Below are 57,521 nucleotides of genomic sequence, written 5' to 3'. Positions count from 1 at the left end.
CGTGGCAGGCATGCAGGGCCAAGCCGGGCTTAACCAGCAACCATTCATCGTCCTCTCCATCATGTTCCTGGCTTGGCTCAACTATCGCGGCGTGCTGGCGACGCTGACCTTCAACCTGGTGATTACCGCGATCGCCTTTATCGCGATCATAGCCCTGTTCGTGTCGGTGCAACTCGGCGCCTCGGCAGTACCGCTCGACTTCTCGGCCATCACATCCGATCCCCTGCCCTATGGCTGGGTGGGTATCGTCGCATCGCTGCACTTCGGCCTTTGGTACTATTTGGGCATTGAGGGTACTTGCCAGGCGGCTGAGGAAGTGCGCTCCCCTGCCCGCTCGCTGCCCTATGGCACCATGGCCGGTATCATGACGCTGCTGATTGCGGCCACCATGACCTGGTATATCTGCTCGGGCCTCATCCCATGGGAATATCTCGGCCAGGCCGGCACACCATTGTTCGACGCCGCCCGCATCACCGGCAACACCGGGTTGATGGTCCTGCTCTTCGTTGGCACGGCGTTTGCCACGCTCGCCTCGGCGAACGGCTGCATCAACGACGCTTCCCGCGCTTGGTTCTCGATGAGCCGTGACCGCTATCTGCCAAGCTGGTTCGGTGCGGTCCATCCGGTCTACCGCACTCCCTATCGGGCGATCGTGTTCCTGGTTCCGATCGCGCTCATCTTCGCGCTCGGCGCCCCGCTTGATCAGGTCGTGACCTTCTCCATCCTGTCGGGCTTGCTCGGTTATACCTTCATGACCTTCAACATGGTGATGTTCCGAAACAAGTGGCCGCTCGACAAGATCAAGCGCGGTTACGTGCATCCGTTTCATCCGCTGCCGACGATCGTGCTGCTCATCCTGTGCTCGACCGCCTATTTCGCCGTGTTCCTCGGCTATGGCACGCAGCTCAGCGCAATGATGTGCTTCTACATCGTCGCTTCGCTCTGGTTCCACTTCCGGCGCTACAAGTTCGTTCGCCGCGGTGACCAGTTCACCATGCCCTGGCCGAAGCCAAACGGCTATTGATCGGGTCACGGTCGGCAGCACCTGCGTGCCGCCGACCGATCCCCTGCGCTTCAACTCCTGCATCTGTCCGAGGCGCTTGCCGCGCCAAAGCCTGCAGTCAAAATCAGGGCGATCCCATGATCACCACCATCGCTTTCTCTGCCTTCGTTGCAGCTTCCGGTATATGGATGGGCACGCGCGCCGTTCAGGATCATCGGATAGCCATGGACGAGCGCCGCCGCCTCTTGGACGCGGCGGCACAGCGGTTTCAAGGCGCCCACATCACCTACGGCGCAGATCAGTTTCCGATCCTGGCCGCCAAGCTCGGCGACGGGCGGCAGATAAGGGTGGACATCGTCGCCGACACCATGGTCTGCCGGCGCCTTCCGCAATTGTGGCTGAAGCTCACTCTATTCGAAGCCGCCGCATGCGCACGTCCCAAGATCGGCGCTCTGGCGCGGCCGACCGGAGCCGAGTTCTATTCGCTCGTCCACGGTATGCCGCATTTATTGACCTTACCCTCCACCGGTGTCGCCCTCTTGATGCGCGGCGACGCCAGCGCCTCATGCGAGCAGATCGAACGCGCCGGAGCCATGTTTGGCACCCTGTTTGCCGATCCGACACTCAAGGAAGCCGCGATTACTCCGCGCGGCGTGCGGCTCGTCCGCCAAGCGGCGCAGGGCGAACGCGGCGCTCATCTGCTGTTGCGTCAAGCCCGCTTTGCAATCACGTCGATTGCGCCTGAGGTCGTCCTCAGGATGATCGCCGAGGCGCAGAGCTTGAGCGATTGCCTGGCGGACGCGAATCCCGCTCTTGCCGCTCCCGCTGCCGCCTGAGGAGATCGCCATGGCCAAGCCGATCAATCCCTATCTGGTGCTCGCACTGGCGACGGTGCTGCCTGGCGCCGGCCATGTCGCCGTGCGCGATACGACGCGCGGCCTGACCTTCGCCTTTTTCGTCGTGTTCTTCTCGGTCATCACCTACATGACGACACCCCCCGATCGCTCCTTCCTCGGGCGGCATGCCGGCGGTCTGTTCGTCTGGGCCCTGTCGATCCCTGACGCTTATCGCCGCGCCCGCATACGCACGGCCACGGCCGCTAAGGCCCGAGGTTGATTACAGCGTTGAGACGCCGTCGGTGCGCCTCTCCAGAATTTATCGGGGAAGCAGCATGCGGATCGCTGGCGGCCCAAGCTTTCGGGCCGACGCACGTCGATCAAGCGAGATACGTGGACGCTGGACCGGACATAGACCCCCGTCACGCCGCTTGAGGTTGATTTCGCCCGGCCGCCCTCACCCCATTCTTTCCGATGCGTAGGAACCGGGACTCGGGGGAGACACGATCGTGCGAGCACCATTGAGAAAGACGCGGCGGTGAATATGGGCGTGAATCGCACGCGCAAGGACCTGCGCTTCGACATCTCTGCCGAGCGAGACATAATCGTCCGCGCTCTGGGCATGGGTGATCCGGACCGTATCCTGCTCGATAATCGAACCTTCATCGAGGTCGGCCGTCACGTAATGCGCCGTGGCACCGATCAGCTTCACACCGCGCTGATAGGCCTGCTTGTACGGATTGGCACCCTTGAAGCTCGGCAGGAAGGAGTGGTGAATATTGATGATTTTGCCGGACATCGTTTGACACATCTTGTCCGATAGGACCTGCATGTAGCGGGCAAGCACGATCAGTTCCGTGCCGGTGCCTTCCACCAGTTCCATGATTTTGGCTTCCGCGTGAGGCTTGTTTTCCTTCGTCACCGGAATGTGGTGAAACGGGATGTCGTGATTGACGACGACCTTCTGGTAGTCGAAGTGATTGGAAACAACCCCGACGATGTCGATGGGCAGCCCGCCGATCCGCCAGCGGTAGAGAAGGTCGTTCAGGCAATGACCGAAACGCGAGACCATCAGCAGCACCTTCATGCGCTCCGACTGGTCGTGGAGCGTGGTCTCCATCTCGAACTTTTCGGCAATCGGCTTCAGCCCTGCAGTCAGGTCCGCACGCGTCGCTCCCTTCTCCGAGATGAATCCGACACGCATGAAGAACCTGCCGGTGCCGAGGTCGTCGAACTGGGAACTGTCGGTGATATTGCAGCCCATTTCCGCCAGAAATCCGGAAATGGCAGCGACGATGCCGCGGGTGGACTTGCAGCTTACGGTCAGGACGAAGGTCGTCATGTAGTGCTCTCTCTGTAATCGACCTTTAAAATCCCCGTGCCGAAGCACGGGGGAAGCCGCAAAGCGGCTGGGGGGATGCTTAGACGTCGAGTGTGGTTTGATGCTCCCACTCGGTGAACTGCGAGCAATAGGTGTTCCACTCGCCCTGCTTGAGTTTCAGATAGGCATCGGAGAACTCCCTTCCGAGCGCTTCCTGCAGTGCTTCATCCTTGCTGTATTCTCTCAGCGCATCGAGCAGGTTGAGCGGAAGCTTGGGCGCATCGGTCACCTTGTGGCCGTCCTTGTACATGTCGATGTCGTGGTGCGGGCCGGGATCGGCCTTGGAACGGATGCCGGAGAGCCCTGCCGCGATGATGATCGCCTGCAACAGGTAGGGATTGACCGCGCCGTCCGGCAGGCGCAGTTCGAAACGGCCGGGGCCGGGCACCCGCACCATGTGGGTTCGGTTGTTGCCGGTCCAGGTCACCGAGTTCGGCGCCCAGGTTGCGCCGGATATGGTGCGCGGCGCGTTGATGCGCTTGTAGGAGTTCACCGTCGGATTGGTGATCGCCGCAAGGGCGCTGGCGTGTTTCATGATGCCGCCCAAGAAGGTGCGGCCCTGCTCGGAAAGCCCGAACTCGGCCCTCTTGTCGGCAAAGGCGTTGATCTCGCCTTCGAGATCCCAAACAGAGATGTGGCAATGGCAGCCATTGCCGGTCAGACCCTTGAACGGCTTCGGCATGAAGGTCGCCCTGAGCCCGTGCTTCTCGGCGACGGATTTCACCATGAACTTGAAGAAGGAGTGCTTGTCGGCCGTCTTCAGCGCGTCGTCATATTCCCAGTTCATCTCGAACTGGCCGTTCGCGTCCTCGTGGTCGTTCTGGTAGGGCTTCCAGCCGAGCTCGAGCATGTAGTCGCAGATTTCGGCGATCACGTCGTAGCGGCGCATCACCGCCTGCTGGTCGTAGCATGGCTTTTCTGCCGTATCGAACGTGTCGGAAATCTTCGAGCCATCCGGCGAGATCAGGAAGAATTCCGGCTCGACGCCGGTCTTGACGCGAAGCCCTTCCTTTGCGGCTTCGGTGATCATCTTCTTGAGCACGACGCGCGGCGCCTGTTCGACCGGCATGTCGTCCATGAAGCAGTCGGCTGCAACCCAGGCGACATCCTTCTTCCAGGGAAGCTGGATGACCGAGGCAGCATCCGGCAATGCGAAAAGATCCGGATGAGCAGGCGTCAGATCGAGCCAGGTGGCGAAGCCGGCGAAGCCCGCACCCCCCTTCTGCATATCGGCGATCGCTTCCGCGGGGACCAGCTTGGCGCGCTGTCCGCCGAAAAGATCAGTGTAGCTGATCATGAAATACTTGACGCCCTTGTCGCGGGCGAATGTAGAGAGATCCAGTGTCACGTTGTTCCCCTTTTTGGATTCAAGACACTCAAAATCAAAACAGGCCGCACCCTCTCAAGTGCGACCTGTCAAAATCAGAAACCACCCTTGCCCGGGTACCAACTCGTTCCCGCGAGCGGCACCTGCGCCATCGCTGCGGCCTCCATCGTCAGTGCACAAAGATCTTCCGGCTCCAAATTGTGGAGGTGGTTCTTGCCGCAGGCGCGCGCGATCGTCTGGGCTTCCAGCGTCATCACCTTCAGGTAATTGGCGAGGCGCCTTCCGGCCGCGACCGGATCAACGCGCTGCATCAGTTCCGGATCCTGCGTCGTGATGCCGGCCGGGTCCTTGCCTTCGTGCCAGTCATCATAGGCGCCGGCCGTTGTGCCGAGCTTCCGGTACTCGTCCTCCCATTTCGGATCGTTGTCGCCGATGGCCACCAGCGCAGCCGTGCCGATCGCCACGGCGTCCGCCCCCAGCGCAAGTGCCTTCGCGGTATCCGCGCCCGAGCGGATGCCGCCGGAAACGATCAGCTGCACCTTGCGATGCATGCCGAGATCCTGGAGCGCCTGGACGGCGGGGCGGATGCAGGCAAGCGTCGGCATGCCGACATTCTCGATGAACACGTCCTGTGTCGCCGCCGTACCGCCCTGCATGCCGTCGAGCACGACGACGTCGGCGCCGGCTTTCACGGCGAGCGCCGTGTCATAATAGGGTCGCGCGCCGCCGACCTTCACATAGATCGGCTTTTCCCAATCGGTGATCTCGCGCAGTTCCATGATCTTGATCTCGAGATCATCGGGGCCGGTCCAGTCGGGATGGCGGCAGGCCGAGCGCTGGTCGATGCCCTTCGGCAGGTTGCGCATGTTGGCGACGCGGTCGGAAATCTTCTGGCCGAGCAGCATGCCGCCGCCGCCGGGTTTCGCCCCCTGCCCGACAACCACCTCGATCGCGTCGGCGCGGCGCAAATCCTTCGGGTTCATGCCGTAGCGGGACGGCAGATACTGGTAGACCAGCGTCTCGGAGTGGCCGCGCTCCTCGTCGGTCATGCCGCCGTCGCCGGTTGTGGTCGAGGTGCCGGAAATCGTTGCGCCGCGGCCGAGGGCTTCCTTGGCGGGGCCGGAAAGCGCCCCGAAGCTCATGCCCGCGATGGTGATCGGGATCTTCAGGTGAATCGGCTTCTTGGCGTAGCGCGTACCGAGAACGACCGACGTGTCGCATTTCTCGCGGTAGCCTTCGAGCGGATAGCGAGAGATTGACGCTCCGAGAAATAGCAGATCGTCGAAATGCGGAACCTTGCGCTTCGTGCCGGCACCGCGAATGTCATAGATGCCCGTCGCCGCCGCACGGCGGATCTCCGCAAGCGTAAAGTCGTCGAAGGTCGCTGACTTGCGCGGCGGGGTGAAGGGGTTGTGATAGGTCATGATAGTCCCTCGCCTTTAGTACGCGTCAGCGTTGTCGATGTTGAAGTTGTAGAGCTTGCGCGCCGAGCCGTAGCGCTTGAACTCTTCCGGCCGCACATTCTTGACGCCCGCTCTGTCCAGCAACTCGGCGAGCTTCTTGAGGTGCTCCGGACGCATTTCCTTCTCGATGCAATCGGCGCCGAGGCTCTTGACGCTCCCGCGCACGAAGAGCTTCGCCTCATAGAGACTGTCACCCAACGCATCGCCGGCATCGCCGAGCACGACGAGATGGCCGGACTGGCCCATGAAGGCCGACATGTGGCCGATGCTGCCGTGGACGACGATATCGATGCCCTTCATCGAGATGCCGCAACGCGACGCGGCATTGCCTTTGATGACGAGCAGGCCACCGCGTCCGGTGGCGCCGGCATATTGCGAGGCGTCGCCTTCTATGACGACCGTGCCGGACATCATGTTTTCGGCGACACCCGGACCTGCCGAGCCGTGGACGGTTACGGTGCCGCCGTCATTCATGCCGGCACAATAGTAGCCGACGCTGCCGCGCACATTGACGGTGACCGGCTGGTCGATCCCGACGGCAACGGCATGGCTGCCGCGCGGATTGACGACTTCGAAGTTCGTGTCATTCGTGCCCGGCGCGATGGCGTGCAGCGCGCTGTTCAGTTCGCGCAGCGGAGTGCTGGCAAGATCGAAAACGCGCATCGCTTCCAGACTTTCTCGTTTTACGCTGGCGTCCATGGTTATGCAGCCTTCTCATGATCCCAGAAATAGACGGTGGCGGGCTCCGGCTCCCAGACGCGCGCGTCTTCGATGCCCGGCAGGTTGACGAGTGCCCGGTATTCGGAACCGAAGGCGACATACTGGTCGGTTTCGGCCATGACCGCCGGCTTGCAGGCGATCGGGTCACGCACGACGCCGAAACCGGACTTGGTGCCGACCACGAAGGTGAAGAAGCCGTCGAGATCGTCGAGCGCGGTCGTCAACGCCTCGCCCAGATTCTTGCCTTTGGCCATTTCCGCTGTCAGGTAGGCGGCAGCCACTTCCGAGTCGTTCTGCGTCTCGAAGGCCATGCCCTCGCGGATCAGCTCGCGGCGCAGATTGTTGTGGTTCGACAGTGAGCCATTGTGCACCAGGCATTGGTCCGACCCCGTCGAGAACGGGTGCGCGCCAAGGGTCGTGACCGCCGATTCCGTCGCCATGCGGGTGTGGCCGATGCCATGCGTACCGCTCATTGAGCGGGCGTCGAAGCGAGCAACGACGTCCTTTGGCAGGCCGATCTCCTTGTAGATCTCGACGCTGTCGCCCGAACCCATGACGCGCACATCCGGGCGAATGGAAGCGAGAACGGAGCGAACATCCGCGAGCCTGGCCGCCGCAACCGAGATGATAGCGTGGGTGCTCTTGATGGCGACGCGAGCCGGCAGACCTGCTTCAGCGAGGTCCCGTTCAAGGTCTGCGAAATCGACGGCAGGTTTGGCCGACTGGATCGTTACCTTCGCCCTGCCGTCTGTCGCGGGCCCATAGATGGCGATCCCCGCGGAGTCGGGGCCCCGATCAGTCATGGTAATCAGCATGTCCGAAAGCAGTTGGCCAAGCTGAGGCTCAAGCCTGCTATCCTTCAGAAACAAACCAACAATGCCGCACATCGCGCAGTCCCTCCGTTTGTGCATGAAAAATTGGTACCACGGCCCTTTTCGTCGATCAACTGGCACGAATATTTTTTTCTTAGGAGGCAATAAATACTGACTGCGAAAACCTCATCCGGCGGCGAGCCGGCGCTCCAAAACAGAGATCCCTGAGTGCTCGCAGCAGGAGATGAGAGAGATGTGACGCGGCCTGGCCTACGCTCGCGTGCAGGGGCCGAAGTTCAGGTCATCGCCGTGCAATTGCGTGTCGTCAGCTATTGCCAAATGAAGAAGGGCTATGTTCTGTCCCGGCGGCGCAGGCTTCCCGGCGTCTCCGCAAACAGGCGCTTGAACGCGTTCGAAAAATGTGCGGGGCTGGAAAAGCCGGTGGCGTAGGCGATCTCCGGAATGGAGAGCGGGCTCTGCTGCAACAGCCGGCGGGCGTGGCGCAGCCGGATCTCGCGGTAGGTTTCTAGAAAGCCGAGCCCGCGATGTTCCTTGAAAAGCCGATCGAGATGCCGCGGGCTGACACCGGCCAGCCGAGCCATGCTGGTCCGGTCGAGCGGCCGTTCGATCGCCGTCTCCATCTTCTCGAGGACGGTCAGGAGGGCGGGATGATTGGTCCCGAACCGCTCGGCGACCGAACCGCGCTGAGGAGCTGCAGGCTCGGCGACAGCCGCGTGCAGATACCAGTCGCTGACCCGGCGGGCAAAATCGGCACCGAGTCGTTCGGATATCATGGCATGCATCATGTCAAGCGGCGCCACCCCGCCGCCGCAGGTCGCTACCCCACTGTCGAGCACAAAGCGCGCGTGTCGCGGGTTGAGATGCGGAAAAGCCTCTTTGAGCGCAGGTGCGTGTTCCCAGTGAATTGTGAAGTCTCGGTTGTCGAGCAGGCCGGCAGCGGCGAGCACGAAGGCCCCGCTGGAAATGCCGCCGATCCGAACGCCGAGACGCGACAGCCGCCGTAGCGTCGTGTGCGACGCAGACGTATCCGCCCAATCGGATGGCTCGCCGCCCGCGCAAACGAAGACGGTATGGCAGGTTTCCCCCTCGCTCTCCAAGCCCGTGCAACCGATCGATACGCCGGAGGATGATGTAATCGGTCCTTCCTCCTGCGCCAGGGGGACGACCTGGTAGAGCATTCCGCCGGCGAGAAGATTGGCCGCACGCAGCGGCTCCGTCGCCGATGCATAGCTCATCAGCGCGAAATTTCGAACCAACAGGAAGCCGATCCTCTGAGTGTTCTTGCCGTCCGAAAGAACCATGCCCGATTCTTACATTGATGGGTCCTATATTTGCAAGTCGATCGGCGATTCAGGTGCTAGCTTCTCCTAGGATTTCTTATGGGGCGGCATCCATGCGCTACTCTGCACTTTCCATCCTTCTCAATGGCCTGCGCGGAAACAGGAACTGGGCACCCGCCTGGCGCCAGCCGGAACCCAAATCGCATTACGACGTCATCATTGTCGGAGGCGGCGGCCATGGCCTTGCGACGGCCTATTACCTCGCCAAGGAATTCGGCATCACCAAGGTCGCGGTGCTGGAGAAGAACTATATCGGCTCGGGCAATGTCGGCCGCAACACGACGATCATCCGCTCCAACTATCTGCTCCCCGGCAACAATCCGTTTTACGAGCTTTCCATGAAGCTCTGGGAGGGGCTGGAGCAGGATTTCAATTTCAACGCCATGGTCTCGCAGCGCGGGGTCCTGAACCTCTATCATTCCGACGCCCAGCGCGACGCCTATACGCGGCGTGGCAACGCGATGCGGCTGCATGGCGTCGATGCCGAACTCCTGGATCGGGAGGCGGTGCGCAAGATGTTGCCTTTCCTCGACTTCGACAATGCCCGCTTTCCCATCCGAGGGGGGCTGTTGCAGAGGCGCGGCGGCACGGTCCGACACGATGCGGTCGCCTGGGGGTATGCCCGCGGTGCCGACAGCCGCGGCGTCGATGTCATCCAGGGCTGTGAGGTGACCGGGATCCGTCGCGAAAACGGCCGCGTGACGGGCGTCGACACCAGCCGCGGCTTCATCGGCTGCAATACCTTGGCGCTGGCAGCGGCCGGTAATTCGTCTCAGGTGGCAGAAATGGCCGGCCTCAAGCTGCCGATCGAAAGCCATGTACTTCAGGCCTTCGTGTCGGAAGGTTTGAAGCCCTTCATCGACGGTGTGGTCACGTTCGGAGCCGGGCATTTCTACGTTTCGCAATCGGACAAGGGTGGCCTTGTCTTCGGCGGCGACCTCGACGGCTACAATTCCTATGCGCAGCGCGGCAACCTTGCGACCGTCGAACACGTCGCGGAAGCCGGCAAGGCGATGATTCCGGCGCTGTCGCGGGTCCGCGTGCTGCGTTCATGGGGCGGCATCATGGATATGTCGATGGATGGCTCGCCGATCATCGACCGGACGCCGATCGACAATCTCTATCTGAACGCGGGCTGGTGCTACGGCGGCTTCAAGGCGACGCCCGCCTCCGGCTTCTGCTTTGCGCATCTGATCGCGCGCGGCACCCCGCAGGAGACCGCCGCCGCCTTCCGGCTCGACCGTTTTGAGCGCGGCTACCTCATCGACGAGAAGGGCCAGGGCGCCCAGCCCAATCTTCACTGATTTCGCGACCAAGGAAATTCCGAAATGGCAAGCCTCGTGCCCTGCCCCCACTGCGGGCAAAGACCAAAGGAAGAATTCACGATCAAGGGAGCGGCTCTGGCGCGTCCAGCAGCAGATGCGGATGCCGTCGATTGGTTCGACTATGTCTACCTTCGCGACAACCCGCGCGGCGCCTATGAGGAATATTGGCACCATACCTCCGGTTGCCGCCGTTGGATCGTCGTCACGCGGGACACCGTGACGCATGAGGTGGCTGCGAGCCGCGATGCGGCTGACCGCGCTCGATCGGAGGCGCGCACATGAGTTCCTACCGTTTGACCAAGGGCGGTCTTGTCGATCGCAACGCGCCGCTTTCCTTCACCTTCGACGGCAGGCCGCTACGGGGATTTGCCGGCGACACGCTCGCCTCGGCGCTGCTCGCAAACGGCCGGATGCTGGTTGGCCGCAGCTTCAAATATCACCGCCCGCGCGGCATACTGACGGCGGGCGCCGCAGAGCCGAACGCCCTGGTGACTATCGGCCGCGGCGGTCGCACCGAGCCGAACACGCGCGCCACCATGCAGGAGCTCTACGAAGGTCTGGAGGCGCAGAGCCAGAACCGCTGGCCGTCGCTCGAATTCGACGTCGGCGCGCTGAACGGCCTCCTGTCGCCCTTCCTTGGCGCCGGCTTCTACTACAAGACCTTCATGTGGCCGGCGCCGCTTTGGGAGAAATTCTACGAGCCCGTGATCCGCAAGGCCGCCGGCCTCGGCAAGGCAAGCTACGAATCGGATCCCGACGCCTATGAGAAGAGCTGGGCCCATTGCGACCTGCTCGTCATCGGAGCAGGGCCGACCGGCCTTGCCGCGGCGCTGACTGCAGGGCGCGCCGGTGCACGGGTCATTCTCGTCGACGAGGGCGCGCTGCCTGGCGGTTCGCTGCTATTCGATACTGCAACGATTGACGGCAAGGCCGCCGCCGATTTCGCCCGCGATGCGAGCGCCGAACTGCAGTCGATGCCCAATGTTCGGCTGATGATGCGCACGACCGCCTTCGGCTGGTACGACGGCAACGTCTTCGGTGCGGTCGAGCGCGTGCAGAAACATGTGCGCGACCCTGCGCGCCAGCTTGTCGTCGAGCGGCTGTGGCGCATCGTCGCGAGGCACGCGCTGCTTGCGTCCGGCGCGGAAGAGCGCCCGCTCGTCTTCGGCGGCAACGACCGTCCCGGCGTGATGATGGCGAGCGCCATGCGCACCTATCTCAATCGATACGGCGTCGCGCCGGGCCGGGCAACCGCCATCTTCACCACCGACGACAGCGGCTATGCGCTGGCGCGCGATCTCGAAGCGGCCCACGTCGACGTAGTCGCCATCGTCGACAGCCGTTCATCGGCCGGCGTCGACTACCGCGGCAAGGCGCGCCTGATCCGAGAGGCGGTCGTTTGCGGCACGAAAGGTCGAAAGGCGATTTCAGCGATTGAAGTTCACCGCGGCGGGCAAACGGAGACCATCGCGGTCGATGCGCTCGCCATGGCGGGCGGCTTCAGCCCGATCATCCATCTCGCCTGTCATCGAGGCGGCAAGCCCGCCTGGTCGGCAGAAAAAGCTGCCTTCCTTGCCCCCGACGGCTTGAACGGCCTCGACCTCGCAGGTGCCGCCGCAGCGACGACAGACCTCGCAGCCTGCCTCGCGGAAGGTGCCGCACGGTCTCAAGCGATTGTCACGGCGTTCGGCTTGTCGTGCCCGCCCGTTGTCCTGCCGAAGGTTGAAGGAGACGAAGGGACACATGACTCAAAGCCGCTGTGGTCGATCCCCGGCGTCAAGGGCAAGGCTTTCGTCGATTTTCAAAACGACGTGCATCTCAAGGATATCGGCCTTGCCGTCAGCGAAGGCTACAGCCATGTCGAGCTTGCCAAGCGCTACACGACGAACGGCATGGCCACCGACCAGGGCAAGCTCTCGAACGTCAATGCGATCGGGCTGATCGCCAAGGCACGCGGCGTCTCGCCCGCCGAGGTCGGAACGACGACCTTCCGGCCCTTCTATACGCCGGTGTCCTTCGGCGCGCTGACAGGCGCCCATACCGGCCATCATTTCCAGCCGGTGCGCAAGTCGCCGCTCCATGATTGGGCGAAGAAGCACGGCGCCGTCTTCGTCGAAACCGGACTCTGGTATCGCTCCTCGTGGTTTCCGCGCAATGGCGAACAAACCTGGCGAGAAAGCGTCGACCGGGAAGTGCTGAACGTGCGGCAGAATGCCGGCCTCTGCGACGTCTCGATGCTCGGCAAGATCGAAATTTCTGGCAGCGACGCCGCCGAGTTCCTGAACCGCGTCTATTGCAACGCCTTCCTCAAGCTGCCCGTCGGCAGGGCGCGCTACGGCCTTATGCTGCGCGAGGACGGGATGATCTATGACGATGGCACGACCAGCCGGCTCGAGGAAAATCGCTTCTTCATGACGACGACGACCGCCTATGCAGCCGGCGTCATGAACCACCTTGAATTCTGCGCACAGGCTTTGTGGCCGGAACTGGACGTGCGTCTCGCCTCGATCACCGACCAGTGGGCGCAGATGGCGATTGCCGGCCCGAAGGCACGCACGATCCTTCAGAGGATCGTCGACGAGGATATTTCCGATGCGGCCTTCCCCTTCCTCGCCGCGAGGGAGGTCTCGCTGTTCGGCGGCGCTCTTCACGGTTGCCTCTTCCAGATTTCCTTCTCGGGCGAGCTCGCCTACGAGCTTGCCGTCCCGGCCGGTTACGGCGAAAGCGTCGCAGATGCGCTGATGGAAGCCGGAAGGGATCACGGCATCATGCCCTATGGGGTCGAGACGCTGAGTGTTCTGCGGATCGAGAAAGGCCATGTGACGCACAATGAGATCAACGGCACGGTGGTGCCGGCCGATCTCGGCTTCGGCAAAATGGTCTCGGCGAGCAAGCCCGATTTCATCGGCAAGGCGATGCTTCAGCGCGAGGGACTGGCTGCGTCCGACCGGCCGCAGTTGGTGGGCGTCGTGCCGCTCGACCCGAAGCAATCGTTCCGCAGCGGCTCGCATGTTCTCGCCAAGGGAGCAGCGGCCACGCTCGAGAGCGACCAAGGCTATGTGACCTCGAGTGCCTATTCGCCACATATCGGATCGACCATCGCTCTGGCGCTGGTCAAGAACGGTTCCAGCCGCCACGGCGAAGAGGTGGTGGTGTGGAATGGCCTTCATGGCGAGTCGACCCCCGCGCGTCTGTGCAACCCGGTTTTCTTCGACCCTCAGAACGAGAGGCTCCATGTCTGAATTCCGCCCGACCCTTCGCCCCGCGCTTGCCACCAAACAGGCGGTTGCCTCCGCTGCGCTCAAGCTCTCGCCATTGCCGGAAGGCACGATCGTTCATGTGCTCGCCCGGCCGGGAGAACAAGATGTCGTGTCCTTCCTCGGCAGCCTTGCCAAACCGGCTGCGCATGCCGTGCGCCCGGTTTCGCCCGGGCAGTGGTTCATCGTTCACGAAGAGCCAATGCCCCACAAGGAGATGAAGAGCCTTTTTGCCGCTTTAGAACCGCGCGCCACCGGCGTCGATCAGAGCCACGGCCGCGTCCGCATCCGGATCGAAGGGAAAATGGCGTCTCGTGCGCTCTCGAAAGGCACCGCAGTCGACCTTGACCCGTCCGCCTTCCCGGTCGGGCAATCCGCGGTGACACTGATCGGCCACATTGCGGCCCACGTGACCCGGGTCGGCCCGGAAGCCTTTGAAATCATCGTGCTTCGCGGCTTTGCCGAAAGCCTCTGGGACGATCTGGCGCGAATGAGCCTTGAATTTACCTGAACCGCCACTTTCTTTGTGAGAGCGAATATGACGACGATCATCGACGGCAAAGCCGTTGCCGCTTCCATCATCGGCGCGATCAAAGGCGCAAATGCCGCACTGCGGGCACAGACCGGCAAGAAGACCGGGCTTGCCGTCATTATCGTCGGCGACGATCCTGCAAGTCATGCCTATGTCGGCGCAAAGAGCCGCATGGCCAAGGAGTGCGGCTTCTTTTCTGTCCAACACACCCTGCCGAAAGAGACGACACAGGACCAGCTTGCGGCCTTGGTGCATAAGCTCAACGGCGATGACGGCATCCATGGAATTCTCGTGCAACTGCCCTTGCCGCAGCATCTCGACGCGGAAACCATCATTCAGTCGATCCGGCCTGAAAAGGACGTCGATGGCCTGCATGTTGCCAATGCCGGAAAGCTGGCAACCGGCGACCTGAAGACCGGACTGATCTCCTGCACTCCCGCAGGCGCGATGGTCTTTGTCAGCAGGGTGCATGGCCGCGACCTTTCCGGACTGAATGCGGTTGTAATCGGCCGTTCCAATCTTTTCGGCAAGCCGATGGCGCAATTGCTTCTGAATGCCAACGCGACCGTCACGATAGCGCATTCGCGCACGAAAGATCTTTCCTCCATCTGCCACAATGCCGATATCCTCGTCGCAGCGGTCGGCCGACCCGAAATGGTCAAGGCGGAGTGGGTGAAGCCGGGAGCCACAGTCATCGATGTCGGGATCAATCGTGTTGCCGCACCTGAGAAGGGCGAGAACAACACGAAGCTGGTCGGGGACGTCGCCCTTGCCGAATGCGCGCCCGTCGCGTCCGTCATTACGCCTGTTCCGGGGGGCGTTGGGCCCATGACCATCGCCATGTTGATGGCGAACAGCGTGATTGCCGCTCACAGAGCAACCAGCCTGAAGGTCCCCAAGCGGCTGTCGACTCTACTATTGGCTGAGTGATAGCGTCGCAGCTGCTGGGCCGCCCTCACGCGAGGATTCCGCCCACGCGCCTCCGTCGTAGGATGCCGACGGAACCGAAACTAGCCAGCAACAAGTCTCGAATGCGGAGCAAAACGCGCTTCCCGTCGATTTCCGACCATAGGCGAGTGCGGCCGCTCCCCGAGATTGCCAGCGATGTCCGGTGTTGGACGCGAGAGGTGACACTGCACGAAAGGTCCCTACAGCCTGGTTGCTGAGTTCGTCAGCACCGCCGAAGACTCTGCCTGTTTCGGGCTGGGTTTGAACAGAACTATGTCGCAACAATGTCATTCGACCTTCCGGTAGGGCGGAGGATGGAATTCCCGCATCGGGTCAATTTTTGTCTAAGCTCGCCCACTCCTCGTCACAGCGCAGGCATTCGACGATCCGATGAAGCCTGCAACTCGTCGGCGACAAATTCCCAGAGGGCTCCGATTGCGCCCGACGAAAGGTCCTTTCCCTCGGCGACGAAAAGCCCGAACTCCACGAGGGGAGCCGGCGGCATTCCGTCTGCCCCGTTCAGGACCTTCATCGTGTCGTGCCGTATGCCAACGTCGAGCAGCACGGCGACGCCGAGACCAGCTTCAATGGCGGATTGGATGGAGGAAAGGCTGGCGCTGGTGAGCACCGTGCGCCAGGGTCTCGCGATCGCGTTGAGGGCTCCGATCATCCTGCGGTCCCAGGTGCAGTTGCCGTCGAAGGTGATCAGCGGCAACGGCTCCTTATCCGGCACGACGAAGCCGCGCGCGGCCACCCACCTCAAAGGCATGCGCCAGGTGTGCGCCGGCTCAGCGCTGATCTCCGACGGGTCGCCAATTGCGACGTCGATGAGCCCAAGCGAGAGCTTCTGCGAAAGCGCCGTACTATCGGCGACGGCGAGATCGAGTGCCACATCGGGATAGGACGCGGCAAAACGCTGCAACGCCTTCGGCAGCGAGCCGACGGCAATGTCTTCGGTCATGCCGAAACGGATGGGACCATGCAGAGCCCTGCCGGAAAGCGCCCGCCGGGCGCTTGCGCTCAAGCCCAATATCTTCTGTGCATAGGGAAGGAGAACATTGCCGGCCTCGGTCAAACCCATGCCGCGCGGCCCGCGCATCAAAAGCTTCGCCCCGAGGTCGTCCTCCAGACGGCGCAATTGCATGCTGACCGCTGCCTGGGTCCTCGCCAATCGAACAGCGGCCGCGCTAACGCTACCGCATTCCGCCGTCGCGACGAAGGCGCGCAGCAGCCCGGCCTCCAGATCTCGCATATCAGAAACCTTTATATCTGTATCAGGATTATCAGCGTTCCTTATTTTTAAGAGCTTGCTATTTCTGATCAAGAGGGAAAGCGAAGGATTTCGAACATGACGGAAACGGAGACGACTGCGGGCGAAATCTGGACTGCGCCGGCGAAGGGAGCAGACGATCGCGGGCGCATTTACCTCGCGATCGTCTTCTGCCTCCTTTCCATGGCGAGCGTCCAGTTCGGCGCGGCACTTACGAAGCCGGTGATGCAGGAGCTCGGACCATCCGGCACGACTTGGCTGCGGCTTTGCTTCGCGGCCCTCGTTCTCGCGCTTTTCGTCCGTCCACCCCTCCTTAGCTATGGAAAGCGGCATTGGTTCGCCGCTGCAGCGCTCGGCACCGCAATGGCGATGATGACGCTTTGCTTCTTCGCCGCGATCGAGCGCATTCCCCTCGGCCTCGCTGTCGCCATCGATTTTCTCGGACCGCTCACCGTCGCCACGATCTTCGCCGGCGGCAGATGGCGGCTCGTCTGCCCCGCCGTTGCTGCGGCGGGCGTACTCTTCCTTTCCTGGGACGGCGGCGCCTGGGTCGGGGATAGGCTCGGCGTGCTTCTTGCCCTCGGCGCGGCGGTCGGCTGGGGCAGCTATATCGTCCTGATGAAACATGCCGGGCAGCGGTTCAGCGGACTGGAAGGTCTCTCCGTTTCGCTCCTCGTTGCCGCCCTTGTGGCGACGCCATTCGGCTTCCGTCAGGCTGTCTTCGGTCTCATGCCTGAACTCGCCCTTATGACTGGGCTACTCGCCCTCCTGGTGCCACTGCTTCCCTATGCCCTGGAATTCGCCGCGCTCCGTTGGATGAAGGCATCCGCCTTCGGCATCCTGATGAGCCTTGAGCCCGCCATTGGCGCTGGCGTCGGCTTCATCGTGCTGGGGCAGGAACTGACGCCAAGCCAGATGCTCGGCGTGGCGCTGGTGGTGACCGCAAGCGCCGCCGGCACGATGTCGCGCCAAGCGTGAGATATTGACCTAGCCATCCTGCAGTTCCGTAAAGACGCTCTGTACCGCGTCCGGGCTCGCTGATTAGATCAGTTCCCGTCACGCGATTATGTGGCGAAAGCCGCGCAGAATCCCTATCGTGTGAGAAGCCGCAGTGCTGTAATCGCGGTGCCACGGCATTCAAGCCGACACTTCGGTCAGGGCGTCCGCATGATTGGTGCGGAGCGAGCCGATATCAGCGTCGCTTCCAAGTAGCGCGACGCGGCCTCCGTCCGATTGCGCACGTTCATCTTGTGGTAGATGTTGCGGACATGCACCTTGACGGTGTTTTCGGCAAGTCCGAGACGATCGGCGATGATCTTGTTCCGCGTGCCCATGCATACGAGATCGAGAATCTGGATCTCGCGGGTGCTCAGGAGGTTTTGGGCAATGTCGGTCTTGCGTTCCATATTAATATCTTCTGAAGTCGCCTGATTTTGCGCGACAACGCCGCCCGCTGCGAACCCTCTCGACGCCAGGCGCCGAAGCAAGGCAGCGGGAAAATGCTCGCCGCCCTTCATCAAGAGATCGATGGCGCTAAGGCATACGTCGAGATTGAAATTCAGGAGCAGCACGCCTTGAAGCAAGCCTTCGTCGACAAGTGCCGCGATCGACGAGCCGAGCTCGTCCGCATTCTGCACCATTATGCCGATCGCGGCATTTGGATGGAGCTCGTGAATCGTCCTTATGATCGATGGAAATACTGCTGCCGGCAGACGATAGACCATGACCAGGCTTACGTCGATAAGGTTACCGTCCAGAAGACCCTCGGTATCGGAAAGGCTTACGACGTCTTGCTCTTGAAACCGCGTTCTGATCGCCTGCGTCAGACACTCGGACAAAAGATCGCTCTTCGCGAGTATGACGACCTTGCTTTTCTTCGGCGAAACCTTATTGCGCTCTTCAATATTGCTCAAGGTCGAGCTCGTTCGGTCCATTTTACGCTCCTTGGAACTATCTAATTCTTTATGGTTCTGTTTATATACTAGTCATCCTCGATGAAATAGTGGTGAAAAACATGGATTATTGAAATCATCACGATATTATCTATCAATATTGCGCATTAATTGTGTGTTTTATCGATACAATTAATGAGCGTCATTGTCATTATCGCCAAGTTCCGATAATTATCGCGCCGTTCATTTCTACTCACGATGGACTAGCTCCGATCGCCGTCAACCAGGGCGTTGCGCCTGAGCAGCGATGCTTCTTTGGTGGGCAAGCAGGCGCTGAGCCGGCTCTCCGGTCTCATCGGGCCGACCATGGCCAGCGGCGTTGCTGGAACCGTCGCGAGCCGGCATCGTTGTAGGGAATCGCTCCGTATCCAGCGCGTCCTCATGCGAAGCTAACGGACTTCTGCAACCGTGCGGCTCAACCATTGGATGCATTTCATCATAGAATGGATTGGAGGGTTGGGGGAATGCACCAGGCCGGACCGAAACGGAAGCGAATTCAGCAGTTGAACTTCTTGGCTCGGCTCGCCGCGCCAGCTCTCCTTTTGGCAGCAGCAATCACCGCGGCCGAGTGGCTGAGCTAGGGAGCGTTGCGGCTAGCTGTGTTGTCGGTACTCGAGGGACATGCACGCCGTTAACATATGACACCCGGATTCGCCAGAAATCTCGAGGGGGAACTCGCCGGCGGCAAATATCGATATCTGCTCAAGTTCGCTCGCCGCGCGGCAAATGCTGCTCGGTGACTAGCTTGGGTTCGGTTCGCAATATCTGGGAGTACCCGCTGGCACAGAACGCGATTTTTCCTCCCGTAGGCGAGTTCAAGCGGATCGTCCAATGCCAGAAATCGAATGGTCGAGCCAGACGCTCTCGGGTAACGTGGTCGATAGACAGCTCATTCATCGCCGTACGCCCGTCACTGTCCCCGTGATCTATGGCAATCTGCAGATCAGCGACATCATGAAACGTCAACGTCGCCGGCGCTACGCGGAAGCGAAACTCACCAGAGGCCCCACAAAGCCACTCGGCGATGAAGTCGATGTCGAGCACCAGATCGCTGCGCCAGTCCTGCTTTTCCGGATCACCGATCTTGAAGCTGATCCCGTAGATCAGATTGTCGTGCCATCTCCAGACGAGATCGTCATCGAGTGTGCGCCTGTCCTCGGAGTCAGTTGCCATCAAACCAGTTCCCATGCCCATTCATCTCCTCGCCAAGCAAGGAAGCGCGATCCCCATCGCGATCCGTTAGGTCTGCCGCGCTGGGCGCCTTTTCAGACGCGCAGCGGTCGGTTTTGCGCCGGCTTAGAGCCCGTTGTTGCCACGCTTCATCGCCCATTCGGGTCATCTGCTAATCCTTGACTGTGGCGCCTGTTGTGCGAGCCTAAAGGCAGAGGAGGCCGAGCCCTTCAGACAGAGCTACCGGTTAAGCGGCATGGGCGAAGCCCCCAAATTTTGGTCCCACTGACTCACCCTACCAGCACCCGTTCTCGAAGGCGGGGGGCACCCCCTTCCCCATTCTATGGGAGGCTTCCATGTTCAACAGCAAGGACTGGCACACGCACGAGACCGAGGCTTCATCGGCTTTCGCTGTCGGCGTCCTGCTTCTGTCGATCGGCCTCATCGTCGCCTATCTGGTGCTAGCGGCCGGTGTCGCCGGCGACAAGCGGCCGAGCGTCAAGGTCTATGCACCACTGACCGAGGAGAGGCTCAACGCAGCCGGAAGGTCGTGAGCGAAACCGAAACTGTCACGAACGCCTCCGCAGGGCTACAGTGACACTTGGTTGCTAGATAATCACCTGTTCTCCCAACTCAACGACGCGATTGGCGGGCAGATGGAAGTAGTCAGTCGGGTCGATTGCCGAGTCAGCCATCGCTATGAACAGTCTGTCCTGCCATCTCGGCATGCCCGAGGCGGGATCCGGAACGAGCTTGCGCCGGCCGAGATAGAAGGACGTCGACATGATCTCGAATTTGAAACCCTCCTTGCGGCAGCGCGCCAGCGCCCGCGAGACATTCTGGTCGTCCATGAAGCCGAATCTCAGTTCAAGCTTGCTGAACCGCTCGGACAGCTTCGTCAGCGTGTAGCGGTCCTTCTCCGCGACATAGGGCACCCTCGCCGTTTTGATGGTCAGGATGACGTTGTGCTCGTGGAGCACATGATTGTGCTTGATGTTGTGCAGGAGGACAGACGGGGTCGTCTCCGGCGTGGCGGTCAGGAAGATCGCCGTTCCCGGGACTTCGACCGGAGCGTGCTCGGACTTTCGTTCGACGGCAGCGATGAACTGGTCGAGCGGCACTTCCAGACGCGCCGTCTTCTCGCGCAGAAGCTGCACGCCTCTCCGCCAGGTCCACATGATCGTGATCAACGTTCCGGCGAAAAGGATCGGCACGAAGCCGCCATGGTGAATCTTGAAGAGGTTGGCGCCGAGAAAGACCATTTCCAGCAGGAACAAGGGGAGCAGGACTGCAATGGCAGTCAGCACGGCCCAGCCCCACTGCCGGCGAACGAACTCGAATGCGAGAATCGTGTCGATCAGCATGGCACCGGTGATCGAGACGCCATAGGCGGGTGCGAGGGATTCGGAACTGCCGAACACAAACAAAAGGACGAGCACCCCGATGAGGAGCGCCGTGTTGACCAAGGGCAGGTAGATCTGGCCCGTATGCGTTTCCGAGGTGTAGCAGATCTCGAAGCGAGGCAGGAAGCCGAGGTGGATGGCTTGCCGCACGAGCGAGAACGCGCCGGTGATCACCGACTGGCTGGCAATGATGGTCGCGAGCGTGGCAAGGATCACCACCGGCAACAGGGCCCAGCTCGGAAACATCAGGAAAAACGGGTCGGAGATCGCCTCCGGATGCGACAGGATCAGCGCGCCTTGGCCGAGATAGTTCAAGGTCAGCGCCGGGAATACGACCGCAATCCAGGCCGCCTGGATCGGCGCGCGGCCGAAATGCCCGAGATCGGCGTAGAGAGCCTCCGCTCCCGTGACCGTCAGGAACACAGCCCCAAGGATGATGAACCCGACGAAGCCAGCATTCCATAGGAAAACAACGGCGTGCACGGGATTGAAGGCTCCGAGGATCGCCAGATCGTCGCCGATGTGGGCAACCCCGGCTGCGCCCAGAACCAGAAACCAGATGAGGGTGATTGGCCCGAAGAAGATAGAGACGGCGCCGGTGCCACGCGACTGAACGGCAAACAACAACACCATGATCGCGACCGAGATCGGCAGCACATAATCGTGCAAAGCCGGCGTCACGAGCTTCAGGCCCTCGACGGCGGAGAGCACCGAGAGCGCTGGTGTGATCATCGCGTCGCCGATGAAGAGCGACGCACCGAAAATGCCGGTAAAGAACATCAGCACCGGATACTTGGTCCCCTTCTTCATCAACAGCGCAAGGAGAGCCAAGGTGCCGCCCTCACCATTGTTGTCGGCGCGAAGCAGCAGAATGACGTATTTGATGGTGACGATGATCGTCAGCGTCCAGATGACCAACGAGATGAGGCCGATCACCTCTGCCCGCTCGACACCGCCCGCCGCAAAGGGGCGCAATGCCTCACGGAACGCATAGAGGGGGCTGGTGCCGATGTCACCGTAGACTACTCCCACGGATCCAAGCATGAGGGCGAGAAACTGGCGCAGGCCGCGGCCCTGTTCCGGTGCATGGTCGACGGAGGCGGTCATTGGTTCTCCACGTCAGAGAGTCCCCGGAGTGACGGACGCGCATGATGCTGCTCCCCCAGGCGGGGCACCAACCTCTCTGCAACGCGCGGAAATCGGAGAAGTTTCCATCTTCGTACAGGACTGTACCGCCGACTTCCACGCCCGTGAAACGGAATCCAGCAGAAATCCGTCCCCTGACCCGGGGCCGGCAGCCGATGCAGGAGTGTGCTGACGGGTCGGCAGTGCCGTCGTTGAACCGTTTCCGGCCGGAGAACTGCCCGCCCGGCTACCCTGCAACTGCCGATCGGTCTGGATCGGGTTCGTCCAAGTGAATGCGGTCACGACCGGCGAGCTTGGCCATGTAGAGCGCTCGGTCGGCGCGGGCATACAGGCTTATCGCCGTGTCACCCGGATGAGCACCCGCGATGCCGGCTGAGAACGTGTATCCGAAATCGGGCCGCTCCTGAAGCGGACGGGACCTGCGCACAGAGGCGAGCATTCTTTCGAGGATCAATCTGGCCTGCTCGACGGGAGTGGCCGGCAGGGTAAGCACGAATTCCTCGCCGCCCACTCTTCCGAAGCAGTCGGTGCGCCGCACCAGGCGGTGAATGCGCATGGCGAAATCCCGCAGGATCGCATCGCCGGTCTGATGGCCGAACTGGTCGTTGATGCTCTTGAAACGGTCGATGTCCAGCACGCAGAGGCAGCCTGGCGAGCTCTGCTCGTTCCGCTGCAGCATGTCCTCGATTCTCGCCGTGACGAAGCGGCGGTTGGCGACGCCGGTCAGTTCGTCCGTGTAGGAGGCCTTGATCGCCAGGTCCCGATCCTGTCGCACCGTGCGCGTCTTGGCCTTGAGGCCGGTCACATCGGTGGCGACGCAAAGCATCCAGCCATCTTTCTCGACGGTTTCGGTCATCCAAAGCCAGCGCCCATCGAACAGATCGGTTTCAAAAGACCTGAAACCGACTTTGCCGCGGCGCGACTGGGTCGATCGCAGCCATTCCTCGAAATCTCCTGCGCGAATGACGGTTCCGCGTTGGGCATGAAAGTTCCGCCGCATCAGGTCCGGCCAGAGCGGCATCTCATCCGGTGTGATGAAATAGGCTGACCGGAACGCCGCATTGGCGTAGTGCAGCCTGTCGAACCCGTCATAGGCTGCGACGAGAACCGGAGAAGTCTCGAAGAGTTCAAAGAGTCGCCTGGTATCCTTCGCCATATCTTCGACGTTAGACAGTCTTCGTTAAAGGAAGCAATAAGCCGGCGGTGCGAATTCGAAATCGCCGCTATCACTGCACCTGATCTTGTCGAGAAAACGGCTGCAACGCCCTCGAGCGGCAAACCAGGACGTGCACGGCGCTTCGAGGCTGCTATCTGCAGTGACTCGTCATCGTTCCAATCAGGCATACACTGAACGTTTCCGGCACATGCTCGGGCGCCACGGATGTGCGAATCCGTCCCCATCGAGAGGAGATGAACCATGGTGCCATCTCACGACCGGTGCAGCACTTTCGGCCCCACGGAGGTGGATCTGCTGCACAGCATTTTCGAACAGATCCTAGAGGAAAAGGGCGTGGAAAGCAGCGGCGAGAGAGCCAACGAAATCGCCGCAAGATTGATCCGCGTTTACCAATCCGGCGTGCGCGACGTCGTGATGCTGAAGAAACTGTCCGTGCGTCCGCGAGAATGATCCCGCGACGCGAGGTCGGCCCACTTGCCCGCCATCAGTGCATCGTCTTGTTTCCTGGGAAGGGAACGGGATTGGTTTCGGCCATCTTTGCCGCCATGCGCATCGCCACCACATAGTCTTCGGTGAGTTCCATCAGCGCAAGCGCGATCTCCTGCCAAGTCCAGCCTGCGCCTTCGGCCAGGCTTGTGAAGATCTGAAAATCCTCTTCCAGCGCCCGCTCGCACTCGACCCGGCGGTCCGGGGGCTGGGGTTGGGTGATCGTGTCGGTGACCTTAGGCATCGTTCCTCCTAGTGCAGAGGAAACTCGCAGACGAGGAGACGGGTTCCATTGCACCGCTCCGAAAAGCGTCTGGCTGCGGGAAGCCCAATCGAGACGAACAAAGCGATCGCGCACAGCGTTACACTTGAGAGCGTGGAGAGACGGTCATGGTTCCACATAAGCAGTGGAGGCGCGGGGTAGCTCGGCAGGGCGAATTTGCGTCCTTCCCCTATGACCGATCGACCGTCGAGCGATTTCGCGAGGCGTTTCCACGCGCTCGGTGGAACGACGAACGCAGGAGCTGGTTCGTGCCGGGAAAGACGGCCGCTCGCCGCATCGAGCGCTGGCTGGCACGGGAATCAGAGCACACCGACATTCATGGCGATCTCAAGGGCCGCGACGCCTATGATTTCGAGCCCATCGTCAGCCGGTATCTTGAGGTCAGCGACGACCTGCGCATCCGAACGCCCTATTCCAGATCGGTCATCGAATTGCTGCGCGAAATTCCCTGGGCGCACTGGGACGAAGATATGGGGGTGTGGCGCGTACCCTTCCGGTCCTACGAAGAACTGCGGCGATGTTGGCCGAGGATCGAGGAGGCCGCCCGTCGAAGCGAACCAGACGAAAGGAAGCGCCGACGATACGCGGAAAAAGGCTCCGAGGTGCAAAGGGCGGCCAGGGCGCGTGCAGCGGAGAGGCGGCGTCGCCGGTATCCCCTCACCACAGACGATCCGCCGCCCTTGGGCCGCCCGGTTGCGACCGTGCAGTATGGGATCGTCACCGTTTTGGATTTCTTGGGCGAAGTCGCCGAGCCGGCGGCGTTGGCGCAATATTATCCTCAAGCCGATCAGGCCGTTGATCACGTCTGGGGGAGATGGCGTCGACCGACTTTCGCCGAACTCGTCGCGACATGGCCGGCCCGCAAGGAGCCCGGGCCCGAGGCGCTCTCCAGGGGATGGTGGCAGCCGACGCTCGCCGAGTTGAGGATCGCCCGCAGAAACGCACGCTCCATGGCGCGACGCCAGCAGGCGCGGAAGCCGGCGGGCGTTGCCGCGCATCGAACGCGCGCCGAATAGCGAAGCGGCCAATCGGTTCGGGCCGAAATATCAGCAAATCGCGAAGCGGCTTTGCAGCATGTCGAACTGTGGCTATGTTCCTTATCCGTTCACGCGCGATTCGCTGCAAGCCGGCCGCCTCACAGGACGCGTCTGTTTACGTCGCGCGAGCGCAATTGGAGGCGGGACGAGGCCGGATGAGCGTGGCATATCTGGAAAAACTGAACGAGCGCCAGCGCAGTGCCGTCTCACACGGTGTCGGACCGGATGCCCATATCGGCGGTCCGCTTCTCATCATCGCCGGCGCCGGCTCGGGCAAGACCAACACGCTTGCCCACCGGGTGGCGCATCTCATCGTCAACGGTGCGGACCCCCGACGTATCCTCCTGATGACCTTCTCGCGCCGGGCGGCCGCCGAGATGGGCCGGAGGGTCGAACGCATCTGCGGCCAGGTGCTCGGCGGGAAGGCCGGCACGATCTCGGACGCGCTTGCCTGGGCGGGAACCTTTCACGGCATCGGCGCGCGGCTCCTGCGCGACCATGCCGTCGAAATTGGTATTGATCCGGATTTCACCATCCACGATCGGGAAGACAGCGCCGATCTCATGAATATCGTGCGGCACGAGCTTGGTTTCTCGAAAACCGAGAACCGTTTCCCGACCAAGGCGACCTGTCTTTCAATCTATTCGCGCACCGTCAATGCGGAGCAGCCGCTCGACGAAGTCCTGCGCGACAATTTTCCCTGGTGTTCTGCGTGGGAAAAGCAGCTGCGCGAACTTTTCGGCGCCTATGTCGAAGCCAAGCAGGCGCAGAACGTACTCGATTACGACGACCTGCTGCTTTGCTGGGCGCAGATGATGGGCGATACTGTCCTCGCCGATGACGTCGGCGGCCGGTTCGACCACGTGCTCGTCGACGAATATCAGGACACCAACCGGCTGCAGGCTTCGATCCTGACGGCATTGAAGCCGAATGGGCGCGGCCTCACCGTGGTGGGCGACGACGCCCAGTCGATCTATTCGTTCCGCGCCGCGACGGTTCGCAATATCCTGGATTTTCCGACCAGCTTCACGCCGGCGGCGGAAATCATCACGCTCGATCGGAACTATCGCTCCACTCAGCCGATCCTCGCCGCCGCGAACGGCGTGATCGAACTGGCGCGGGAGCGTTTCACCAAGAACCTCTGGACCGAGCGGGAATCGGCCGAACGGCCGCGGCTTGTGACCGTGCGTGACGAGGCCGAGCAGGCTAATTACGCCGTCGAACAGATCTTGGAGAACCGCGAAGGCGGAATGCTGCTGAAGCAGCAGGCCGTGCTCTTCCGAACCTCGCATCACAGCGGCGCCCTCGAGGTGGAACTGACCCGTCGCAACATCCCCTTCGTGAAGTTCGGTGGGCTCAAATTCCTGGACAGCGCGCATGTGAAAGACATGTTGGCAGCGCTGCGCTTTGCACAGAATCCACGCGATCGCGTTGCGGGCTTTCGGCTGATGCAATTGCTGCCCGGTGTCGGTCCGCAAACGGCCGCGCGCGTCCTCGACGCGATCGCCGTCGATCCGGAACCGTTGGCGGCGCTTTCGGAGATACCTGCCCCGCGGCGCTCCGGCGATGCCTGGCCGGCATTCGCTGACATGCTGCAGGCCCTGCGCTCCGGCCGGACCGGGTGGCCAGGAGAAATCAGCGCGGCCCGCGCCTGGTACGAACCGCATCTGGAGCGTATCCATGAAGACGCCGAGGTCCGCAGGGCTGACCTTCTGCAGCTCGAGCAGATCGCCAGCGGCTATCCGTCCCGGGAACGCTTTCTGACCGAGCTCACCCTCGATCCGCCGGACGCCACCAGCGACCATGCGGGCGTGCCGCTGCTCGACGAGGACTATCTCATCCTCTCGACCATCCACTCGGCCAAGGGGCAGGAATGGAAATCGGTTTTCGTACTGAATTGCGTCGACGGCTGCATTCCGTCCGACCTCGGTGTCGGCAGCACGGCGGAGGTCGAGGAGGAGCGCCGTCTGCTTTACGTCGCCATGACGCGCGCCAAGGACAGCCTGCATCTGATCACCCCGCAGCGCTTTTTCACGCACGGGCAGCATGCCCAAGGCGACCGGCATGTCTACGCCTCGCGCAGCCGCTTCCTACCTGCAACGCTTCTGCAATTCTTCGAGTGCTCGGCCTGGCCCGTTGCCAAGCAGGCTGCGGTTGGCCAGCGCGATGCGCAGCAATTGCGCATCGATGTCCGGGCCCGCATGCGCGGTATGTGGCGTTAATGCGAGTCGCCCAAAGTGTTCAGCGTGAGTACGTTTGAACGCGCCTTAGAGAAATGATCGTTGCCGGCTCGCTGGAGCCGAACGCGCCAATTGACGGACGAGCATTGTAGGCGCAGTGATCGCGCGGTCGTCCTTAGCCATGCCGTTCAGGACCTGGAGTAGATCATAGCCGGCCGGCCAGCGGCCGAAGCCGCTCGCGATGTTGATGTGGCCGGCATGGCCGAGATCGACGAGGCGGCTGCCCCATTCTTCACAAAAAATCCGTAAGCGGTCGAAGCGCATATAGGGATCGTTGAGACTGCCGACGACGAGACTTGGAAAGCTAAGCCGCTGTCGCGGCATGCCACCGAAGGCGATCGCCCCCGGATGCAGGCGCTCCGTCTCCTCGAGATCACAGGGCGCCACAAGAAGAACGCTTCCGATGCGCTTGGCAACCGGGTGGCCGGCAAGGCCCGCGACCAAAAGGCAGCCCAGGCTGTGAGCGACGATGTCGACCGACGGATGCCTGTCGATTTCTGTCTCCAGAGCACTTCGCCAAACCGCAAGCGCCGGTCGGTTCCAGTCGCCCTGCTCGACGAGCGTGGCCCCCGGTTGATCGATGAGCCAGTGGCGCTGCCAGTGGCCCTCGCCCGATCCGAACAAACCCGGAACGATCAGCGTCTTCACCATACGTTCGCTCCCCGGAGCACCGGTTGCTGCAAATGGATAGTTTCATGCGGAGATTGTGCCCGGCAGCAATAGCGAAGGTAAGGAATGAAGGTTTATTCTCTACAAAATTACTAGAAAAATATGCCGGACATGCGAAGCGCGCCGACCGACCGGCATCGTCTCATCCTGCAGCGAGCAAATCAGCGATAGCGCCGGTGAAGCGAAAGCCAGCCGTCGCCGCCGATCCGGGCCTCGACGTCCGCGTAATGCTCCAAAGTCAGATGCGGCGTTCCCTCCGCCGCGGCGTGAGCACCGGTGATCACGGCCACTTCGGCGCCGGCGGCGCTTCCCGCGAGTATCCCGGCCGGGGCATCTTCGAAGACCAGGCAGTCCTCGGCACGAACTCCGAGCCGCTTGGCGGCGAGAAGATAGCCCTGCGGATCGGGCTTGCCCGCCGTGACATCTTCACCGGTGACCATGTGGCGCGGAACTGGAATGCCGGCCGCGGCGAGGCGGCGCCTGGCCAGCTCCAGCGGCGCCGACGTGACGATCGCCCAGCGTTCGGGCGGCAATGAGTCGAGGAAGGCGACCGCCCCGGGTATTTCGGCGATACCATCCACATCGGCAATCTCCGCCAGGGCGAGCGCATGCGCCTCAAGGTCGGGGTCGACGGCGAGCCCGAGCTTGCGGATCGTGTCCGACGCGCGCACGCCATGCACCGATTTCATCAGTTCATGGGGATCGAGCCCATTGCGGACCGCCCACGCCCCCCATACCCGTTCGACGACGGCCATGGAATTGAGCAGGGTACCATCCATATCGAACAGCAGGGCAGCGAAGTTTTTCGGGAATATCGCGGTGGTCAGGGTATCCAAGCCGGCTCCTTAGCAAGAAATTTCGCGCTTGCGCGGATGCCACAACTATCCTTGGAGGGGCCAGCGCACAACCTTCTTCTCAGCGTGCTCAGCGGCGCCCGCCGGCAATGAGAAAATCGATCGGCCCACCGGCCACGTCATCGTCAAAGACGGCGCAGGAGAGCACGCCGCCGAAGACTGCACCCGAATCGACATTGGTCCTGTTGCCGACAGTGCGGGGATTACCGCGGCTCGGCGTATGCCCGTGGCAGACATGCTTGCCCCAGTAATGGCCGGAGTAGTTCGGCTCGGTCCGCATCCAGAGCAGAATATCGTCGCCCTGTTCCTCGAGCGGGATCGTCTCATCCACGCCGGCGTGGACGAAGATGCGATAGGGCTCGACGATGATCGACGGCAGTTCGGCCATCCAGACCAGATGGCTCAAGGGTATGGCGCCACCGTAGGAGTCCAGAGTTTCGCCGCCGCCGTTCATCAGCCACGAGCTCATCTCGGCAAGACCCTTGCGGGCCGAGAGCAACATATCCTCATGGTTGCCCTTGAGTGTTATCCATTGCCAACCGGCCCTGGTCGGTCCCGCCATGATCCGCTCGACGACGCCCCTGCTCTCCGGGCCCCGGTCGACGAGGTCGCCGAGAAAAATCACCCTCCCCCCCGGCGCGGCGGACTCGATCGCCGCCAACAGGGTTTCGAGCTCAGCGAGGCAGCCGTGAATGTCACCGACAGCAAATGTCAGACGTCGGCCATTCATGAAGCGGTGCTCCTCTCCCCGTCCAACACGGCCTTCTCCATGGATCCGGACGAAATCGGTCGTCCCTCGTCACTACAGCGCCGCGCGTCCAGTTGGACGCGGAAAGCCGCTATAGCACTTTGAATTGCTGCTGCGACCACTTGGTTCAACGAACAGCTCTATCGCATTATAAAACCGGCCGGAATCGCTTTCGGCGCAAAAATACGGAAACGCAATGGATTGGTTAATCGGACGGCTGAACAGCCGCAAGGGAAATACGGCCCTCCGCCGCACAGATCAACGGCGCGGCGTCGCCCTCGGAATGGTCGAACCGGTGATGGACACCGGGTCACTGGCGGGAAACGTGTCCTCGAGCCCCTCCTCCAGCTGCTCTTCCATCGCATCTTCGTCATGTGCCTGGCGGGCGTTCGGAAGCGCGCCTTCCGGGATCGACGGGGATCGTCGCGTGCCCGTTATGCCGAGCAGTTCGCCATTCGCCTCCATGGCGGCTGCGAGGATTTCCTTCGCGCGTGCCACGGCGTTCAGCCTGTTCAGGGTGCCCGCCGCGTTCTGCGGACACAGGACGGAAACGACCTCACCCGTCGCACCGACGAACTCAACGGTAAACCCCGCCTTGCCGCCACGCTCTGGGAAGACCTGGATGCCAACGAACTGCATCGCTTCTCCTCCATGATAGTAGCGCCGCGCGTGCCGTCAGACACGCAAAGATCGCTGTAGCACATGGAATTGCGCATGATCTTGTCCGATCGATCCTAATCTCGGGAATCATGCAGCAGACCGACCGGGTTGGTTTCACGTACAAAGTCTACCAGATTTGTCGAACTGCCGACAGCCGCCTTGGCGCCGCATTGTCCGCCGCATGGAAGCCCGGTGCCCCCTGCTTCCGCTCCGCCGGCCGGGTGCAGGCCGCGAAGGCGTCGAGGGCGCGATTATAGACTCGCGTCTGCACGTCCATCATGCCGAGGACAGTGTGGAACAGGTTGTCGTGCGACCGCGGCTTGTCGGTATCCTTGGCAAGGCAGCCGGTGTCGACGCCCATAATCGCCTGGTAGGGCTTCGAGAACCAGGCGATGAACGGAACCTGCGTCTGTTCCTTCGGTGCAATCGCATAGGGTGCACCGTGCAGGTAAATGCCGTTCTCGCCGAGCGATTCTCCATGGTCCGACATGTAGATCATCGCGCCGGCGATGCGGTCCTGATGTTTTTCGATGAGCCCCGCAACGCTTGCGAGCACATGGTCGGTATAGAGGATCGAGTTGTCATAGGCGTTGACGATTTCCTCCGTCGTACAGCTCATCAGCTCCGGCGTGCGACAGTCCGGCGTGAAGCGGCGGAACGCCTCGGGATAGCGCAGGTAATAGGCCGGGCCGTGACTGCCGAGCTGATGCAGTACGATGACGCTGTTTTTCGTCGTCGCGGCAAGCTTCTTATCCAGGTCGCCGAGGAAGATTTCGTCGAGACATTCGCCATTGCTGCAAAGCGGGCTGTTCTTTTGGTGCGTCATGCTGGCAAAACTGATGAGGTCGGCGATGCCCTTGCTGCCGGTGTTGTTGTCCCACCAGGTGACCGAAACACCCGCATGCGTCAGTACGTTGACGAGGTTTTCGGTCGAGCGAGCTTTCCAGTCGCTGTACTCGCTGCGCGGATAGACGGAAAACATGCAGGGCAGCGAGACCGCCGTCGCCGTGCCGCAGCTCGTCGTATCACGGTAGTTGACCACTCCGAGTGCCTCCAGTTCCGGATTTGTGTCGCGGTGATAGCCATTGAGGGAGAAGTTCATCGCCCGTGCAGTCTCGCCTGCGACCACCACCACGACGACAGGCTTGCCGGCTGTGGCGATGCGATACCCTTCTCTGGCGTCGATCCCGAGCGGCTGCACGACCAGATTGCGCTCGCGATAGCTGGAAAGTCCGTAGCGCACCGCCGACGTGATCGGTCCGGCCGGATTGAACCGGACCATCAGATCTCGATGCTCTCTGAGCGCATAGGCGATGCCGGCAAGGTTGGCGTAGATGAGCATGCCGCTCAGCAGAAGCGCCGGAGCAACGAAGAGGAAATTGATTGCCGCTTTTGAGAAAAATGGCCGATGCTTGATCTTGACCCACGCGATGAGAAGCGACGGCAAGAGTGCGTAGAGCGCAAGATGAAGCGCCAGGCTGCCAGTCAGCAGGTGGCTCGCCTCTGGGCCAGTGGTGACGGCGGCGTTTCCGATCATTTCCTTGTCGATGACGATGCCGAACGTCTCGGTGAAGTGCGACGCAGCCGCCGATATGGCGATCAGCAGGACCAACAGCGGCTTCATCAGATATTTCATCGACAGCATGGTCAGGACTGAAAAGGTGGTCAGACCGAGTGCCACCCCGAACGATAGGACAGCGATCCACGCGTGACCGAAAGAGGTCACCGCATGGCTCCAGAAGGAATTGTTGGTGATGAGCAGCAGATAAAGCGTGGCCGCCGCACTCAAGGAGATGCTGCCGATCTCCGGCCGACGAATTCTGAAGACAGCCAAAACATTGTTCTCCAGGATGGAAATTCTTTGCCCGTGGTTACGTCGCGCTTTTTCGAACCGGCGTCGTCCCTATTCTTGGACGCGACGAAGTTGCCGGCGTGTCACGACACCTCCGCCAGTACCGCGGGCAAACTGTCGAGGTCCTGTCGGGCACGATGCTCCCCGGGTTCTGCGACGTTGGCACGTGAGGGAAAACCCCCTATGGTCTGCGGCCGCCGATCCAAGAAGGCTTCAGATCAGGGAAACGCATGCGCCTGCTGCTCGTCGAAGACAGTCCTCGCCTCATCGAACTCGTGGGCGAAACCATGCGCGATGCGGGCTGGCGGCTCGACGCGGTTTCGAGTCTCGGCGAAGCCGAGGCCGCCATTGTCGGGCGGGAGCACGATCTCGTCCTTCTTGACCTGGGCTTGCCGGATGGCGACGGTCTCGATCTTCTGAGATGGATAAGGCAGGAGCACGCCGGCTTGCCCGTACTGGTCATCACCGCCCGCGGCTCCGTCGACGAGCGGGTCCAAGGGCTCGATGCCGGGGCGGACGACTATTTGGTGAAGCCTTTCCACCATCGGGAACTGCTTTCCCGCTGCCGGGCGATGCTGAGGCGCAATCCGCACGCCATACAGCCGGTGCTCGAAGCCGGCGCGTTGCGCTTCGATCCAGCCACCGCAGAGCTCACCTGCGACGGGACGATAATCGCCCTTCCCCCGCGCGAACGCTCGCTGATCGAGATATTGATGCGTGAGGTTGGTCGCGTCGTGCCAAAGCGTCGGCTCGAGACAGTCCTCTCCGAATATGGCCAAGAGCTCAGTTCCAATGCGCTCGAGCTCGCCGTCTCCCGAGTTCGGAAGCGGTTGCAGCCGCTTGCCACCGGTATCCGGATCGAAACGGTGCGCGGCATCGGCTATCTCCTGCGGGCCGCTGCATGAGGAAAGGCAATCCGTCGCTGATCGGCATTGTTGCCAGACGCATCATCGCCTTTTCCCTGCTCGCCATGATCCTCGAGATCGGCGTGGTCTTCGCCGATTACTGGTTTGACGACGACAAGCTCAGCGTCCTGATGCTGCAGCAGGAAACGGAAATCCTGTCGCAGGCGATCACCATGGAGGACGGGCTGCCGACATTCAGCGCCGATCGCGAGTTCCGCGAACGCTACGTCGATCTGGATGGGCGTGCAGGCGCGATCTATGTGCGGGTGCGTACCGCTTCCGGCTCTATCCTCTTTTCCGATTGCACGACGGAATGCGCCGAGCATTTCCTGCCGTTGAGCATCAATGCGCCGAGCTTCTGGAAGCGGACGATCGAGGAGGGAAAGCCATTTAGTGTGGCGGGCGGTCAATCCTTTGAGCGCGATGGCGAATCCGTGCTCGTCGAACTGGCGATCGTGAAGGACCCGAACGGCTTCATGTATGGCGCGCTCCTGCGCGAGATGTTCGATTCGATGATCGTTCCGATGACGCTGATGTTTTGCCTCGTGGTCGGCGCGACGATCTGGTCGATCCGAAGTGCTCTCAGGCCGGTGGCGATGGCGGTCAAGGCTGCGGATGCGATCGACCCGCGCGACAGCGGCGCCCGCCTGCCGATAACCCGCATGCCGGAAGAGATCGAACGGCTGGTAAGCGCCGTCAACCGGCTGCTCGCCCGCGTCGCCGATCTCGTCCAATCGCAGAAGGTCTTTTCGTCCTCGATCGCCCATGAGATACGCACGCCCGTTTCGATCGCCAAGATGGAGTTGAGCCGGATCGACGATCCTCGGGCGCGCAATGCCGAGCGGGACCTCGACGCGCTGACGCATATTCTCGAGCAGTTGACGTCGCTGGCGCGGGCGGACACCGTCGACCCATCCGCCTACGAGCGGGGCAATCTGTCCGAAATCGGAGCCGAGGTGGCGCAAGCCACGGCGCCGTTCGTCTTCGACCAAGACAGGTCAATCGAGTTCGTCGACCACGGGACAACGCCGGTGAAGGTGATCCCGGCGCTCGTCGAGAACATGCTCAGGAACCTGATCGAGAACGCGGTAAAGCACAATCCGCCGGGTACCCGGATCGTGCTGACCTGTGGACCCGGCCCACAGGTCTCCGTTGAGGATGACGGCAAGGGCATGGTCGATCTGCCGGAACTGAACGAGGACCTCGGCTACGTCAAACGATCGGGCCAACTCGGCCTCGGCCTGAAAATCGTTCATCGGATCGCCGAGCTGCACAAGGCGAAAATCTCATACGACACCGCTCCGAACCGGGGCACCAAGATCACGATTGACCTTGCCTCTGCGGCCTGAATTCGGCGCCGCTCCTTGTGCCGGGTATTTGTTGAGCATAGTGCATATTTTTTAATCCTGTGCGTTTTCTTGGATGCAGATTTCGTGCCCAATCCGCAATCACATGCTATTGCGCTGTGCACTTCGTTCTCGTTTCACCCTCCGCATCGCGCACGAACATCCATGTCCAAGGCCGCAGCCCTTCTTCGACGTTTGATGCCCTCGCTGGTACCGGTCAGCGGCTGGGAGCGCCTGCGCGCCTCCTGCGGCGCGCTCATCGGGGTCCTGTCGACAGGGTTCATCAGCACGGTTGCCGTCGGGGCCGACGCCAGCCTGCCGCTGCTCATCGCCCCGATGGGAGCCTCCGCGGTGCTGCTTTTCGCCGCGCCGTCGAGCCCGCTCGCCCAGCCCTGGTCGATCGTGGGCGGCAATGTCGTCTCCGCAACGGTCGGCGTCACCTGCGCCTTGCTCATCCCCAATCCTGTTGTGGCGGCGGCCATCGCCGTCGCCTTGGCAATCGGCGTCATGCTGCTCCTTGGCTGCCTGCACCCGCCGAGCGGCGCCGTCGCCCTGACCGCGGTTCTCGGCGGCCCGGTGATCCATGAGGCGGGCTACGCCTTCGTCTTTTCCCCGGTCGCGATCAACTCGCTGGTCATCCTGACGGCGGCGCTTATCTTCAACAATCTCACCGGCCGCCGCTATCCGCACCTTGCCCCTGCCCCGAACCCCCATCGCACCGAGGATCCGCTGCCAAGCCAGCGCCTCGGTGTCGTTCCGGACGACCTCCAGGCGGTGCTGGCGCAATATGGCGAGATCGTCGACATCAGTCCCGAGGAGCTCGACAGCTTCATTCACCAGGCGCAAATTCGTGCCTTCACCCGCCGGTCGGGCAAAATAACCTGTGGCGAGATCATGTCCCGCGACGTGCTGACCGTTGCGCCCGACACGCCGCTGCGCAAAGCATGGCGAATGCTCGTCGCACACCGAATTCAGGCCTTGCCGGTGGTGACCGAAAAAGACGGCATGGTCGGCATGATTACCCAAGCCGACTTCATGAAGCACACGACGCTGGCGGTGGACGGGCGGCTGCAGATCGGCCTTCGCGAGCGGATCGGCAATATCATTGGACTGCCGGCGAAATCGCCTCGGCTGGTTTCCGAAATCATGACGACCCGAGTCCAATCGGCCCTGCCGGAAACGATGATCGCCAAGCTGGTGCCGCCCATGGCGGACATGGGTCTGCACCATATGCCGATCGTGGACGCTGAAAACCGCGTCGTCGGTATCGTCACCCAATCGGATCTCATCGCCGCGCTGTTCCAAGGGCGTCTTGACGCCGTGCAGCAAGTCGCCTGAACTGCGACAGTCCTGACCTCTCACTTCTCCATTGGCTAGGCCGCGGCTGGCCGAGGCGCCAGCTGCGCCAAAGGCTCCCCCGCACCGACGTGCCGTTTCGAAATCATTCGATCGATTGACTTAGTCGGTTGAATGATGTAATTTAAGCAAATGATGAAAAACTACGACACCACTACACAGCTCAAGGGCGAGCGCGGCGACGCCACGCGAGAGAAGCTTCTCGCCACGGCGATCGACATCTTTGGCCGCTACGGCTTCGACGGCGCCACGACGCGGAAGCTCGCCGATGCGGCGGGCGTCAACCTACAGGCCATCCCCTATTATTTCGGCGGCAAGGAGGGGCTCTATATCGCCGCGGCCGAGCATCTCGCGGCTCTGATCGGCAATCATGTCCGCGATCTGCGCGCCATGATTCACGGGCGCCTTGCTGAACTCGAGGAGCAGGGCCAGCCGATGACTCCGGCCGAAGCGCGCGGCTTCCTTACCCAGATGGTTCAGAGGATGATCGTTCTCTTCGTGAGCAAGCAATCGGAGAGCTGGGCGCGCTTCATCATCCGCGAGCAGATGGAGCCGACCGAAGCCTTCACGCGCCTCTACGGCAACATCATGCGGCCGATGATCGAGATGGCGCGGCGGCTGATCGGCGCCATTCTCGAGGACGACCCGGCCTCCGAACACATCCGGCTCAGAACCCTCTCCTTCGTTGGCAGCGTGCTCGTGTTCCGCATGGCGCATGCGGCAGTCTATGCGCAGCTCGAATGGGAAACCGCCGGGCCGAAGGAGATCGAGACCTTGCACAGGCACGCGGCTGAACTTGTCGCGATACTCGGTGCGGAGAAGGACCGCCAGCCATGAAGAAGATTGCACTCATCACCCTGGCCCTTGCGGCCGGCGCGGCCGGCGCCTGGTGGCTGGATCTGCCGGCGCGGATCGGCTGGGCGGAAGACCACAGGAACACGGTTCTCTACGGCAACGTCGATATCCGCCAGGTGTCGCTCGGCTTCCGCGTCAGCGGCCGGATTGCCGAACTGCGGGTAGACGAGGGCGACGCAGTCAAGGCCGGCGACGTAATCGCCAGGCTGGACGCAGAGCCGTTTCAGCAGGCGCTGGACGCCGCGGAAGCGGATGCCGAGGCGCTCCGTTCGACGCTCGCAAAGCTCAAGGCAGGCGCCAGGCCAACCGAGATCGCCCAGGCCCGCGCCGCCCATGAGGAGCGTCTTGCCGAACTCCAGAACGCCGAACTCGCCTTTCAGCGGGCGCAGCGGCTGCGGCCGGCCGGCACGATTTCGCAGGCCGAACTCGACCAGGCAATTGCGAGCCGCGCCGCGGCCGCTGCCCGTGCGGCCTCCGCACGCGAGGCATTGGCCCTGCTCGAAGAGGGCAGCCGCGTCGAGGACATAGCCACGGCCGAAGCGCAGGCGAATGCGGCAACGGCTAAGGCCGCGAGCGCCCGCACTGCACTCGAGGACGTCGCGCTGGTCGCGCCGAGCGCCGGCGTCATCCTCTCTCGCGTCCGGGAGGTCGGGGCGGTCGTCTCGCCGTCGGACACGGTCTATGTGCTCTCTCTGACCGAACCCGTCTGGGTCCGCGCCTATGTCGCCGAACCGGATCTCGGTCGCGTCCACCCGGGAATGAAGGTCATGGTGACCTCTGACACCAACCCCCGGCAAGGCTATGAGGGGACGATCGGCTTCATTTCGCCGGTGGCGGAATTCACGCCGAAGTCGGTGGAAACGCCCGAGCTTAGAACCGATCTCGTCTATCGACTGAGGATCGTCGTCGACAAGCCGGGCACCGACCTGCGCCAGGGCATGCCGGTGACCGTGCGTCTGCCGGGCCCGGAGGCCGGGTCATGACATCCGCTCCCGACAACGCGTCCGCGGCGGTGCCTTTCGTACGGCTGTCGTCCGTCTCGAAGCGGTTCGGCGAGGCGCCCCCTGCCCTCGACTCCATCGACGGCGTCATTGCGGGCGGCAGGATCACCGGCCTCGTTGGTCCGGATGGCGCCGGCAAGACGACGTTGATCCGGCTGATGACCGGGCTGATGCTGCCCGACCAGGGTACGGTCGAAGTGCTCGGCTATGACACGCGCAGGGATCCGGCGAGCATCCAGGCGGCGATCGGCTATATGCCGCAGCGATTCGGGCTCTACGAGGATCTCTCGGTCCAGGAAAATCTCGATCTCTATGCGGACCTGCGCGGCCTGCCGCTCGCCGAACGCGGCCGGACCTTTGCCGAGCTGCTTGAATTCACCGATCTTGCCCCCTTCACCACCCGTCTGGCCGGCAAGCTCTCCGGCGGCATGAAGCAGAAGCTCGGCCTTGCCTGCGCGCTTCTGCGCAAGCCGCGGCTGCTGCTGCTTGACGAACCCGGCGTCGGCGTCGATCCGATTTCGCGGCGCGACCTCTGGAAGATGGTCGAGAACCTGACGGCGGAAGGCATCGGCGTTCTCTGGTCGACGGCCTATCTCGACGAAGCGGAAGCCTGCGATCATGTCCTCCTGCTCAACCAGGGAAGGCTGCTGTTTTCCGGTTCCCCGCACGAGATGACCGGGCGCGTCGAAAATCGAGTCTTCCGCCTCTCCGGCACGGTCGGGCGACGGCGCGAAAGACTGTCACGCCTGCTGGACCAGGAGGGCGTCGTCGACGGCGTCATTCAGGGCGAAGCCATACGCCTGGTGATGAAGCCAGGGCTCACCCCTCCCTCGTTTGACGAGGCATCGTCCCCTCGCGCCGCAGCCGCGCAGCCGCGATTCGAGGATGCCTTCGTCGACATGCTCGGCGGCGGTCCCGGTGGACGGTCGCAACTTGCGGAGACGCAGCGGCCGTTTACTGCCGATGGCGGTCGACCGGTGATCGAGGCGCGCGGGCTGACGAAGCGTTTCGGCGATTTCACCGCCGCCGACAACATCACCTTCGACATCCCGCGCGGCGAGATTTTCGGCCTGCTTGGTCCCAACGGCGCCGGCAAGTCGACCACCTTCAAGATGCTTTGCGGGCTCTTGAAACCCACCGCCGGCGAGGGCCGGGTCGCGGGCTTCGATCTCCGGCGCGACGCCGCCGAGGCGCGCAACCGGCTCGGCTATATGGCCCAGAAGTTCTCGCTCTACGGCGACCTCAGCGTTCTGCAGAACCTGAATTTCTTTGCCGGCGTCTACGGTCTCTCCGGCTTGAGGAAGCGCGAGCGGATCGACCTGATGACCGAGATCTTCGATTTCCGCGGCATTCACGACATGTCGGCGAAGGATCTGCCGCTCGGCCTAAAGCAGCGGCTGGCGCTCGCCTGTGCCGTCTTGCACGAGCCGGAGGTGCTCTTTCTCGACGAACCGACCTCCGGTGTCGATCCGATCACCCGGCGCGAATTCTGGACCCATATCAACGGCCTTGTCGAAAAGGGCGTAACCGTCCTCGTCACCACCCATTTCATGGACGAGGCCGAATATTGCGACCGCATCTCGCTCATCTATCGCGGCCGGTCGATCGCACTCGGCTCCCCGGACGAGATGAAAGCGCGCGTCGCCGGCAAGGACCTGCCGGATCCGACCATGGAAGACGCCTTTATCGCCCTCGTGCAGGGTTCGGAGGCGAAGGAGGCAGCATGAGCGCCAGGGTGAAAAAACAGGAGCGCGAAGGCTCGGGCCGCGCCAGGCGCTTTGCCGCCCTCGTACGCAAGGAAACCTATCAGGTGGTGCGCGATCCGAGCAGCATCCTGATCGCCTTCGTGCTGCCGCTGATCCTGCTCTTCCTGTTCGGCTATGGCGTGTCGCTCGACACCACGCAGACCAGGATCGGGCTTGTCGTCGAGGAGGCGACGCCGCTGACGCGCGATCTCGCGGCGAGCTTTCAGGCGTCTCGCTATTTCGCCGTCGTCAATGGCCGGGACCGCCGCGAATTCGGGGATGATCTTGTCCTCGGACGGGTTCGCGGCATCGTCGTCATCCCGGCACGCTTTGCGGCTGACCATGCGGCGGGACGAAATCCTGCCGTCCAGGTAATCGTCGACGGGTCCGATCCGAACACGGCGAACTTCGTGCAGAACTATGCGCAAGGAACGGTCGCCAATTGGGAGCGGCAACTTGCGAGCGAGGGCCAGGGCCACGTGCCGGCGATCGCCGCCGAACAGCGCTTCTGGTTCAATCCGGAACTGACGAGCCGCAACTTCCTCGTCCCCGGCTCGATCGCCATCGTCATGACGCTCGTCGGCACGCTGCTCACCTCGCTTGTGGTCGCCCGCGAATGGGAGCGAGGCACGATGGAGGCGATGATGGCCACCCCTGTCTCGGCCGCCGAACTGCTCGCCGGCAAGCTGCTGCCCTACTTCATTCTCGGCCTCACCTCGATGACGCTCTGCGTTCTTCTCGCCGTCTTCCTCTTTGGAGTCCCGTTCCGGGGGTCGACCATCGCGCTTTACGCGCTCTCGGCGGTATTTTTGATGCCGGCACTCGGGCAGGGTCTGGTGATCTCTGCCGTGACCAAGAACCAGTTTCTGGCCTCGCAGCTCGCACTGATCACCGCATTCCTGCCGGCTTTCCTGTTGTCCGGCTTCCTGTTCGAGATCAACTCGATGCCGACCGCCATCCAGTGGATCACCTACGTCGTGCCGGCACGCTACCTCATCCCCAGCCTGCAGACGGTGTTTCTCGCCGGCGACATCTGGCCGATGTTCGCCCGGGCGATCGCGGTGATGTTCCTGATTGGCTGCGTCTTCTTCGCGCTCGCTGCGCGCAGCACCAGAAAGAGGATCGGATAGATGTGGTGGGGTCGACTGAAGGCGCTGATCGTCAAGGAACTGCTGGCCGTGCTGCGGGATCCGAAAGGCCGCACGATCCTGATCGGTCCGCCGATCATCCAATTGCTCGTCTTCTCCTACGCCGCGACGCTCGAAGTGAAGAATGTCGACCTCATGGTGTTGAACCGCGACAACGGCCACTGGAGCCAGGAGCTCGTGCAGCAGATCGGCGGCTCGCCGACCTTCCGTTCGATCCGGCTCGCCGATCGCCCAGCTGAGATCCGCGCCGCGATCGATAACCAGCGTGTGCTGGCCGCTCTGGAAATCGGCCCCACCTTTTCCCGCGATATCGAGGCGGGAAAGCCCGCCGAAGTGCAGATGATCCTCGACGGCCGGCGCTCCAACGCCTCGCAGATCGTGTCGGGCTATCTGAGCCGCATCGTCGGTGCGCTGTCCGCCGAGACCCCAGCCGGCAAACGCGCCGCCTCCGAGGCGATCAGGGTCGAGGCACGCAACTGGTTCAATCCCAATCTCACCTTTCAATGGTTCATGGTGCCCAATCTGGTTGCGAGCATCGCTCTCCTGATCGGCCTCATCGTCACTGCGCTGTCGGTCGCCCGAGAGCGGGAACTCGGCACCTTCGACCAATTGATCGTCTCGCCGTTACGAACGCACGAAATCCTGATCGGCAAGCTCATCCCGCCGATGATGATTGGGCTCTTCCACATCACCATCTATATTCTTGCCGCTGTCTTCGTCTTCGGCGTGCCGCTGCGCGGCTCGCTGCTGCTGCTTTACGGAAGTGCGATCTTTTATCTCGCCGCGGTGGTCGGACTCGGCCTCTTCATCTCGGCACTGTCGATGACCCAGCAGCAGGCGATCCTCGGGGCCTTCCTGTTCATGGTGCCGGCCATGCTGCTGTCGGGCTTTGCGACGCCGATCGAGAACATGCCGAGCTGGCTGCAGCCGGTGACGCTGATCAATCCGCTGCGCTATTTCCTGGTCATCGTGAAGGGCGTCTTCCTCAAGGATATTCCGCTCGCCGAGGTGGTGCACCAGACCTGGCCGCTGTGCCTGATCGCCGTCGTCACGCTTTCTTCCGCCGCCTGGCTCTTCCGCCGCCGACTGGAGTGAGGGTCAAACGAGACGAATGGGACCGGGATAGCGGCCGATCATTTCGTCGGTGGTAACCAGCGCCAAGCCTTCTACAAGCGATTGGGCGACGAGAATGCGGTCGAAGGGGTCCTTGTGGATCGGCGGAAGCTGATCGAGTGCTCCAGCATGGATGCCGGTCACCGGTAGTTCCGTATAGCCGTTATCCGACAGGCCGCGACGGAGCAGCCGGGGATCGGCTTCGAAATCCGCCCGACCGAGACTCCGTTTGATGGCGATTTCCCACAGGCTCGCAGCACTGAAATAGAGCGCGTTTTCGCGATCCTCGATAAGCGCGAGGGCCTCCCTTGACAGGCGGCCAGGGCTGCCAGCCGCCCAGAGAAGAATGTGCGTATCCAGGAGAATGTTCATGCGCCAAAAAGCTCTTCGATTTCGGCGCTGCCCATCTGATCGAAGTCGTCCGGGACGACGATCTGGCCGACCAAGAAGCCCAGCCGACGCTGCGCGACTTCGGATGGCTGGTCGAATGGAATGACCTTCACCATGGGTTTTCCCGCTTTGGCGATAATGAAGGACTCTCCCCGCGCAGCTTTCTCGATCAGCCGCGAGAGGTGCGTCTTCGCCTCGTGGATGTTGATTGTTTCCACCGATGATCTCCGTGGATGCGGACTTAGTTCACTGAACTTAGTTCACCGAGCATCGGTTATCAAGACGGTGACAGTACCTACTTCCTAAGAAACCGACCGATCGCCGCAACCTCGTCCTGGCGGATGTCGTGTCCGCCGGAATGCCATTCGAGGTCTAATTCCGCCTTCTGCGCCTTGAAATAGTCCGCGAGCGCTTGGGTCAGCGGCGGCGGGCAGATCGGATCGCGTTCGCCGGCGGTGACGAGAATCTTCCGGCCCGGCAGCCCAGGATTATCCTTCGGCCGGAACGGGATCAGCGGATGCATGAGCACCGCCTTGTCGAAAACGCCTTCTTCGATCAGCACATTGGCGAGGATATTGGCGCCGTTCGAATAGCCGAGGCCGATGATTTCCGAAGCTTCATGCTCAGCGGCAAGCGTCTTCACGAAGTTCGCCATCTTCCCCGTGGCGCGCGCCAGGTCCGCCATGTCATAGACGCCCTCGCCCGTGCGCCTGAAGAAGCGCGCGGCACCATGTTCGGAGACGTCGCCGCGCGGCGAGACGATGGTTGCATCCGGCAGTAGCTCGGCGCCGAAACCGAAGAACTGGTTCTCGTCGCCGCCTGTACCATGCAGAACGAAGAGGATTGGACTGCCGGGTCTGCCGGCTTTCAGCTTATGGACATAGCCATGGTCGGCCATTGAATTCTCCTTTTCTACTAATGGATTAGCGGGCATTTGTTGCCACACGGCTTTAGGAGCGCCCGCCCTCCTCCAATGGGCACGAAGGAGGAGCGGACCGTCATAGGCGACTTATCCATCGAGCTTCTGCAAGTGGCTCTCGAGGATCGCTCGCAGATGCTTGTGCTGCTGCGGCAGTTTCAGCGCCTCGCCGAGATGGTCGATCTCCTCGTCGCGGGCGAAGCCCGGTTCGTTGGTGGCGATCTCGAACAGCACGCCGCCTGGGGTGCGGAAATAGATCGCCCAGAAATAGTCGCGGTCGATGACCGGCGTTACATGATAACCGGTATCCATCAGCGCCTTGCGCACTTCCAATTGCTTCTCGCGATTGTCGACGGCGAAGGCGACGTGGTGTACAGAGCCGGCCCCCTGCGCGGCGCGGTTGATGTTCGGCAATGTCTCGAGGTCGACGAGGGTCGCACCGTTGCCGCCCGGCACGATCAGCCGCGTGACGCCATTCTTGCGGTCGAGTTCCTCATAGCCCATGAACTTCAGCAATTCCGCGGTCGCGCCCTCGTCACGCAGCCGCATGGAAACCGAGTGGAAGCCGCGGATCGCATGGTCCTCGGCAATTCCGCCTTCCGTCCAGGGCGTGCGCGGATCGTTCTCGACCTCGACGAGAGCAAAGCCGTCGCCGTCCGGTCCGGCGAAATTCAAGCGCCGTTCGCCAAAGGCTTCCTCCGCCTTAAGTCCGGTGACGCCGAGTTGCGTCAAGCGCTCCTGCCAGAAACCGAAAGACTCTTTCGGCACGGAGAAGACAGTCGTTCCGACCTCCCCCGTTCCGGCGCGGCCGCGCGGCATCTGCGGAAAGGGAAAATAGGTCATCACCGTACCGGGCGTCCCGGCCCTGTCGCCGTAATAGAGATGATAAACGTCCGGCGAATCGAAGTTCACCGTCTTCTTGACGCGGCGCAAGCCAAGCGTGTTCGTGAAGAAGTGGTTGTTGGTACGGGCGTCGTCCGCCATTGACGTTACGTGATGCAGGCCTCTGATCTGGTCGCGCATATGTCGCTGCCTTTCTGCCCGTTTATCCTTGGGCTCGTCGATGCCGGATAGATGCGCTCTTCCGATCGAGCGCGAAAGACCGGGGGCAACAAACGCATTGTCAACATCGCGTTGACGTACATCGATCTTCGTCTATATGGCGCGGCATTCACCGATCGCTTGCCACTGATCGAGCGTGCTCTTACGATCCGGAGCATCGTTGAAATCCGCGGGAGGAGGAGCCCGGGCATTCCGTGAAATACCGCTTCCTGCTTCTGCTCTTGCTCCTGCCGGTCGCCGTCGTGACGCTTGCCGTGCAGGGCAATGTCGTTGCGACCCGCAGCTACATGCAGGAAGCCTCGGCGCAGGCGAATACGGCGCTGAGACTGGCGGTTGCCGCCCTCAGCGGCCATCTCAACCGCTATCAGGCACTGCCCGCCCTGATCGCCGACCACGACGACATCAAGGAACTGGTGACGCGCGCCCGGGATCGCCGGCTGCGCGATTCCGTCAACGGTTATCTGAAAGAGATCAATGCGCTCCTGAAATCGTCCGACATCTACGTCATCACCCCCGATGGCGACACGATCGCCGCAAGCAATTACGACGGACCGGCAAGCTTCGTCGGCCAGAATTTCAGTTACCGCCCCTATTTCCAGGACGCGCTACGCGGAGTGCAGTCCCGCTTCTATGCGCTCGGAACCACGTCGCTGAAGCGCGGCTATTACTTCGGCTCGCCGATACGCATCGGCGAGGAGATCCGCGGCGTGATCGTTTTCAAGGTCGATATCGAGACCATCGAGGCCTCCTGGCAGGGCGGCGAGTACAAAATTTTCGTTTCCGATCCGGAAGGCATCATCTTCATGAGCGGAGACCCGGAATGGCTCTACGCGGGTATCCTTCCCCTGACGCCGGATCGGCTTGCCCGGACGGAAGCTTCCAGACGCTATGCCAATGCGATCCTCCACCCGCTGCCGGTCGCCAGAAGCGAGGTCGAAGGCCATGCATTGATGAAAGTCTCGAGCGGTGACAGCGCCCGGGAATACCTCGTGCTGTCGCATTACATGCCGGAAGCGGATTGGACGGTGAACGTCCTGACCGACACGGCATCGGTCCGGACCCAGGCGCTGACCACGGTCGCGGCCGCCATCCTGTTGCTCTGCCTTGCCGGATTGGCGATCGCCATCCTCATCCAGCGGCGGGCGCGGCTGCGCGAGCGCATGCTGATGCAGGCGCAGGCGCAGGAGGAACTCGAGCGCCGGGTCGCGGAGCGCACCGCCGATCTTGCGCGCGTCAACGCGCAGATCGAGGCCGAGATCGCCGAACGGCGGCTTACCGAGCAGCAATTGCGCCAGACGCAGGCGGACCTCGTCCAGGCGGGCAAGCTCGCCGGGCTCGGCCAGATGTCAGCCGCGCTTTCGCACGAGTTCAACCAGCCGCTTGCCGCGGCCAAGACCTATGCCGACAGCGCTGCGCTGCTGATCGAGCGGGGGAGGACGACGGAAGCGAGCGACAATGTCAGGCGCATCTCCGGTCTCATCGACCGCATGGCGGCAATCAGCAGGCATCTGCGCAACTTCGCCCGCAAGCCCAATGAGAAGCTCGGCCCCGTTCCGCTCGTAGACGTGATACACGACACGATGGAGATCGTCGCAACACGCCTGAAAGCGGCCAAGGCTGCAATCGACATCGACCTCGGCCACGAAGCGCTGGTCGTCCGCGCCGGATCGGTGCGGCTGCAGCAGGTGCTCGTCAACGTGATCTCCAATGCGGCCGATGCGGTCGAAGGCCTCGATGACCGCGCGATTTCCCTGCGCACCTGGCGCGAAGGCGACATGGCGGTGCTGACCATCCGCGATCGCGGCCCTGGCGTCGCCCCTGCCATCGCCGAGCGCATCTTCGATCCTTTCTATACGACCAAGGGGATTGGCAAGGGTCTCGGTCTGGGCCTGTCCATTTCCTACAATATCATCAAGGATTTCGGCGGCAGCCTGACGGTCTCGAACCATAGCGAGGGAGGGGCCGTGTTCCGCATCGAACTTGCCGTCGTTCCCGAAGCCGAGCAGGAGGCGGCTGAGTAATGAGCGAAAGCCGCGTGCTGCTCGTCGACGACGAAGAGGAACTGCGCCGCTCGAGCGCGCAGGCGCTGGAACTTGCGGGGTTTCGTGTCGACACCTTCGCCAGCGCCGAGCGGGCGCTCGAACTCATCAGCTTCAGCTTTCCGGGCGTCGTCATCAGCGATATCCGCATGCCCGGGATGGACGGCATGACCTTCCTGCAGCGCATCCGCGAGATCGACCCGGAAGTGCCGGTGATCCTGGTCACCGGCCATGGCGACGTGCAACTGGCGGTCAGGGCGATGCGCGAGGGCGCCTATGATTTCGTCGAGAAACCCTTCACAGCGCAGATGCTCGCAGGCACGATCCGTCGGGCGCTTGATTGGCGTGGCCTGGTGCTGGAGAACCGACGCTTGCGGGCCGTCGCCGGAAAGCGCGACGACATCGAGCAGCGCCTGCCGGGGCGAAGCCCGCTCATGGTCGACCTGCGCTACCGGGTTCGCGCCATCGGCGCGTCGGACGCCGACACGCTGATCATCGGCGAGACCGGCGTCGGCAAGGAGGTGGTGGCCCGGGCGCTGCATGATCTGAGCAGCCGGGCGAACAGCCCCTTCATCGCCATCAATTGCGCCGCCCTGCCGCAAAACCTGATCGAAAGCGAGCTCTTCGGCCATGAGCCCGGGGCCTTCCCGGGTGCCCTTCGGCCGCGCTACGGCAAGTTCGAGCACGGGCGTGGCGGCACTATCCTGCTCGACGAAATCGGCTCGATGCCGTTCGATCTGCAGGCGAAATTCCTGCGCGTGCTGCAGGAAAGGGTGATAACCAGGCTGGGCTCCAACGAGACAGTGCCGCTCGACGTGCGCTTCATCGCCACCAGCAAGCTGGAGCTTGAGCCGGAGGTCGCCGCCGGCCGCTTCCGCGCCGACCTGCTCTATCGGCTGAACGTCGCCACCTTGCGTGTTCCGCCACTCGCAGAGCGCCGCTCCGATGTCCCGCTGCTCTTCATGCAGCTTGTACGGGAATCTGCCGCCCGCTACGGTCGCGAAGACATCGAGATCTCGCCGTCGCTCGCCTCCGAAATGGCGACGCGTGATTGGCCGGGCAACGTTCGCGAACTGCGTAATGCTGCCGAGCGTCTGGTGCTCGGCCTCGAAACCGACCGCGACGAAGCAGCCTCGCCCGCCAACGGGTCTCGCCTTGCCGACCGGGTGGCCGCCTTCGAAAAGAGCGTCATCGCCAGCGCCCTCGCAGCGCATGGCGGCGCGCTGAAGCCGGTCTATGAATCGCTCGGCATCTCGCGCAAGACGCTCTATGAGAAGATGCAGAAGCTCGGGCTCGACAGGCGGGCGCTGACGGACGAGCCGTAGGCGCGAAGCCTACAGCGCCGCGCGTCTTATCAGACGCGCAAAGGTCGCTGTAGCACTTTGAATTGCTGCATGTCTTTTGTCCATAAATCGAGATCGATGTAAGGAGTCATGCAGTAGGGTGCGTGCTCCGCTCCCATCTCATCTCACGCTGTTGCCTTGCCAAGCGCAGTTGGGTCCACGGTTCTGGTGTTTTGCGGGGAAGCCGGCAATTGGTAGATGATCGCTGTCCCTTCCGTCTTGTCTAGATACTGCATGAGGGCGGTGACGAGGTGGTAGAAGATCGAGGCAGGAACTTCGGTAGCGACGACCCTTCCCTTCTCGTCGATGCGGTCGATCCACATTCCGAGCGGGGCCGGGTCGATATGCCACCGGAACAGGTGGCCGACGCGCGCCTCGATTTCCGGCTTGAGGTCCGGTCCGCCGGTTCCTTCAAGCGCGATCGCGGCCTTGATCGCCTCGGCCTGCGGCCAACTGCGCGAGATGACGTCGAGCGGCAGGGCGGAGCGCGAGACAGCGCCGTAGGCCAGGCCGGTCGAGCGGTTGAGACCGTTGGCAATTGCCGACGCGTACAGTTTCCGGGCAAAGGGGATCAAATCCGCCTGCCTGCTCTTGGATACGAACTCGACCAGCAGCGACGCCCATTCGAAGTGATGCCCGGGCTCGGTCCACTGGCCCTGCTCGCCGGCGGCCGGCCGCCAGGAATTGTCGAAATATTCCCCGAGTGTCCAGCTTTCGGCGTCGAAGAAATGGCTGCGGAACAGATCGATGATGCGCGCAGCCCGGCGAAGATAGCCGCGCTCGCCGGTCGCCGTATGCCAAGCGAGGAAAGCTTCGAGCAGGTGCATGTGCGGGTTCGTGCGGCGCAGCTCGGTGCCGTCGGAGGTTTCCAGGAATCCCGTCAGCCGTTCGTCCTCGAGGTGGGCGTCGAGGAAGGCGAAGGTCTCCTGACCGAGGCGAAGTGCGTCCGGATTTCCGGCCTGGTGAGCATGAGCGAGCGCGAGGAGAACGCAGGCATGATCATAGGTGTCTTCGCAGTCATCGGCGATGGCGCCGCCCTCATGAAGCACCCTTGCCCAGCCGCCCCGCTTCGTGCGGCCCTTCTCCATGAATTCGATGCCGTGCGCGATCAGCCGGTCGGCATCGCCGTCCCAACCGCGTAGCTTTGCCACGGAAAACGCGTAGACTTGGCGGGCCATGGTGCGCATCCGTTTCGGCTTCATCAGCGGCACGCCCTCGAAGCTGAGCGCTTCGTGAAATCCGCCATTCCGCTCGTCGACGCCAGCCTTCGACCATAACGGCAGAGTCTCCTCGAACAGCCAATGAGCGACCCGCTGGCGCCAGGCGCCGGGCAGCAGAACGCGGTCGTGCGCCGGCGTGAACTTGGTCTCCAGCCGCCCGCTCTTCTCCAACTGTTCGACGATGCGTTTGACTTCCTGGCTCTTCGCCACCGGCGCCACGAAGGTCGCGTCGGCCGTTGCCACGATCGCAATATCCTTGAGCCCGATCACCGAGAGCAAGCGCCCCTGGCTGCGTAGATAGGAGTGCTCGCAGTCGATGGCGACGACATCGCCGATCGAAACGTTGCCGGTCGCATCGGTCGGGCTGACGTCGAGCAGAGACTGCCAGGACCCGAGATCGCTCCAGCGGAAGCTTGCCGGCACCATGGCGATGCCGCTGGCATGTTCCATGATCGCATAGTCGATCGAGACAGAGGGAATTGCCGAATAAAGCCCCTGCGGCAGATAGGTGCCCGACACCTCGCTCGCTGCCGCAGCGTGAGCGCGCTCCGCCATCTCCCAGATGTCGGGCTGATGCCTGCGGAATGCCGCGCGCATGGCGCTCGCGCGAAACAGGAAGATGCCAGCGTTCCAGAAGAAGGTGCCGGCCGCGACATAGGCTCTTGCCGTTTCCAGGTCGGGCTTTTCGACGAAGCGCGCGACATCGCGGACATCGCCCTTGCCCGTTGCCTCGATATAGCCGTAGCCGGTCTCCGGCTGGCTTGGTGGAATGCCGAAGATGACGAGCCTGCCCGCGTCGGCAGCCGGCACACCATTTTCCACCGTTTCCCAAAATTGCGTCTCGGTCGAAATCTCGTGGTCGGACGGCACGACCAGCACCAACCCGTCACCGTAGGCAGTGATCGTCTCGAGCGCGGCCACCGCCACCGCGGCCGCCGTATTGCGGGCGACGGGCTCAAAGATGGCGCGACCGCCCGCAAGGTCAATGCCGGCCATGTCGGCGCGCACTCGTTCGGCATGGCGTTCGGACGCGATCAGGTGGATCGACGTCTCGCCCGCGGGCCGGGCCTTGAGCCGCCGGATAGTGCCGAGCAGCATCGAGCCGTGGCCGGAAAGGTCATGAAATTGTTTGGGGTTGTCCTCACGCGAAAGCGGCCAAAGCCGCGAGCCGACGCCGCCGCTCATCACGAAGCAGGAGATCCGTTCCGCCATTCTCTCGTCCCTTCCCTTGCCTGCCAGCCCTGCGGAATACCGGGCACGTCATGCCGCTCAAAACGTCTGGTTATAGGGGCCGACTTCCACGTGTTCCCTGAGAACGCGGTCGACCGCCGCGAACATGGCCCGCTGCTGTGCTTCCGAAACCGGGCTTTCCACCACGACGACAAGCTCCGGCTTGTTGGACGAGGCCCTGACCAGACCCCAAGTGCCGTCCTCAATCACCACGCGCACGCCGTTCACGGTGACGAGGTCGGCAATCTTCTGACCGGCAATCGACATGCCGTCGCGCTGCATGCCCCTGAACCGCTCCACCACGCTCTCAACGACGGCGTATTTGACCTCGTCGCCGCAATGCGGCGACATCGTCGGCGAGCCCCAGGTCACAGGAAGACCCCGATAGAGTTCGGCCATGCTCCTGTCCGGATTGCGGTCGAGCATCTCGCAGACAGCGATCGCGGTGATCAGCCCGTCGTCATAGCCGCGCCCGAGAGGCGGGTTGAAGAAGAAGTGCCCCGATTTTTCGAAACCCGCGATGGCGCCGAGCTCGGCGACCCTGCGCTTGATGTAGGAATGGCCGGTCTTCCAATAGTCCGCGCGAGCACCGTTCGCCCTCAACACCGGATCCGCCGCGAACAGCCCCGTCGACTTCACATCGACGACGAAAACCGATTGAGGATGCAAGGCGGAGAGATCCCGTGCCAGCATCACCCCGACCTTGTCGGCGAAGATCTCGTGGCCCTCATTGTCGATCACCCCGCAGCGGTCGCCGTCGCCGTCGAAGCCCAGCCCCACATCGGCGCCGGTGTCCAGCACCTGGTCGCGGATGGCATGGAGCATCGCGAGGTCCTCGGGATTGGGATTATAGCGTGGGAAGGAATGGTCGAGCTCGCAGTCGAGCGGGATTACCTCACAGCCGATCCGCTCCAGCACCTGGGGCGCGAAGGCGCCGGCAGTGCCATTTCCGCAGGCCACAACGACTTTCAACTTCCGGGCGATGCGCTTGCCACGGGTGAGATCGTCGATGTAGCGCTGGCGAAAGTCCGGGACGAATTCATAGGCGCCGCCACCGGCGAGGTCGAAGTCGGCCTCCAGCACTATCCTTTTCAACTCGGCCATTTCGTCCGGTCCGAAAGTCAGCGGCCGGGCCGTCCCCATTTTGACGCCCGTCCAACCGTTCTCGTTGTGCGAAGCGGTCACCATCGCCACCGACGGCACGTCGAGCGCGAACTGCGCGAAATAGGCCATCGGCGACAGCGCCAGGCCGATGTCCCTGACCCTCGCGCCGGCGGCCATCAGCCCGCTGACCAAGGCGAGCTTGATGGCAAGCGAGTAGGAGCGGAAGTCATGTCCCGTCACAATCTCCGGACCAGCGCCCGAGCGTCGGATGAAGGTGCCGAGCCCCATGCCCAGAGCCTGTACCCCCATCAGGTTGAGTTCCGGAGCCTTCCCATCGTCCGGCCGGCCGAACCACCACCGCGCGTCATACTCCCGAAACCCTGTCGGCCTGATCAGCGCACTCGTTTCGAGAGCAAAGCGGTCGGCACCGGATTCCGGCGGCGGCTCATGCGGCGAGCCTGATTTGAACGGGGCAAAATCCACTTGTACCATGTTGCATACCGCCGGCTGTTGAAACGAAGAGCGTCGCTGCGGCAACCATCGCTAATCCACGGTGCGAGGATAGTGCTCGCCCGAACGGAAGATCCCTGGCTGCAATGTTGGGATCGGCAACCTTTCTGCTACATGTATTACCGACATTAGTCGGATGAATACTTAGCTTCACCTCCTCAATTGACCATGACCCGAAAGTCAATTCTCTTTCCTGTGAGATTGAGGCTCTGTAAGACCTTCTATAATTGTAAAGTTACTGACAATTAACGGTAGCAAATATTAAACTACGAATGAAGTATCACATTTTAATAATCTATGTAGCGATATAGTATTAATGCGGTAGCCGTACAGAGAATTGTATTCACCTGCAGCGCTTTGGCAGCGCAAGACCATGCTGATTCCCAATATGCCCGGGGCGGACGCGTTTCCCTCCATCACCGCCAAACCCAATGGCTTCGCCACGGAAGGTCTGATCGACGGCTGAACAACCGCATCACGCTGCCCTTCCTTACCCCTCAACTCACAGCCACCCGTCACTCAATGAAGGGGCGCCAGGCTGTCGGCATCATGCGTCGTGAACCCTGCGAGCGCATATTTGCCATCGGCGAAGGGCATCGAGCGGCGAAGCCGCAGTTCCTCTTCCACGACAGATTGGATGCCGGACCTGAACCGCCTGACACTGAATTGCGCTGCATGCGTCCTGATGACATCTGGGCGGAAGGAATCCTCCCTGGCCTCGAAGGCGTAGATGGCCTTGATCAATCCCTCAACTGTCTGGTTCTCGAACAGAACGCCTGTCAGTCCTGGCACGATCGTTTCGACCGCGCCGCCGCTTCCGTAGGCGACGACGGGACGGCCGCTCGCCATCGCCTCGACTGGAACGATGCCGAAGTCCTCCTCACCGGGAAAGACGAAGGCACGGCATTTCGCGAGCTTCTCCTTGAGTACGGCGAAAGGCGCGCGTCCCAGAAAGGTGATGGTCGGACCGGCCATGCGTTTCAGTCTGGCGATATCCTGCTCCTTGCCGCCGCCGATCACCACCAGGTTCTTGCCCATTTTGGTGAACGCCTCGACGGCGAGGTCGATCCGCTTGTAGGAGACGATCTGCCCGGCGCAGAGATAGAAGTCCTCGACCTCGGCCGAGGGCGAGAAGTCCTCGATGCCGACAGGCGGATACACCACGGTGGCAGGTCGGCGATAATACTTGCTGATGCGGGCCGCCACATGGTGCGAATTGGCGATGAAACGGTCAACGCGAAGGCTGGTGTTGACATCCCATGTGCGCAGCATCGGCGCCAGCACCGGCATCATCATGCGCGACAGCATGCCCGCACTCGAGCGGTAGGCGTGATAATGATCCCATAGATAGCGCATCGGCGAATGGCAATAGCAGATATGGGCGGCATGCGGCGGCGGGATGATACCCTTGGCGGGACCCGATTCGCTCGAGATGATCAGGTCGTAGCCGCTGAGGTCGAGGCTCTCGAGCGCAAACGGCATCAGGGGCAGCAAGGACTGATAATGGCCGATGGCCCCGGGGACTCGCTGCAGAAAGGATGAGGTCACCTTGTGCTTCTTGATCGTGTCGGAAACACGTGCCTCGTCGTAGACAAGTGTGAAGATATCCGCTTCTGGATAGAGATCACACAACGCCTCGATTACCTTTTCGCCACCGCGCATCGAAACCAGCCAGTAATGTACGATTGCGACGCGCATAGCGGTCCCTCGCTTTCAATACCCAGCGCAGCATGCGTCAGACGGGCACTTCGTTGATAGCGCCAAGATCGGTCTGTGCGTGCATCCGAGCGAACGATGTCCCTGATCGAAAGGGTTAGGTCCGGCTAGGACCGGGCGCCGCGCTAGGGTATTGGGCAGGTGTAGCCTATCCGATGGTTTCCCTGGTTTAGGCGGCTTCCCCAAAAGGGATTAGCCGCGTTTAGGCCGCAGTCAATTTTATCTGGAACGTTTTGAGCCGACAATCGGGCCGGGTTTTGCGTTCGGCCGCTCGGCGGATCGCGACATCTTGAGAAATTTGAGAGGTCCCATGCCAACTGCCGGTCAGAGCCTGCCGAAGCTGATGCGTACCCTCGGACGCACTTCAACATTTTGCACCGCAATCGGTCTGGCGACCTTCGGCGCCCTTGCGTCGGCCCATGCCGATCCAGCATTCCGCCTGCAGCCACAAACGCGGGTGAAGGTGGCGATCGTCGAGTGGATGGCGTCTACCGGTGAATACAAGGAATGGACTGCGCTCAACGGCGAATACATCGTGTCGCCGTCCGGCACGATCTCCGTGCCCATGGTCGGGGAGATCACCGCCAAGGACCGAACACCGGCAGAACTCTCTTCAGCAATCGGCGATCTGCTGAAGCAGCGTACCGGACTGATGACCGCACCGCAGACAACTGTGGAGGTCATCCGATATCCGATGATCTACGTTACCGGCCTGGTGGATCGCCCAAGCGAACTCGAATACAGGCCGGGCATGACGGTCATGCAGGCCGTGACCATGGCAGGCGGGAGAGAGCGGCGGACAAACCCGGCCGGTGGGTACTCCGACATGGAGCAGATCCGCTACACGGGCGAGCTCAATCGTGTGGAACTGGAGTTGCTTCAACTGGCGGCACGCCGCGCGCGGCTGAGGGCCGAATTCGCCGAGAGCGCCAAGGTGGAGTTCCCCCAGGTGCTGACAGGTGCCAAGGGCGCCGCAATCCAACAGATGATCCGGGACGAAAACACGCTCTTCGACGCGCGGCGCGAGGCGCTGCGTCGACAGGTCGAGTCCCTCAACGAACTCGCCACGCTGCTGAAGAACGAGATCGATGTCCTTGAGGAAAAGAGGGTTTTCAAGGAACGGCAGGTCGTGATCGCCGAGGACGAACTCAAGGGCGTGTCGAAGCTGCTCAATGACCAGACGGTGACGAAGTCGAGGCAGACCTCACTCGAACGGATCCTGGCGGACCTCCAGAGCGACAAGCTCGACCTCCAGATCGCCGCCATGCGCGCCAGGCAGAAGCTCAGCGAAACCGAACGTGACGTGGTCACGCTGCAGGGACAGCGCCGCACCGAGGCCGGGCGCGACCTGCAGACGACGGAAGCTTCGATCGAGGATCTGAAGGTCAAACGCAATACCTATCTGCAGCTTCTTCAGGTGAACGGCGCCTCGCTCTCGCGCATCGCCAGCCTCAAGTCATTTGATCAGCAGCCCTTGGAATACTGGGTCACCCGCGCCGGCGGCGCGGACGCACCATTCAGGGTCACGGACACGACGCTGCTCGTGCCCGGCGACGTACTCGACGTGCGTTCGCCGATACCGGACGCGGTCGACACGCAACTGCTGTCATCCGTTGGAATCGAGCAATCACAATAACGCACTGGCGCGCACCTTCGAGAGGAAAGTCAATGGTCGTGCATGACATCTCGAAAATCGTACTAGACGAGAACTTCGAGGCGCGCCGCGCCGATCGACAGGAGAACATATCCTTTCGTGACGTGACCGATTTCCTGCGCCGGCACACGGTCCTCATCGGTGTATTCGGGGCGGTCGGGCTTGCGCTCGGCTTTTTCTACATCCTAAACACCCCCCCCTCGTACACCGCCACGGCACGGCTTGTCATCGATCCGGAACAGGGGCGCATTGCCTCACAGGACGCATCGACCGGCACGATCATCATCGAGGCGGCCGAAATCGCCAGTCAGGTGGAGATTGTCAAGTCCGAGGCGATCGCGCGCGCCGTTATCGAGCGACTGGACCTCACGAAAGATCCAGAAATCGTCAGCACCTCGTCCTGGGTCTCCTCCATCAAGGAAACGGTGAAATCCCTCTTCACGCTCCGCGCTGCAGACGACACCGCGAACGTGCCGGACGAGGAGTATCTCATGCGACGCACCATGGCGACGTTTCTGTCGCGCATGACGGTGCGCCGGGTCGGCCAGTCCTACGTGCTCGAGATAGGGTACACCTCGCTTGATCCTGAGAAGGCGGCAAAAACCACCAACGCCATCGCCACGGCCTATATCAAAACAGGCTTGAACGAGCGGGCGGAAGCGGCCCGCAGCGGCGCCCGCTGGCTGGAAAGCCGGTTGATGGAAATCGGCGAACAGGCGCGTGCCGCGGCCATGAGCGTCGAGGATTTTCGTGCCATGAACGACATCACGACGATCGGCACGACTTCGACGCTCGAGCAGCAGCAACTCTCCGAACTCAGCAGCCAGATGCTGGCGGCGCGGGCAGCGACCGCGGCCGAAACCGCCAAGCTGATGTCCTTCCAGGAGTTGATCGCGAGCGGCTCGATAATGGCGGATGTCGATGAAGGCGCCGACAACCCGCAACTCCAGAAGCTGCGCGACGAGATGCGCGCCGCAACCAGCAAGCTCGAGAACCTCAAGGCCCGCTACCACGACGGCAATCCGGCCATCGTGGCCGCCCGGGCCGAGATCGAACGGCTCGAAGCGGCCATGCGCGCCGAGTTCCAGCGGATCGAGCGGCTCTTGCAGTCGCATGTCGACATCGCCCAGACCCGCGAAAAGCTGCTGGAGACGGAGCTTGCCAACCTGACGGCGGCCGGCGCGGGCAAGAACGTTGCCCGTGTGGAACTCTCCGAAATGGAAAGCCGCGCCACGACGTACCGCAACATGTACGAGGGTGTCCTGCAACAACTCATCGGTGCATTGCAGACGCAATCCTTCCCGCTTGGCAAGGCCCGCATCGTGACGGCGGCGACGGCGCCGCTCGGCAAAACCTGGCCGAAACCCTCGACCGTCCTGCCGCTTTCGCTGACCCTCGGGTTAGGAGCGGGACTGGTGATGGCCGTGATGCGCGATGGTCTCGACCGCCGCGTCAGTTCGAGCGAGCGCCTCCGGGCCGAACTCGGCATCGCATCGCTCGGGCACGTTCCGGTCTATCGAAGCGGACCGCGGCCGCAGCAACCCGCCATTGCCTCCACGATGCTGCCGCTGCGCTCGGTACTCGACATGCCTTATTCGCGCTTCTCGGAGGCATTGCGCGGTGTCAAGAATTCCATCGATTCCGCCTTTCCGGCCAATTCCACAGCCGTGGTGGGCGTCACATCTGTCGGTCCCGGGGAAGGCAAGACGACCATCGCTTCCAATCTCGCGCAGCTTTACATGAACGAAGGCACCTCCGTTCTCCTGGTCGACGCGGATTTCATCGGCTCCCGTCTCAGCCGCGTCACCAGCGAGGACGGTGCCAGCTTCGGCATGGAGAGCCTAAGGCTCATCGGCATATCGGGACAATATTCGAGACGGAGATCGAGCGGCGAGACACCGAACCCCGAGGACTTCGACGGCAAGGCGGTGTGCTGCGTGCCGGTGCTGACGGTCGACCAGACCCGCAAGGCGGCGGTTGCGCATCAGCGCTACGGCCACCTGCCGGCACTGAAGGCTGAACTCGAACTTTTGCGGCAGCGCTACAAGGTGATCATCGTCGACATGTCCGGCTTCGAGGATTCCGCCGATACCCGGGTGATCTGCACCTATCTCGACGGCATCGTCGTCGTGCTCGGGCAGTCCGACAAGATGACAGTCGAGCGACTTGCCGAGGCACTTTCGACCTTTGGCAAGTCGCGCGTGGCGCTGCTCGGCGTCATCTCGAACCGCAGTGAAGGTCCGCGTCGTGCCAAAATGAAAGGTCGAAAGCCATGGCGCCCGAGCAGCACGTGATTCCGTCCGTCGTCCGGCCCGGATGCACCCGGGCGTCGCCTTCGACAGGTGCCTCGACGATGACGATCGCGATCGGCATCGCCAGCGCCGGGCGACGGGAGGTTCTTTCGACGGTTCTGCCCCTCATCGCCCGACAGACGCGCAGGCCGGATGACGTGATCGTCTGCCTTTGCTCGGCGACCGACATCGACCAGCACAGCATCGACATGCTCGACTGTCCCGGCAAGATCGTTTTGTCGCAGCGCGGTCTCTGCCGCCAGCGTAACGCGATCCTGGCTGCCGTGACAGCGGACGTCGTACTCTTCCTCGACGACGATTTCCTGATGGCGCCGGACTATCTCGGGGAGCTTGAACGCCTGTTCGAGGAAAACCCCGGCATTGCGATGTGCACAGGAACCGTGGTCGCCGACGGCATCATCGGACCAGGTATTTCGATCGAGGGAGGGCTTGAGACGATCGACGCGATCAAAGGCAAGCCGCGCCCCGCGGAAACGCTGGAGCCGGTCTACAATGCCTATGGCTGCAACATGGCCATCCGAATGGCCGGCGTCAGGAGCGGGCAGTTGCGATTTGACGAGAACCTGCCGCTCTACGGTTGGCTTGAAGACGTCGACTTCAGTCGGCTGGTTGCAGCGCACGGCCGCATCGTGCGCTCCAAC

Annotated in this window: 50 protein-coding genes (2 of these 50 cut by a window edge); 26 read left to right on the top strand and 24 right to left on the bottom strand. The window is 62.3% G+C overall.

Annotated elements, in window-relative coordinates; all coding sequences use genetic code 11:
• The 3 genes from ATC00_RS04115 to ATC00_RS04105 form a co-directional block, all read left to right on the top strand.
• On the top strand, positions 1 to 1,024 hold the 3' portion of the coding sequence (locus ATC00_RS04115) for an APC family permease (protein ID WP_064252058.1). It extends 374 nt beyond the left edge of the window; only the last 1,024 of its 1,398 coding nucleotides appear in the window; the start codon falls outside the window, past its left edge; it ends in the stop codon at positions 1,022 to 1,024.
• Positions 1,025 to 1,140: 116 nt separating this feature from the next.
• Complete coding sequence (locus tag ATC00_RS04110; protein WP_064252057.1) at positions 1,141 to 1,839, top strand: hypothetical protein; 699 nt, start codon at positions 1,141 to 1,143, stop codon at positions 1,837 to 1,839.
• Between the two features lie 10 nt (positions 1,840 to 1,849).
• Positions 1,850 to 2,119: a hypothetical protein gene (locus ATC00_RS04105; protein WP_064252056.1), complete on the top strand. Its 270-nt coding sequence runs from the start codon at positions 1,850 to 1,852 to the stop codon at positions 2,117 to 2,119.
• 177 nt (positions 2,120 to 2,296) lie between these two features.
• On the opposite strand, the gene purU is transcribed toward ATC00_RS04105, so the two are convergent.
• The 6 genes from purU to ATC00_RS04075 form a co-directional block, all read right to left on the bottom strand.
• Positions 2,297 to 3,181: a formyltetrahydrofolate deformylase gene (gene purU, locus ATC00_RS04100; RefSeq protein WP_064252055.1), complete on the bottom strand. Its 885-nt coding sequence runs from the start codon at positions 3,179 to 3,181 to the stop codon at positions 2,297 to 2,299.
• A gap of 79 nt (positions 3,182 to 3,260) precedes the next feature.
• On the bottom strand, positions 3,261 to 4,568 hold the full coding sequence (gene glnT / locus ATC00_RS04095) for a type III glutamate--ammonia ligase (protein WP_064252054.1): 1,308 nt from the start codon (positions 4,566 to 4,568) through the stop codon (positions 3,261 to 3,263).
• A gap of 74 nt (positions 4,569 to 4,642) precedes the next feature.
• Positions 4,643 to 5,971 carry an FMN-binding glutamate synthase family protein gene (locus tag ATC00_RS04090; protein WP_064252053.1) on the bottom strand — a complete coding sequence of 443 codons (1,329 nt, stop codon included), beginning with the start codon at positions 5,969 to 5,971 and terminating at the stop codon, positions 4,643 to 4,645.
• Positions 5,972 to 5,986: 15 nt separating this feature from the next.
• Positions 5,987 to 6,673, bottom strand: coding sequence for a GltB/FmdC/FwdC-like GXGXG domain-containing protein (locus ATC00_RS04085; protein ID WP_064252068.1), 687 nt, complete (start codon positions 6,671 to 6,673; stop codon positions 5,987 to 5,989).
• A 38-nt stretch (positions 6,674 to 6,711) separates the two neighbouring features.
• Positions 6,712 to 7,617 carry a class II glutamine amidotransferase gene (locus tag ATC00_RS04080; RefSeq protein ID WP_064252052.1) on the bottom strand — a complete coding sequence of 302 codons (906 nt, stop codon included), beginning with the start codon at positions 7,615 to 7,617 and terminating at the stop codon, positions 6,712 to 6,714.
• A 275-nt stretch (positions 7,618 to 7,892) separates the two neighbouring features.
• On the bottom strand, positions 7,893 to 8,864 hold the full coding sequence (locus tag ATC00_RS04075; RefSeq protein WP_064252051.1) for a GlxA family transcriptional regulator: 972 nt from the start codon (positions 8,862 to 8,864) through the stop codon (positions 7,893 to 7,895).
• 92 nt (positions 8,865 to 8,956) lie between these two features.
• Here ATC00_RS04075 and ATC00_RS04070 point away from each other — a divergent pair, with 92 nt between their 5' ends.
• Genes ATC00_RS04070 through folD form a run of 5 tightly spaced genes read left to right on the top strand, consistent with a single transcriptional unit; the run spans position 8,957 to position 14,947 of the window.
• The gene (locus tag ATC00_RS04070; RefSeq protein WP_064252050.1) at positions 8,957 to 10,207 is read left to right on the top strand and encodes a sarcosine oxidase subunit beta family protein; all 1,251 of its coding nucleotides are present in this window, start codon (positions 8,957 to 8,959) and stop codon (positions 10,205 to 10,207) included.
• A gap of 24 nt (positions 10,208 to 10,231) precedes the next feature.
• Positions 10,232 to 10,510 (top strand): sarcosine oxidase subunit delta family protein, encoded by a 279-nt coding sequence (locus tag ATC00_RS04065; protein ID WP_064252049.1) that lies wholly within the window; start codon positions 10,232 to 10,234, stop codon positions 10,508 to 10,510.
• Positions 10,507 to 13,470, top strand: coding sequence for a sarcosine oxidase subunit alpha (locus tag ATC00_RS04060; RefSeq protein WP_064252048.1), 2,964 nt, complete (start codon positions 10,507 to 10,509; stop codon positions 13,468 to 13,470). Before ATC00_RS04065 ends, ATC00_RS04060 begins: the two co-directional genes overlap by 4 nt.
• Positions 13,463 to 13,996 carry a sarcosine oxidase subunit gamma family protein gene (soxG, locus tag ATC00_RS04055; RefSeq protein WP_064252047.1) on the top strand — a complete coding sequence of 178 codons (534 nt, stop codon included), beginning with the start codon at positions 13,463 to 13,465 and terminating at the stop codon, positions 13,994 to 13,996. Before ATC00_RS04060 ends, soxG begins: the two co-directional genes overlap by 8 nt.
• 27 nt (positions 13,997 to 14,023) lie before the next feature.
• On the top strand, positions 14,024 to 14,947 hold the full coding sequence (gene folD, locus ATC00_RS04050; RefSeq protein ID WP_064252046.1) for a bifunctional methylenetetrahydrofolate dehydrogenase/methenyltetrahydrofolate cyclohydrolase FolD: 924 nt from the start codon (positions 14,024 to 14,026) through the stop codon (positions 14,945 to 14,947).
• A 382-nt stretch (positions 14,948 to 15,329) separates the two neighbouring features.
• On the opposite strand, the gene ATC00_RS04045 is transcribed toward folD, so the two are convergent.
• Positions 15,330 to 16,217, bottom strand: coding sequence for a LysR family transcriptional regulator (locus tag ATC00_RS04045; RefSeq protein ID WP_064252045.1), 888 nt, complete (start codon positions 16,215 to 16,217; stop codon positions 15,330 to 15,332).
• Positions 16,218 to 16,313: 96 nt separating this feature from the next.
• Between ATC00_RS04045 and ATC00_RS04040 the strand changes: the two genes are divergently transcribed.
• Positions 16,314 to 17,213, top strand: a complete 900-nt coding sequence (locus ATC00_RS04040; RefSeq protein ID WP_064252044.1) for an EamA family transporter — start codon at positions 16,314 to 16,316, stop codon at positions 17,211 to 17,213.
• A 176-nt stretch (positions 17,214 to 17,389) separates the two neighbouring features.
• On the opposite strand, the gene ATC00_RS04035 is transcribed toward ATC00_RS04040, so the two are convergent.
• The gene (locus ATC00_RS04035) at positions 17,390 to 18,169 is read right to left on the bottom strand and encodes a helix-turn-helix transcriptional regulator (RefSeq protein WP_064252043.1); all 780 of its coding nucleotides are present in this window, start codon (positions 18,167 to 18,169) and stop codon (positions 17,390 to 17,392) included.
• Positions 18,170 to 18,889: 720 nt separating this feature from the next.
• Complete coding sequence (locus ATC00_RS04030; RefSeq protein ID WP_153045167.1) at positions 18,890 to 19,375, bottom strand: hypothetical protein; 486 nt, start codon at positions 19,373 to 19,375, stop codon at positions 18,890 to 18,892.
• Positions 19,376 to 19,713: 338 nt separating this feature from the next.
• Between ATC00_RS04030 and ATC00_RS04025 the strand changes: the two genes are divergently transcribed.
• A complete protein-coding gene (locus ATC00_RS04025; RefSeq protein ID WP_064252041.1) occupies positions 19,714 to 19,911 on the top strand; it encodes a hypothetical protein in 198 nt (65 codons plus the stop codon).
• Positions 19,912 to 19,965: 54 nt separating this feature from the next.
• Here ATC00_RS04025 and ATC00_RS04020 read toward each other — a convergent pair whose 3' ends face one another.
• Together ATC00_RS04020 and ATC00_RS04015 are read right to left on the bottom strand one after the other, a co-directional pair.
• Positions 19,966 to 21,867: a potassium transporter Kup gene (locus ATC00_RS04020; RefSeq protein ID WP_064252040.1), complete on the bottom strand. Its 1,902-nt coding sequence runs from the start codon at positions 21,865 to 21,867 to the stop codon at positions 19,966 to 19,968.
• A 265-nt stretch (positions 21,868 to 22,132) separates the two neighbouring features.
• Positions 22,133 to 23,062, bottom strand: a complete 930-nt coding sequence (locus ATC00_RS04015; protein WP_064252039.1) for a sensor domain-containing diguanylate cyclase — start codon at positions 23,060 to 23,062, stop codon at positions 22,133 to 22,135.
• Positions 23,063 to 23,323: 261 nt separating this feature from the next.
• On the opposite strand from ATC00_RS04015, the gene ATC00_RS04010 reads away from it, so the two are divergent.
• Positions 23,324 to 23,533, top strand: a complete 210-nt coding sequence (locus tag ATC00_RS04010; RefSeq protein WP_037384983.1) for a hypothetical protein — start codon at positions 23,324 to 23,326, stop codon at positions 23,531 to 23,533.
• Between the two features lie 34 nt (positions 23,534 to 23,567).
• On the opposite strand, the gene ATC00_RS04005 is transcribed toward ATC00_RS04010, so the two are convergent.
• The gene (locus ATC00_RS04005; RefSeq protein ID WP_037384978.1) at positions 23,568 to 23,813 is read right to left on the bottom strand and encodes a hypothetical protein; all 246 of its coding nucleotides are present in this window, start codon (positions 23,811 to 23,813) and stop codon (positions 23,568 to 23,570) included.
• 146 nt (positions 23,814 to 23,959) lie between these two features.
• On the opposite strand from ATC00_RS04005, the gene ATC00_RS04000 reads away from it, so the two are divergent.
• Both ATC00_RS04000 and ATC00_RS03995 read left to right on the top strand, forming a co-directional pair.
• On the top strand, positions 23,960 to 24,868 hold the full coding sequence (locus tag ATC00_RS04000; protein WP_064252038.1) for a hypothetical protein: 909 nt from the start codon (positions 23,960 to 23,962) through the stop codon (positions 24,866 to 24,868).
• 176 nt (positions 24,869 to 25,044) lie between these two features.
• Positions 25,045 to 27,111, top strand: a complete 2,067-nt coding sequence (locus ATC00_RS03995) for an ATP-dependent helicase (protein WP_064252037.1) — start codon at positions 25,045 to 25,047, stop codon at positions 27,109 to 27,111.
• Between the two features lie 45 nt (positions 27,112 to 27,156).
• Here ATC00_RS03995 and ATC00_RS03990 read toward each other — a convergent pair whose 3' ends face one another.
• The 5 genes from ATC00_RS03990 to ATC00_RS03970 all read right to left on the bottom strand — a co-directional run bounded on the left by ATC00_RS03990 (position 27,157) and on the right by ATC00_RS03970 (position 31,894).
• Positions 27,157 to 27,780 (bottom strand): RBBP9/YdeN family alpha/beta hydrolase, encoded by a 624-nt coding sequence (locus ATC00_RS03990; protein ID WP_064252036.1) that lies wholly within the window; start codon positions 27,778 to 27,780, stop codon positions 27,157 to 27,159.
• A 179-nt stretch (positions 27,781 to 27,959) separates the two neighbouring features.
• Positions 27,960 to 28,634, bottom strand: coding sequence for an HAD family hydrolase (locus tag ATC00_RS03985; protein ID WP_064252035.1), 675 nt, complete (start codon positions 28,632 to 28,634; stop codon positions 27,960 to 27,962).
• Between the two features lie 88 nt (positions 28,635 to 28,722).
• Entirely contained in the window at positions 28,723 to 29,382 is a 660-nt protein-coding gene (locus tag ATC00_RS03980; protein WP_064252034.1) for a metallophosphoesterase family protein, read from the bottom strand.
• 276 nt (positions 29,383 to 29,658) lie between these two features.
• A complete protein-coding gene (locus ATC00_RS03975; RefSeq protein ID WP_064252033.1) occupies positions 29,659 to 30,039 on the bottom strand; it encodes a hypothetical protein in 381 nt (126 codons plus the stop codon).
• A gap of 148 nt (positions 30,040 to 30,187) precedes the next feature.
• Positions 30,188 to 31,894, bottom strand: coding sequence for a phosphoethanolamine transferase (locus ATC00_RS03970; RefSeq protein ID WP_064252032.1), 1,707 nt, complete (start codon positions 31,892 to 31,894; stop codon positions 30,188 to 30,190).
• A 248-nt stretch (positions 31,895 to 32,142) separates the two neighbouring features.
• Here ATC00_RS03970 and ATC00_RS03965 point away from each other — a divergent pair, with 248 nt between their 5' ends.
• From ATC00_RS03965 to ATC00_RS03930, 8 genes are all read left to right on the top strand, one after another.
• A complete protein-coding gene (locus ATC00_RS03965; protein ID WP_037384962.1) occupies positions 32,143 to 32,817 on the top strand; it encodes a response regulator in 675 nt (224 codons plus the stop codon).
• On the top strand, positions 32,814 to 34,166 hold the full coding sequence (locus ATC00_RS03960; protein WP_064252031.1) for a sensor histidine kinase: 1,353 nt from the start codon (positions 32,814 to 32,816) through the stop codon (positions 34,164 to 34,166). Before ATC00_RS03965 ends, ATC00_RS03960 begins: the two co-directional genes overlap by 4 nt.
• Positions 34,167 to 34,328: 162 nt before the next feature.
• Positions 34,329 to 35,501 (top strand): HPP family protein, encoded by a 1,173-nt coding sequence (locus tag ATC00_RS03955; RefSeq protein ID WP_064252030.1) that lies wholly within the window; start codon positions 34,329 to 34,331, stop codon positions 35,499 to 35,501.
• A gap of 150 nt (positions 35,502 to 35,651) precedes the next feature.
• Positions 35,652 to 36,356, top strand: a complete 705-nt coding sequence (locus ATC00_RS03950) for a CerR family C-terminal domain-containing protein (protein WP_064252029.1) — start codon at positions 35,652 to 35,654, stop codon at positions 36,354 to 36,356.
• Entirely contained in the window at positions 36,353 to 37,357 is a 1,005-nt protein-coding gene (hlyD, locus tag ATC00_RS03945) for a secretion protein HlyD (protein ID WP_064252028.1), read from the top strand. The genes ATC00_RS03950 and hlyD overlap by 4 nt, the downstream gene beginning before the upstream one ends.
• Positions 37,354 to 39,102 (top strand): ATP-binding cassette domain-containing protein, encoded by a 1,749-nt coding sequence (locus tag ATC00_RS03940; RefSeq protein WP_064252027.1) that lies wholly within the window; start codon positions 37,354 to 37,356, stop codon positions 39,100 to 39,102. Before hlyD ends, ATC00_RS03940 begins: the two co-directional genes overlap by 4 nt.
• On the top strand, positions 39,099 to 40,250 hold the full coding sequence (locus ATC00_RS03935) for an ABC transporter permease (protein WP_064252026.1): 1,152 nt from the start codon (positions 39,099 to 39,101) through the stop codon (positions 40,248 to 40,250). The genes ATC00_RS03940 and ATC00_RS03935 overlap by 4 nt, the downstream gene beginning before the upstream one ends.
• Entirely contained in the window at positions 40,251 to 41,363 is a 1,113-nt protein-coding gene (locus ATC00_RS03930; RefSeq protein WP_064252025.1) for an ABC transporter permease, read from the top strand. It abuts the gene before it with no gap.
• Between the two features lie 3 nt (positions 41,364 to 41,366).
• Here ATC00_RS03930 and ATC00_RS03925 read toward each other — a convergent pair whose 3' ends face one another.
• The 4 genes from ATC00_RS03925 to ATC00_RS03910 form a co-directional block, all read right to left on the bottom strand.
• Positions 41,367 to 41,753, bottom strand: coding sequence for a type II toxin-antitoxin system VapC family toxin (locus ATC00_RS03925; RefSeq protein ID WP_064252024.1), 387 nt, complete (start codon positions 41,751 to 41,753; stop codon positions 41,367 to 41,369).
• Positions 41,750 to 41,989 (bottom strand): type II toxin-antitoxin system Phd/YefM family antitoxin, encoded by a 240-nt coding sequence (locus ATC00_RS03920; RefSeq protein ID WP_037384936.1) that lies wholly within the window; start codon positions 41,987 to 41,989, stop codon positions 41,750 to 41,752. Before ATC00_RS03920 ends, ATC00_RS03925 begins: the two co-directional genes overlap by 4 nt.
• Positions 41,990 to 42,066: 77 nt before the next feature.
• Complete coding sequence (locus tag ATC00_RS03915) at positions 42,067 to 42,669, bottom strand: alpha/beta hydrolase (protein ID WP_064252023.1); 603 nt, start codon at positions 42,667 to 42,669, stop codon at positions 42,067 to 42,069.
• Positions 42,670 to 42,780: 111 nt separating this feature from the next.
• Positions 42,781 to 43,713 (bottom strand): VOC family protein, encoded by a 933-nt coding sequence (locus ATC00_RS03910; RefSeq protein WP_064252022.1) that lies wholly within the window; start codon positions 43,711 to 43,713, stop codon positions 42,781 to 42,783.
• A gap of 233 nt (positions 43,714 to 43,946) precedes the next feature.
• Here ATC00_RS03910 and ATC00_RS03900 point away from each other — a divergent pair, with 233 nt between their 5' ends.
• The gene (locus tag ATC00_RS03900; protein ID WP_037385231.1) at positions 43,947 to 45,773 is read left to right on the top strand and encodes a sensor histidine kinase; all 1,827 of its coding nucleotides are present in this window, start codon (positions 43,947 to 43,949) and stop codon (positions 45,771 to 45,773) included.
• A complete protein-coding gene (locus ATC00_RS03895) occupies positions 45,773 to 47,116 on the top strand; it encodes a sigma-54-dependent transcriptional regulator (protein WP_064252020.1) in 1,344 nt (447 codons plus the stop codon). Before ATC00_RS03900 ends, ATC00_RS03895 begins: the two co-directional genes overlap by 1 nt.
• A gap of 143 nt (positions 47,117 to 47,259) precedes the next feature.
• Here the strand turns inward: ATC00_RS03895 and ATC00_RS03890 are convergent, their stop codons facing one another.
• From ATC00_RS03890 to ATC00_RS03880, 3 genes are all read right to left on the bottom strand, one after another.
• Positions 47,260 to 49,566 (bottom strand): AGE family epimerase/isomerase, encoded by a 2,307-nt coding sequence (locus ATC00_RS03890; protein WP_064252019.1) that lies wholly within the window; start codon positions 49,564 to 49,566, stop codon positions 47,260 to 47,262.
• 57 nt (positions 49,567 to 49,623) lie between these two features.
• Positions 49,624 to 51,180, bottom strand: a complete 1,557-nt coding sequence (locus ATC00_RS03885; protein WP_064252018.1) for a phosphomannomutase/phosphoglucomutase — start codon at positions 51,178 to 51,180, stop codon at positions 49,624 to 49,626.
• A 537-nt stretch (positions 51,181 to 51,717) separates the two neighbouring features.
• Complete coding sequence (locus tag ATC00_RS03880) at positions 51,718 to 52,896, bottom strand: glycosyltransferase (protein ID WP_064252017.1); 1,179 nt, start codon at positions 52,894 to 52,896, stop codon at positions 51,718 to 51,720.
• Positions 52,897 to 53,224: 328 nt separating this feature from the next.
• Between ATC00_RS03880 and ATC00_RS03875 the strand changes: the two genes are divergently transcribed.
• The 3 genes in view from ATC00_RS03875 to ATC00_RS03865 are tightly spaced (at most 59 nt apart) and all read left to right on the top strand, a layout consistent with a single transcriptional unit that may run on beyond the window.
• A complete protein-coding gene (locus ATC00_RS03875; protein WP_064252016.1) occupies positions 53,225 to 54,550 on the top strand; it encodes a polysaccharide biosynthesis/export family protein in 1,326 nt (441 codons plus the stop codon).
• 32 nt (positions 54,551 to 54,582) lie between these two features.
• A complete protein-coding gene (locus ATC00_RS03870; RefSeq protein WP_064252015.1) occupies positions 54,583 to 56,862 on the top strand; it encodes a GumC family protein in 2,280 nt (759 codons plus the stop codon).
• Positions 56,863 to 56,921: 59 nt separating this feature from the next.
• Positions 56,922 to 57,521, top strand: partial view of a glycosyltransferase family 2 protein gene (locus ATC00_RS03865; RefSeq protein ID WP_064252067.1) — the 5' portion only. It continues 282 nt past the right edge of the window; only the first 600 of its 882 coding nucleotides appear in the window; it begins with the start codon at positions 56,922 to 56,924; its stop codon lies off the right edge, out of view.

This window comes from Sinorhizobium americanum (assembly GCF_001651855.1).
In the GTDB taxonomy this organism is placed as follows: Bacteria; Pseudomonadota; Alphaproteobacteria; order Rhizobiales; family Rhizobiaceae; genus Sinorhizobium; species Sinorhizobium americanum.
Note: the sequence above shows the minus strand (reverse complement) of the source record. Positions and strands in the feature narration are given on the sequence as shown.

Coding starts and splice junctions, on each gene's coding strand:
- ATC00_RS04000 (WP_064252038.1), top strand. CDS start 23,960: ATGGTTCCACATAAGCAGTGGAGGCGCGGGGTAGCTCGGCAGGGCGAA.
- ATC00_RS04010 (WP_037384983.1), top strand. CDS start 23,324: ATGGTGCCATCTCACGACCGGTGCAGCACTTTCGGCCCCACGGAGGTG.
- ATC00_RS04085 (WP_064252068.1), bottom strand. CDS start 6,673: ATGCGCGTTTTCGATCTTGCCAGCACTCCGCTGCGCGAACTGAACAGC.
- ATC00_RS04025 (WP_064252041.1), top strand. CDS start 19,714: ATGTTCAACAGCAAGGACTGGCACACGCACGAGACCGAGGCTTCATCG.
- ATC00_RS03880 (WP_064252017.1), bottom strand. CDS start 52,896: ATGCGCGTCGCAATCGTACATTACTGGCTGGTTTCGATGCGCGGTGGC.
- ATC00_RS04065 (WP_064252049.1), top strand. CDS start 10,232: ATGGCAAGCCTCGTGCCCTGCCCCCACTGCGGGCAAAGACCAAAGGAA.
- ATC00_RS04075 (WP_064252051.1), bottom strand. CDS start 8,864: ATGGTTCTTTCGGACGGCAAGAACACTCAGAGGATCGGCTTCCTGTTG.
- ATC00_RS04030 (WP_153045167.1), bottom strand. CDS start 19,375: ATGGGAACTGGTTTGATGGCAACTGACTCCGAGGACAGGCGCACACTC.
- ATC00_RS04045 (WP_064252045.1), bottom strand. CDS start 16,217: ATGCGAGATCTGGAGGCCGGGCTGCTGCGCGCCTTCGTCGCGACGGCG.
- ATC00_RS03890 (WP_064252019.1), bottom strand. CDS start 49,566: ATGGCGGAACGGATCTCCTGCTTCGTGATGAGCGGCGGCGTCGGCTCG.
- ATC00_RS03910 (WP_064252022.1), bottom strand. CDS start 43,713: ATGCGCGACCAGATCAGAGGCCTGCATCACGTAACGTCAATGGCGGAC.
- ATC00_RS03975 (WP_064252033.1), bottom strand. CDS start 30,039: ATGCAGTTCGTTGGCATCCAGGTCTTCCCAGAGCGTGGCGGCAAGGCG.
- ATC00_RS04080 (WP_064252052.1), bottom strand. CDS start 7,617: ATGTGCGGCATTGTTGGTTTGTTTCTGAAGGATAGCAGGCTTGAGCCT.
- ATC00_RS03950 (WP_064252029.1), top strand. CDS start 35,652: ATGATGAAAAACTACGACACCACTACACAGCTCAAGGGCGAGCGCGGC.
- ATC00_RS03960 (WP_064252031.1), top strand. CDS start 32,814: ATGAGGAAAGGCAATCCGTCGCTGATCGGCATTGTTGCCAGACGCATC.
- ATC00_RS03915 (WP_064252023.1), bottom strand. CDS start 42,669: ATGGCCGACCATGGCTATGTCCATAAGCTGAAAGCCGGCAGACCCGGC.
- ATC00_RS04070 (WP_064252050.1), top strand. CDS start 8,957: ATGCGCTACTCTGCACTTTCCATCCTTCTCAATGGCCTGCGCGGAAAC.
- ATC00_RS03965 (WP_037384962.1), top strand. CDS start 32,143: ATGCGCCTGCTGCTCGTCGAAGACAGTCCTCGCCTCATCGAACTCGTG.
- ATC00_RS03940 (WP_064252027.1), top strand. CDS start 37,354: ATGACATCCGCTCCCGACAACGCGTCCGCGGCGGTGCCTTTCGTACGG.
- ATC00_RS04005 (WP_037384978.1), bottom strand. CDS start 23,813: ATGCCTAAGGTCACCGACACGATCACCCAACCCCAGCCCCCGGACCGC.
- ATC00_RS04035 (WP_064252043.1), bottom strand. CDS start 18,169: ATGGACCGAACGAGCTCGACCTTGAGCAATATTGAAGAGCGCAATAAG.
- ATC00_RS04105 (WP_064252056.1), top strand. CDS start 1,850: ATGGCCAAGCCGATCAATCCCTATCTGGTGCTCGCACTGGCGACGGTG.
- ATC00_RS03990 (WP_064252036.1), bottom strand. CDS start 27,780: ATGGTGAAGACGCTGATCGTTCCGGGTTTGTTCGGATCGGGCGAGGGC.
- ATC00_RS03875 (WP_064252016.1), top strand. CDS start 53,225: ATGCCAACTGCCGGTCAGAGCCTGCCGAAGCTGATGCGTACCCTCGGA.
- soxG (WP_064252047.1), top strand. CDS start 13,463: ATGTCTGAATTCCGCCCGACCCTTCGCCCCGCGCTTGCCACCAAACAG.
- ATC00_RS03980 (WP_064252034.1), bottom strand. CDS start 29,382: ATGAATGGCCGACGTCTGACATTTGCTGTCGGTGACATTCACGGCTGC.
- ATC00_RS04040 (WP_064252044.1), top strand. CDS start 16,314: ATGACGGAAACGGAGACGACTGCGGGCGAAATCTGGACTGCGCCGGCG.
- folD (WP_064252046.1), top strand. CDS start 14,024: ATGACGACGATCATCGACGGCAAAGCCGTTGCCGCTTCCATCATCGGC.
- ATC00_RS03895 (WP_064252020.1), top strand. CDS start 45,773: ATGAGCGAAAGCCGCGTGCTGCTCGTCGACGACGAAGAGGAACTGCGC.
- ATC00_RS03870 (WP_064252015.1), top strand. CDS start 54,583: ATGGTCGTGCATGACATCTCGAAAATCGTACTAGACGAGAACTTCGAG.
- ATC00_RS04090 (WP_064252053.1), bottom strand. CDS start 5,971: ATGACCTATCACAACCCCTTCACCCCGCCGCGCAAGTCAGCGACCTTC.
- ATC00_RS04015 (WP_064252039.1), bottom strand. CDS start 23,062: ATGGCGAAGGATACCAGGCGACTCTTTGAACTCTTCGAGACTTCTCCG.
- ATC00_RS03995 (WP_064252037.1), top strand. CDS start 25,045: ATGAGCGTGGCATATCTGGAAAAACTGAACGAGCGCCAGCGCAGTGCC.
- purU (WP_064252055.1), bottom strand. CDS start 3,181: ATGACGACCTTCGTCCTGACCGTAAGCTGCAAGTCCACCCGCGGCATC.
- ATC00_RS03935 (WP_064252026.1), top strand. CDS start 39,099: ATGAGCGCCAGGGTGAAAAAACAGGAGCGCGAAGGCTCGGGCCGCGCC.
- ATC00_RS03955 (WP_064252030.1), top strand. CDS start 34,329: ATGTCCAAGGCCGCAGCCCTTCTTCGACGTTTGATGCCCTCGCTGGTA.
- ATC00_RS03885 (WP_064252018.1), bottom strand. CDS start 51,180: ATGGTACAAGTGGATTTTGCCCCGTTCAAATCAGGCTCGCCGCATGAG.
- ATC00_RS04020 (WP_064252040.1), bottom strand. CDS start 21,867: ATGACCGCCTCCGTCGACCATGCACCGGAACAGGGCCGCGGCCTGCGC.
- ATC00_RS04060 (WP_064252048.1), top strand. CDS start 10,507: ATGAGTTCCTACCGTTTGACCAAGGGCGGTCTTGTCGATCGCAACGCG.
- ATC00_RS03925 (WP_064252024.1), bottom strand. CDS start 41,753: ATGAACATTCTCCTGGATACGCACATTCTTCTCTGGGCGGCTGGCAGC.
- ATC00_RS03930 (WP_064252025.1), top strand. CDS start 40,251: ATGTGGTGGGGTCGACTGAAGGCGCTGATCGTCAAGGAACTGCTGGCC.
- ATC00_RS04110 (WP_064252057.1), top strand. CDS start 1,141: ATGATCACCACCATCGCTTTCTCTGCCTTCGTTGCAGCTTCCGGTATA.
- hlyD (WP_064252028.1), top strand. CDS start 36,353: ATGAAGAAGATTGCACTCATCACCCTGGCCCTTGCGGCCGGCGCGGCC.